At 57.9% G+C, this 45203-nt stretch carries 34 protein-coding genes and 2 pseudogenes; 13 read left to right on the top strand and 23 right to left on the bottom strand.

What is annotated here, in order from left to right; genetic code table 11:
* Positions 1-785: 785 nt before the first annotated feature.
* The 5 genes and pseudogenes from SO139_RS31415 to SO139_RS31395 all read left to right on the top strand — a co-directional run.
* Positions 786-1079, top strand: a pseudogene (locus tag SO139_RS31415) (IS66 family transposase); the annotation flags it as partial.
* 434 nt (positions 1080-1513) lie between these two features.
* Positions 1514-1868 (top strand): annotated as a pseudogene (locus SO139_RS31410) (autoinducer binding domain-containing protein); the annotation flags it as partial.
* A gap of 36 nt (positions 1869-1904) precedes the next feature.
* Complete coding sequence (locus SO139_RS31405; protein WP_498541147.1) at positions 1905-2168, top strand: helix-turn-helix domain-containing protein; 264 nt, start codon at positions 1905-1907, stop codon at positions 2166-2168.
* Between the two features lie 78 nt (positions 2169-2246).
* A complete protein-coding gene (locus tag SO139_RS31400; RefSeq protein WP_498541144.1) occupies positions 2247-3071 on the top strand; it encodes an acyl-homoserine-lactone synthase in 825 nt (274 codons plus the stop codon).
* Positions 3072-3274: 203 nt separating this feature from the next.
* A complete protein-coding gene (locus tag SO139_RS31395) occupies positions 3275-4231 on the top strand; it encodes a LysR family transcriptional regulator (protein ID WP_498541143.1) in 957 nt (318 codons plus the stop codon).
* On the opposite strand, the gene SO139_RS31390 is transcribed toward SO139_RS31395, so the two are convergent.
* The 13 genes from SO139_RS31390 to SO139_RS31330 all read right to left on the bottom strand — a co-directional run bounded on the left by SO139_RS31390 (position 4207) and on the right by SO139_RS31330 (position 16005).
* A complete protein-coding gene (locus tag SO139_RS31390) occupies positions 4207-4446 on the bottom strand; it encodes a DUF2274 domain-containing protein (RefSeq protein ID WP_498541142.1) in 240 nt (79 codons plus the stop codon). The genes SO139_RS31395 and SO139_RS31390 overlap by 25 nt on opposite strands.
* Complete coding sequence (locus SO139_RS31385; RefSeq protein ID WP_498541141.1) at positions 4412-5650, bottom strand: TraB/TrbI/VirB10 family type IV secretion system protein; 1239 nt, start codon at positions 5648-5650, stop codon at positions 4412-4414. The genes SO139_RS31390 and SO139_RS31385 overlap by 35 nt, the downstream gene beginning before the upstream one ends.
* Positions 5647-6621: a P-type conjugative transfer protein TrbG gene (gene trbG / locus SO139_RS31380; RefSeq protein WP_498541146.1), complete on the bottom strand. Its 975-nt coding sequence runs from the start codon at positions 6619-6621 to the stop codon at positions 5647-5649. Before trbG ends, SO139_RS31385 begins: the two co-directional genes overlap by 4 nt.
* Positions 6621-7304, bottom strand: coding sequence for a conjugal transfer protein TrbF (gene trbF / locus SO139_RS31375; protein WP_498541140.1), 684 nt, complete (start codon positions 7302-7304; stop codon positions 6621-6623). The genes trbG and trbF overlap by 1 nt, the downstream gene beginning before the upstream one ends.
* A gap of 77 nt (positions 7305-7381) precedes the next feature.
* On the bottom strand, positions 7382-8623 hold the full coding sequence (trbL, locus tag SO139_RS31370; RefSeq protein WP_498541139.1) for a P-type conjugative transfer protein TrbL: 1242 nt from the start codon (positions 8621-8623) through the stop codon (positions 7382-7384).
* Between the two features lie 3 nt (positions 8624-8626).
* Positions 8627-9010 (bottom strand): putative entry exclusion protein TrbK-alt, encoded by a 384-nt coding sequence (trbK-alt, locus tag SO139_RS31365; RefSeq protein WP_498541138.1) that lies wholly within the window; start codon positions 9008-9010, stop codon positions 8627-8629.
* A complete protein-coding gene (gene trbJ, locus SO139_RS31360) occupies positions 9010-9744 on the bottom strand; it encodes a P-type conjugative transfer protein TrbJ (RefSeq protein WP_498541137.1) in 735 nt (244 codons plus the stop codon). Before trbJ ends, trbK-alt begins: the two co-directional genes overlap by 1 nt.
* The gene (trbE, locus tag SO139_RS31355) at positions 9744-12182 is read right to left on the bottom strand and encodes a conjugal transfer protein TrbE (RefSeq protein WP_498541136.1); all 2439 of its coding nucleotides are present in this window, start codon (positions 12180-12182) and stop codon (positions 9744-9746) included. The genes trbJ and trbE overlap by 1 nt, the downstream gene beginning before the upstream one ends.
* An 8-nt stretch (positions 12183-12190) precedes the next feature.
* Positions 12191-12451: a VirB3 family type IV secretion system protein gene (locus tag SO139_RS31350; protein ID WP_498541135.1), complete on the bottom strand. Its 261-nt coding sequence runs from the start codon at positions 12449-12451 to the stop codon at positions 12191-12193.
* Positions 12451-12777, bottom strand: a complete 327-nt coding sequence (locus SO139_RS31345) for a TrbC/VirB2 family type IV secretion system protein (RefSeq protein ID WP_498541134.1) — start codon at positions 12775-12777, stop codon at positions 12451-12453. Before SO139_RS31345 ends, SO139_RS31350 begins: the two co-directional genes overlap by 1 nt.
* Positions 12774-13742: a P-type conjugative transfer ATPase TrbB gene (gene trbB, locus SO139_RS31340; RefSeq protein ID WP_498541133.1), complete on the bottom strand. Its 969-nt coding sequence runs from the start codon at positions 13740-13742 to the stop codon at positions 12774-12776. The genes SO139_RS31345 and trbB overlap by 4 nt, the downstream gene beginning before the upstream one ends.
* Before the next feature lie 201 nt (positions 13743-13943).
* Positions 13944-15245 carry an MFS transporter gene (locus tag SO139_RS31335; RefSeq protein WP_498541145.1) on the bottom strand — a complete coding sequence of 434 codons (1302 nt, stop codon included), beginning with the start codon at positions 15243-15245 and terminating at the stop codon, positions 13944-13946.
* A gap of 106 nt (positions 15246-15351) precedes the next feature.
* Positions 15352-16005, bottom strand: coding sequence for a ribbon-helix-helix domain-containing protein (locus SO139_RS31330; protein WP_498541132.1), 654 nt, complete (start codon positions 16003-16005; stop codon positions 15352-15354).
* 758 nt (positions 16006-16763) lie between these two features.
* On the opposite strand from SO139_RS31330, the gene SO139_RS31325 reads away from it, so the two are divergent.
* Positions 16764-20840, top strand: a complete 4077-nt coding sequence (locus tag SO139_RS31325; protein ID WP_498541131.1) for an NACHT domain-containing protein — start codon at positions 16764-16766, stop codon at positions 20838-20840.
* A gap of 1731 nt (positions 20841-22571) precedes the next feature.
* Here SO139_RS31325 and SO139_RS31320 read toward each other — a convergent pair.
* Positions 22572-22835 carry a hypothetical protein gene (locus SO139_RS31320; protein WP_498541130.1) on the bottom strand — a complete coding sequence of 88 codons (264 nt, stop codon included), beginning with the start codon at positions 22833-22835 and terminating at the stop codon, positions 22572-22574.
* Positions 22836-23539: 704 nt separating this feature from the next.
* Positions 23540-25342 carry an ABC transporter ATP-binding protein gene (locus SO139_RS31315; RefSeq protein WP_498541129.1) on the bottom strand — a complete coding sequence of 601 codons (1803 nt, stop codon included), beginning with the start codon at positions 25340-25342 and terminating at the stop codon, positions 23540-23542.
* A 1516-nt stretch (positions 25343-26858) separates the two neighbouring features.
* On the opposite strand from SO139_RS31315, the gene cysD reads away from it, so the two are divergent.
* The 4 genes from cysD to SO139_RS31295 all read left to right on the top strand — a co-directional run bounded on the left by cysD (position 26859) and on the right by SO139_RS31295 (position 32792).
* The gene (gene cysD, locus SO139_RS31310; protein WP_498541128.1) at positions 26859-27794 is read left to right on the top strand and encodes a sulfate adenylyltransferase subunit CysD; all 936 of its coding nucleotides are present in this window, start codon (positions 26859-26861) and stop codon (positions 27792-27794) included.
* Positions 27794-29686 (top strand): sulfate adenylyltransferase subunit CysN, encoded by a 1893-nt coding sequence (gene cysN, locus SO139_RS31305; RefSeq protein WP_498541127.1) that lies wholly within the window; start codon positions 27794-27796, stop codon positions 29684-29686. The genes cysD and cysN overlap by 1 nt, the downstream gene beginning before the upstream one ends.
* A gap of 1038 nt (positions 29687-30724) precedes the next feature.
* A complete protein-coding gene (locus SO139_RS31300; RefSeq protein ID WP_498541126.1) occupies positions 30725-32089 on the top strand; it encodes an FAD/NAD(P)-binding protein in 1365 nt (454 codons plus the stop codon).
* A gap of 307 nt (positions 32090-32396) precedes the next feature.
* Positions 32397-32792, top strand: coding sequence for a DUF930 domain-containing protein (locus tag SO139_RS31295; RefSeq protein WP_498541125.1), 396 nt, complete (start codon positions 32397-32399; stop codon positions 32790-32792).
* Positions 32793-33175: 383 nt separating this feature from the next.
* Here the strand turns inward: SO139_RS31295 and SO139_RS31290 are convergent, their stop codons facing one another.
* From SO139_RS31290 to SO139_RS31260, 7 genes are all read right to left on the bottom strand, one after another.
* Positions 33176-33727 carry a GNAT family N-acetyltransferase gene (locus SO139_RS31290; RefSeq protein ID WP_498541124.1) on the bottom strand — a complete coding sequence of 184 codons (552 nt, stop codon included), beginning with the start codon at positions 33725-33727 and terminating at the stop codon, positions 33176-33178.
* A 34-nt stretch (positions 33728-33761) separates the two neighbouring features.
* Positions 33762-34949 carry a hypothetical protein gene (locus SO139_RS31285; protein WP_498541123.1) on the bottom strand — a complete coding sequence of 396 codons (1188 nt, stop codon included), beginning with the start codon at positions 34947-34949 and terminating at the stop codon, positions 33762-33764.
* A 9-nt stretch (positions 34950-34958) separates the two neighbouring features.
* Positions 34959-36443, bottom strand: a complete 1485-nt coding sequence (locus tag SO139_RS31280; RefSeq protein WP_498541122.1) for a coproporphyrinogen-III oxidase family protein — start codon at positions 36441-36443, stop codon at positions 34959-34961.
* A gap of 827 nt (positions 36444-37270) precedes the next feature.
* The gene (locus SO139_RS31275) at positions 37271-38284 is read right to left on the bottom strand and encodes a hypothetical protein (RefSeq protein WP_498541121.1); all 1014 of its coding nucleotides are present in this window, start codon (positions 38282-38284) and stop codon (positions 37271-37273) included.
* A gap of 19 nt (positions 38285-38303) precedes the next feature.
* Positions 38304-39482: a hypothetical protein gene (locus SO139_RS31270; protein WP_498541120.1), complete on the bottom strand. Its 1179-nt coding sequence runs from the start codon at positions 39480-39482 to the stop codon at positions 38304-38306.
* 164 nt (positions 39483-39646) lie between these two features.
* Positions 39647-40735 (bottom strand): DUF3616 domain-containing protein, encoded by a 1089-nt coding sequence (locus SO139_RS31265; protein ID WP_498541119.1) that lies wholly within the window; start codon positions 40733-40735, stop codon positions 39647-39649.
* Between the two features lie 621 nt (positions 40736-41356).
* The gene (locus tag SO139_RS31260; protein ID WP_498541118.1) at positions 41357-42274 is read right to left on the bottom strand and encodes a hypothetical protein; all 918 of its coding nucleotides are present in this window, start codon (positions 42272-42274) and stop codon (positions 41357-41359) included.
* A 1043-nt stretch (positions 42275-43317) separates the two neighbouring features.
* Between SO139_RS31260 and SO139_RS31255 the strand changes: the two genes are divergently transcribed.
* Positions 43318-43605, top strand: a complete 288-nt coding sequence (locus tag SO139_RS31255; protein WP_498541117.1) for a hypothetical protein — start codon at positions 43318-43320, stop codon at positions 43603-43605.
* Positions 43606-43624: 19 nt separating this feature from the next.
* The gene (locus SO139_RS31250; RefSeq protein WP_498541116.1) at positions 43625-43846 is read left to right on the top strand and encodes a hypothetical protein; all 222 of its coding nucleotides are present in this window, start codon (positions 43625-43627) and stop codon (positions 43844-43846) included.
* Between the two features lie 321 nt (positions 43847-44167).
* Here the strand turns inward: SO139_RS31250 and SO139_RS31245 are convergent, their stop codons facing one another.
* Entirely contained in the window at positions 44168-44434 is a 267-nt protein-coding gene (locus SO139_RS31245; protein ID WP_498541115.1) for a hypothetical protein, read from the bottom strand.
* A gap of 48 nt (positions 44435-44482) precedes the next feature.
* Here SO139_RS31245 and SO139_RS31240 point away from each other — a divergent pair, with 48 nt between their 5' ends.
* Complete coding sequence (locus tag SO139_RS31240) at positions 44483-44995, top strand: hypothetical protein (RefSeq protein WP_498541114.1); 513 nt, start codon at positions 44483-44485, stop codon at positions 44993-44995.
* The last annotated feature ends 208 nt before the right edge of the window (positions 44996-45203 follow it).

Genomic DNA, 45203 nt, shown 5'->3' with positions numbered 1-45203 from the left:
GACCTTGACGTTGTAATCGACCACCCGCTTTACCGGCACTAAGACCTTCATCGATCCTCTTTCACTTGAATTCTTGATCGGGTTATCATGCTTTGATTGAGGAAAATCGTGGGGATCGCAACCAAGAAGGCCGATTTTGCGCACGAGAGACCGTTGGCACGCAGCAAATCGCCTATGTTCGTCTAACGGTGTGCCTTTGAATTTCAGACCCCCGCGCAGCAGCCGAGGCTAGCGCGCTGTCGCTGTCTTCGTGCCTAGTTATATTGGTGAAATAAGGATCGCGGCCGCGACACTTGGTTCACCTGCGATTGAAGCGGCTAGCTCTGCCGCAATTATATATTATGGCTCCTTTATGATAATGAGGACGCGCCCCCAATGAGCCTCTTAAGCACCTCGTGGGCTTGCAGCTGACTAGACATCAAATGGATGATAGTCCGGCGCAGAATAAGGATCCCGAAAGCCCGCTTGCGACGCAAGAAAGCGGGACCCGCAACATCAGCGGCAACTACTCGAAGTGCCCATCTGGCTCAGGGTGGCAAGCGCGAAGCGATCACCAAGCCGCCGGCTCCCTCGCATCCGATTGCGCGCGGGCGTGTAGGGCCAAGCCGCTGGACGGCCTGTACCTGCCGCTTAATCGTCAGAGCGACGTCTACCAGCGTGAAGCCATCGAGCTCGACGTATCGACGCTTGCGGACCTGGTGGCCGCCGCGGCGGCAACCCTGATGTCTCTGCCGGCGAGCGCGAGATCAAGACGGTCTTACTGCGCAGCAGCGTTTGCGGGTGTGCGCCAGGAGCGTAGCCGCCCTCTGATCGTCGAGTTGGAGGCGTGGTTGCGCGAGCAGCGCGCCAAGCTCTCCAGGAGCAACGTTACGGCCAAGGCAATCGATCACTGCCTCAGCCGCTGGGACGCATTTACCCGCTTCCTTGATGAGGAAGGCCTTGCATATCGAACAATGCTGCCGAGCACGAGCCACGCGCGGTCGCCGTGGGCCGAAGAAATTGGACCTTCGCTGGCTCAAATGACGGCGGCCAGGAGTGCGGCGGCGATCTACCCCCTGATCGATACCGCCAAGCTGCATTTCGACGGACGATGAGCTCCCATTGGGGCATTGACAATAGCCTCAGCGCATCTCAGGGCCGGAGTTCAACAAATTAAGCGCAACAACGCAGAATAGATCACCATCATTGGAACAAGTCGGAATAACAGCTATACTAAAAAACTGAACCCGAGCGCGAAACTATACCGCACGATTCCTTGGCCTCGGGCAAAGTGGTAATTGCGCCGATATTGCGCCAATGCGAAGGATCGCAAGAGAATACAAGACAGTATTGGACCGCCCAAGAATGATCTCCCGCTCGCCGGGACGATCCATCGACCGCGCATCTGGTCACGAACGTTCCGGACTCTTCGGTCCTACAAAACTGTTATCTCGCCCATCACCATGCATCGCATCTTTCAAAGATACATTGATCTTCTCTCGAGGGCCGAAATGCGGATGACTTTGCAGAGGCGATGGCAATCACCGCAAGCGAGCTTGATCTGTCTTGCTTCGCGTATCTTGCAATGCCGCAGCGGGCTGGCAAAAAGCCATTGATAATATCGACGTATCCGAACAACTGGGTCGCGCATTATGTGCGCAGCCACTACGAACGTCTGGACCCGATTACCACGCGCTCGTTGCAGAATACTGAACCATTTCAATGGGGTTTAGATGCCTTCGAGACCAATCTCTCCGACGCAACGAAGATTTCTCGAAGAAGCTAGCGAATTCGGAATTCGGCTTGGTTTTACCGTCCCAATTCACGATGAAGACGGCTCAGTTGCTGCTCTGACCTTTGCCGCTGACCAAAGGCGTCCGCAGTTCGAGAAGTGCATCGATCTGAATGCCCCTGTCCTTCAGCTGATGGCGAGATGCTTCCATTCGCAGGTGCGCCGCAAGCTCTTGCATCAACTGACGGTCGACGGAATCGTACTGTCTCCCCGCGAGGTCGAATGTTTGGAGTGGGTCGCAGAGGGCAAAAGCGTTTGGGAAATTGGACAGATCCTCGGCATATCCCACTATACCGTGGCTGATTACTTAAGGAGCGCGAGAGACAAGCTGGGAGTTCGTAAAGTCGTTCAGGCCGTCATGCGATTGGCCGCTGCCAAACGAGATAGGCAAGATTAAGACTCTGACCCCGCATAGTTATGGGGGATGATGTTGGCGGGCAACTCCTCCAGAGTCTGACCTCCTTTGGGAGGGGACATGATCCAGCTTTTCACGGAGACATCGCACAACGCGTTTTCCTGCACTTTAGCATCCATGCATAAGTTGCGCTATCGCGTTTTTAAGCAACGTTTGGAGTGGAGTGCTCAGAGCTGCGGCGATATGGAAATCGATGGGCTGCATCCGGCCCACCTGGTCCAAACGTCTCTCGAAGGCCATGTGGAAGGTTCGGTTCGCCTCTTGCCGACCATGGGGCCGACGATGGCGCGCGATACGTTCCCCATGGTTCTTGGGCGGCCCCCTGCTCCAGCAAACCCGTTGGTCTGGGAGAGCAGCCGGTTCGCAATTGATGCTTCTCCCCATGCTCCGAAAGGCGAGCACGGGCTGGCCAAGACGAGTTACGAGCTTTTCGCGGGGATGATCGAATTCGGACTGTCCAGACAACTGAACAACATCGTCAGGGTTACCGACGTTCGGATGGAGAGAATGCTGAAACGCGCGGGCTGGCCCCTCCCCGCATCGCCGCTCTCTGTAACATCAGAGACAGCCTCGCCGTGGCAAGACATCTCGAGATTTCTGCGGAGGCTCTTCAGAACGCACGCAACTCTGGCGGTCTTTCCGGGCCGGTTCTCCGGACACCGATTTTGTTGGAGACCGCCTGAGCACCCAGTCCTTGCGATCAATTTAAACTCGCCAAGTCATTTTCGTATCTCCCACACCCAAGAGCATCGCGTTGACCGAGAGCAAAGTCCTCGCGGCTCGCACGCCTTTCACATTGCCCCTCAGAAGATCGTGAGCCACGCATGGGTATCGCCGGAAGACGGAGCGTCATCGGTGCATGTGATCACCACAGCGAGCTCGTGAGTTGGAAGCCGAGAAATGGTTATGTCGACGTGGACTGACCGTCTACGCGGATCACCACACATCATGAGGCAAGCGCGCGACGAAGCCTTTCGTCCTCCTGATGATGATCTCACCGGTCGGTGATTGCCATTCACAATTGCAAATAGGTGCAATTGTCTACTCAGCCAACTTAGTTCAATTTTCCGGATTTCCGCGGTGCTGCAATGACGCGACACGCAAGCTTTGCCGGCCTAACGGCAGGAATTCGACGCCTTAAACTGGATCTCGGTCAACTTCAGTTGGCAGTTGCTGCAGCGGACTATGGAAGCTTTCGTCGAGCCGCCGACAGTCTTTCAATCACGCAATCAACGCTCAGTCGCTCTATACGGCTCCTGGAACATTCGCTTGGAGTAACCATTTTCGAGCGGTCGACCGTCGGAGTGAGGGCCACACCGGCCGGACACCATGTTCTGCGAACGGCCCGCTCCATCCTCGAACAGATGGATACGCTCGTCGCGAGGACGAAGACGGCCGGCCGCGGGGAATGCGGCCGCCTGGTCATCGGATTCTGCACGTCGCTTACCGCTGATCATTTACGTGCAATACTTCTCGAGTTCAAATCCCGATTTCCTAAGGTCGAGCTCGGAGCGGTCGAGCGATCCAGAACAGGATTGGTCACCGCGCTCCGCAATGGCATGGTTGACCTTTATGTCGCAGCAGGAGATCCAATCGGTATCGGCAGCAGAAACGCTGCCCTCTGGAGCGAGCGAGTCTTTGTTGCTCTCCCTCACGATCATCCCCTGGCTCTGCAGGATGGCATCTCATGGGTCGACTTGAAGAACCAGGTGATCTTGACGAGCCAATACGATGCGGGGCACGACCTCGAAGCATTGCTGAATGCAAAGCTCATCCCCTCGACAGAGGGGCCGTGGATCGAGTATCGCGATGTCAGCCGCGGAGAAATCAGGAATCTCGTCAGTATGGGCTTCGGCATCAGCCTCGTGCTGGAATCCGACGTGGACGCCAATGTTTCTGGTTTGGTCTATCGGGAATTGCGCGACGGCATAGGACCTTGCCGCATCGGCTTTTCCGCGGTCTGGCGCCATGACAACGACAATCCAGCCATGGCGAACTTCCTCAAATTGCTGGCCGATCGCTATCCTCCGCCGTCCACGGTGTGACGCCGCTTTCGCGCTTTTGCAAAGGCCCGGTCCGTCGCCATGAAGCGCGCCACCATCGGCGCTACTAGTTTGTTCGGGTCGCTGATCTTCAGGCCGGTTTCACGCGAGAGGATCTCAGCATATAAAATCAGATCCCGATGCACGGCACCAGGCAAGTCGATGGCGATCCGAACAGGCTTGTCATCTGCAATCGCTCCAATCTTTAGTCTGGTCATTTCGTCCTCTGTATGGTTCGAGCACGAGATCCCGATTGACGATGACCCTCACCGGAAATCCCGGCCGGATGGTCAAAGTCGGCTGAATATTGAGGTTACGCCGGACCACCTGTTGTCCGGCCTGATTGAGGGAATCCCCTGCGCCACGACGTAGCGCCGCAATGATGTCACTGTTGGAGCTACTGGCGTCTGCCCCAGAGTTCACCTCTGTCCCAACGGCGAGTAGTGTCGATAGTGCCGCTGCGCCCAAGAGCTCCCTCCAATGGTTGTCGACCTCGTCCTCGAGGCCAGCGTATCCGGCTACGTCCGCTCCCGCCTGTCGCTCGAGCACGATGGAACGTCCATTGGGCATGATCAGGCGCGTCCATACAAGAAGCACGCGCGACTGCCCGAACGCGACTTGGCTGTCGTAGGTCCCGATCAGGCGCGCGCCCTGGGGGATCAGGCGCGCCCGACCCGTTGGAGTGTCGAAGACGTTCTCGGTCACCTGTGCCGTGATCTGGCCGGGCAGATCGGACCTGATCCCGGTGATGAGAGCAGCCGGAATGACGGTGCCTGCCTGGACCACGAAGGGAGATGCCGGCTTCACCAGGCGATCTGGGCTCGTCATTCGGCGATCTACTGCCGCATTGACGAACGCAAGCTTGCGATCCTGTCCGTTCTGCGCGAAGGCTTCATCGGAAGACGTCGTCGTGCTGCCTAACGTCTCGCCGGAGGAAGTTGTTGCGGCCGGCGGGCGAACGTTGGTCGAGGCGAAGACCTTGCTGGTGCGCGCGGCCTCAGTTTCCTGATTGAGGCGCTGCTGCTCGGCGTCGGCCGCAAGCGAGCCAGATTGCGCTGAGTTTTGAGCCGCGAGGATCGGTCGACCGAGATCGCCGGGCAAGGGTGGTCCGAGCCGCGGCACGTCGTGAGGTATTCCTGCGTAGTCCTTTGGCAGGGTCGAAAGTTGGTCGGCAACGTTATGGTGGTCGGTCGAATAGAGCTCTTCAGAGGTGGGGTTGCGCTTTTCAGTTCTCTGCAAAGCCCAAAAGGCCGCACCGGAGATAGCCGCCAGAGCCAAAGCGATGCCAACAAGGAGCGCCTTGCGGGAGAGGCGCGTTACTCGCGGCCGTTCAGGTCGCAGCCGCAATGATTGCGCGATGTTCTCTTGTGTATTCGCTCGGGCCGGCTCGCGAGCGGCCTGATCTCCTCCAGTATCGCTCATAGCGGCCTCCCGTCGCTTCTTGCGATACGGACTTTCTGCTGGCCCTCACCGCCCAGCCGCAATTCGGCCGCCGCGAACAGCCGATCGACGATGAGGACATTACCGTAGACACGGTAGTTGACGATCTCGCTCTTGCCGTCCGGTCCAACGACGAATAACGGGGGCATCTCACCCTGAGTGATCCCTAGGGAGAATTCGATGTAGACCTTGCGCCCATCGTCATAGGCGTTGACCGGCCGCCAGGGCGGGTTGTCTCCGCCAATCGTATAGCGATAGCGGCGCTCGGCCGGATTCGGAATGTACGGCGTGGCAGCCACAGTTTGACCAGGAGCGATTCGAGCTTTGGGATAAAACCAGGCAACCGAAGGCATGTAGGGCTTTTCGCGAGAGCGGAGCTCGATCAGATAGGTGCGGCGGTCAGTGTTGACGACGAGATTGGTCGTGATCGCGGCGCGCGTTGGCTTGACCATGATGTGGACGCGACGCGTATCGCCGCCGCCACTTTCGGTATCACCCACCACCCAACGCACGGTATCGCCGGCGGCCACCGGACCTGAGCCGATCAGCTGTTCACCCGGCTCGAGCGCAATGTCGGTGATCTGTCCGGGCGCTGCATAGATCTGGTAAAGCGCGCCCGGACTATAGGGAAACACTTGCACCGCATTGAAATACCCGGCCTTGCGAGGTTCGACCCGCGCAGCATCATTGGCAGTCTCGATCCGCTCGACCGGTTCCTTGGCTTCAGCCTTCTTGCCGCCGCGCGCCGGCGTCCAGGCCGGCGGGACGTGAAGCGGTTTTGGACGGTCATCGCCCAGTGCCGGCAGATCGGGAGCCGGCGGGATCTCCTCATCGTAGCTGATCTGCGGCGGCTTGAACGTGGTGCAGCCACCAAGGATACATAGGCTAAGCAGGAGCACGGACAGGGCGGCTTGTCGGACGCACTGGAGTGTCGGTACGAGAACTTGAGGCATCACGATCCGAACTCCTTCGACCAGTTGATCGCGTTGACGTAAATGCCGAGGGGATTCTTGCGCAGCCGCTCGATATCGCGGGGCGGTTCAATGATGATGGTGAGGATCGCGCTCCAGCGCTCGGTCGCCGCCAACTGCCCGTTGTCGTAGTGCCGCTCGGTCCAGGTCAAGCGGAAGCTGTCCAGCGAGGCTCGTATGACGCTCGAGACTTCGACGGCAACTTGCGTTTTCCCGACCTTGGCGAAGGGATCATTGTTGCGGGCATAGTCATTCAGCGCGCCAGCACCACGGTCGGTGGTGAAGTCATACGCACGCAGCCAATCCTGGCGCAGTACGATGGCATCCAGCGGAAGACCGCGCACATACTCGATGAAACGCGCCAAATGAAAGGCAATCTGCGGATCGCTCACCTGGTAGGCAGCATTGGCCGGCGCGACGGTTCTTGCCTCGCCGAGACGATCAACTTCAACGACCCAGGGCGTAATCGTGCCCTGTGCGGACTGCCAAACGAGGGCACCGGCAAATCCTGCGGACAAGAACAGACATCCAAATGCCATCAGTCGCCAATTTCTGGCCTGCACCCGCGCCGAGCCAATGCGGTCGTCCCACACTTGGGCTGCCCTCTGATAGGGCGTGACCGGCGCGGGCGTACGGCCATAGTGAACGGCCGATCGTTTGAACATGAAGTGATCTCCCTGAAACTAAACGTGCCGCCTTGAGTGCCGCCGGCCGGAAAGGATGGAAGAGGTCGCTGCCATCGTTAGTCTTTCTCCCTGAGATCGACCGATGCGCCACCACTTCCGTGATCGCCGGCACGAACCGCATTTGTCGCGGCTGTCGCGCCCTGGTGAATGGCCTGTGCGCGCTTTGCGCGGCGCGCCCAGGCGGGCACGCTCTCAGATGTTGTGCCTGACGCATCCTCGTTACGCACATCGCTAGCCGCGCCGCCGCTTGCGCCAAGGCGAGCAGCGAGGAAACGCAAAGGACTTGCAGCGGCAGAGGCGCCGGCTTGCGCAACACCGGCCAGACCTCCCGCGCGAAAAGCACTAGAGGTTCCGCTCGCGATGGCAGCCCCGCCTCTTGCCGCAGTGCCGATGGCGCCACCCGCAAGTCCAACTCCACCTGCAGCAAGTCCGGCTGCGGCGGCAACCACTCCTCCTGCGGCGAGGCCCGTACCGGCGGCGGCCCCAGCACCAAGCTGCGGACCGCCGGAAACGATGCCGTTGGCAATTCCGGGACCGAAAATCCCGAGCCCCAGCAGCGACAATGCCGCAAGGACCAGCGCCATCGCATCCTCGACCGTCGGCTGGTTGCCTCCGAAGCCAGAGGTGAACTGCCCAAACAGCGTCGATCCGATGCCGACGATGACCGCGAGCACCAGGACCTTGACCCCGGACGAGATGACGTTGCCGAGCACTCGCTCGGCGGCGAACGCCGTCTTTCCAAACAGCCCAAATGGGATCAGCACAAAACCGGCAAGCGTCGTCAGCTTGAACTCGATCAGGGTGACGAACAGCTGGATCGCCAAGATGAAGAAGGCGAGGAGGACCACGATCCAAGCGAACAGCAGGACCGTGATCTGAACGAAGTTTTCGAAGAAGCTGACATAGCCCATCAGCCCCGAGATCGATTCAAGGATCGGCCGCCCGGCGTCGAGGCCGACCTGAGCGATCTTTCCTGGCCTTAAAAAATCCGCCGATGACAGGCCGGTCCCAGACGCTTTCAGTCCAAGACCGGCGAAGCTCTCGAACACGATCCGAGCCAAACTGTTCCAATTGCCGATCAGGTACGCGAAGACACCGACAAAAAGCGTTTTTCGGACAAGGCGGGCGATGATCTCCTCATCAGCGCCCCAGGACCAGAACAGGCCGGCGAGCGTGATGTCGATTGCAGCGAGCGCCGTCGCGACATATCCGACTTCACCCCCGACCAGCCCGAATCCGGAGTCGATGTAGCGGGTGAAAGTCTCCAGGAATTGGTCGATGACGCCAGTACCGCCCATCGCTCACTCGTCATCGTTGGGAATGGTGGGATAGCCGGAGGGCAGACGGCTCTCGTCCTTGCCACGCAAAGGCGATGATCCGTCTGGATTAGTTTCGCTAATACGAGCCCCGGAGGATCCGCGGCCAAAGCCTAAGAACTCACGGCGCTTCTCGGCCCAGAGCTTTCGGCACGCGAGCAGAGCATCTATTTGCTCATATTGGACCGTCCGGCATTGCTCGAGCTTTGCGGCGACCGGGTCCGAGTCCTCTTTCGCAATCGACGCTGCGGACTGAGCCTGATCTTGATCCTGGTCGCCGTGCAGCCGGATCGCGCAAGCCACAACAACGAGGACAGCAAGCGTCGCGGCCAATACCGTCGGGAGTCTTTCAAGTCTGTTCTTCGGCATCAGTGGAACATCTCCACTGTTGTGGATTGGTAGCCCCGCCCCTGGTTGAGGAAGCGCCTAAGCTGCTCCCTGCCCTGATCCTGGGCGGCCGCGCGCTGTGCCTGCTCCAAAGTCTGAGCACGCCCCTGTGCGGCAATTGCCGCCGTGAGATCTGCGAGCTGCTGGCTTTGAAGTGCGAGCAGCTGATTGCCGGCCTGGCTCGCCTGCAGCGCACCGGTAGCGCCCTGGCTCGCACCCACGAGAGCCGACATCTGGGTACGGTTGGTGTCGAGATTGCCGACTACCGTCGCTTGCACGCGCATGGCGTCCTGCAAGGCGGCAACAGCGTTCTGCCAGCGTGTTTGCGCATTCACGATCAGCGCCTGATCGGACTGGCCGCCAGAAGCCGGTGCGTAGGTGGATGCGAAGGCGCGATCGATCTGCCCGACATCATAGGCAATACGCTGGGCCTGGCCGAGCAATTGCTGGGTACGCTGGATCGATTGTTCAAGCTGCTGCAAAGAGGAATACGGCAGGCTGGCCAGGTTTTTTGCCTGGTTGATCAGCATCATCGACTGATTTTGCAACGATGCGATCTGGTTGTTGATCTGCTGCAATTCGCGCGCGGCGGTCAGCACGTTCTGCGCGTAATTGTTGGGATCGAACACGATCCACTGAGCCGTCGCCTCTCGTGGCACTTGGACCCCAGCAGCCGCGATCAAGCCCACTGCTATTAGCTGAGCTAATCGTCTCATCAGAGGCTCCCCGTCTTTGCAAGTTGCGGAACGAGGTCGCAGGCCCAGGCGAGCTCGCGCGCCTTGAGCCAACGCGTCACGAAATTCTCCCGGCCATGCTCGGCCAGGACACTGTCGATCAGGGCTTGGTCGGCCTTCGAGGAGTTGGCTGTGAATGCGAGCGCGACCTCACCTAAGCCAAGCTCGAACAGGCGATTGCCCCGACGAGACTGGCAGTAGTAGTCCCGCTTCGGTGTCGCGCGGGCCAGGATCTCGATCTGCCGATCGTTAAGCCCAAAGCGGCGGTAAATTGCCGTGATCTGCGGCTCAATAGCGCGGTCGTTAGGCAGCAGGATGCGGGTCGGACAGCTTTCGATAATCGCCGGCGCAATGGCCGAGCCGTCGATATCGGCAAGCGACTGGGTTGCAAAGACAACGGAGGCGTTCTTCTTGCGAAGCGTCTTTAGCCATTCGCGCAGTTGCCCGGCAAAATGGGCATCATCGAGCGCGAGCCAGCCCTCATCAATGATGAGAAGGGTCGGTCGGCCATCAAACCGCTCCTCAATCCGGTGAAACAGATAGGAAAGGACAGCAGGAGCAGCCGCAGTCCCGATCAACCCATCGGTCTCAAACACCTGGACTGAGGAGCCACCGAGGTGCTCGCTTTCCGCATCGAGCAGGCGATCATATGGACCGCCCAGACAATAAGGCTGCAGCGCGCGCTTTAGAATATTGGACTGAAGAAGCACCGATAGCCCTGTAAGGGTGCGCTCAGGAGCAGGAGCCGAAGCCAAGGAATTGAGCGCGGACCATATGTGCTCTCTGACCTCAGGCGTGAGCTCGATCCGTTCGCGGGCGAGAATCGAGGCAATCCATTCGGCCGCCCAGCCGCGTTCGGAGACTTCATTAATCTTTGCGAGCGGCTGCAGCGCAACGACATCGGAGGATTCTCCGGCGACCGCGCCACCAAGATCATGCCAGTCACCGCCCATTGCGATGGCCGCGGCCCGGATCGAGGCGCCAAAGTCGAAGGCAAAGATCTGTGCCCCGGGGTAGCGACGGAACTGCAAGGCCATCAGCGCCAGGAGGACGGACTTGCCGGCGCCGGTCGGCCCTATAATAAGAGTGTGCCCGACATCGCCAACGTGCAGGGTAAACCGGAACAGCGTCGACCCCTCCGTCTTGCCAAAGAACAGAGGCGGCGCCTTGAAGTGATGGTCCCTCACCTCCCCGGCCCACACGGCTGATAGCGGGATCATATGGGCCAGGTTAAGGGTCGAAATCGGCGGCTGGCGGACATTGGCATAGACGTGTCCGGGCAGGCTGCCGAGCCAGGCCTCGACTGCGTTGACGGTCTCGATCATGCAGGTGAAGTCGCGCCCCTGGATGACCTTTTCGACCAACCGCAACTTTTCGTCGGCTACGCGCGGATTGGTATCCCACACGGTAACAGTCGCGGTGACAAAGGCTTCTCCGATCTGGTCCGAGCCCAATTCCTGGAGGGCGGCATCGGCATCAATCGCCTTGTTGCTCGCATCAGTATCAAGGAGAGCTGAGGCCTCGTTGGTCATCACCTCTTTGAGGATCGCCGCGATCGACTTGCGCTTGGCAAACCACTGACGGCGGATTTTTGTGAGAAGCCTTGCCGCGTCAGCCTTGTCGAGCATGATGGCCCGGGTCGACCAGCGATATGGGAAGGCCAAGCGGTTGAGATCATCGAGGATCCCCGGCGCCGTCGCAGTTGGAAATCCGACCACGGTCAGAACACGGATGTGGGCGTTCCCCAGCGCCGGCTCGAGCCCGCCTGTTAGCGGCTGATCGGCGAGCAAGGCATCGAGATACATGGGAATCTCGGGCACTCGGACCCGATGCCGTTTGGTCGAAATGGTGGAGTGCAGGTAGGTCAGCGTGGCCTCGTCATCGAGCCAGCCGCATTCCGGCATGAACCCCTCGACGAGCTGAAGCACGCGATTGGTACGATCGAGAAAGCCGCTCAGCACTTCCTTCGCATCTGCACCAGCCGTCCGATGACCGCCCTCATAGAGCAGCCGTTCTGCGACCGCGGCGCTCTCGGCCGGCGGCAGGTAAAGCAAGGTCAGATAGTAGCTCGACTCGTAGTGGGCGCCCTCCTCTTCGAACTGGGCCTTTCGCTCGGCATCGACGAGGGCGGACGCCACATCAGGAAAGGTGTTGGGAGGGTAGGCACCTGCGGCATGGCGCTGCGCCTCGACGAACACCGACCAGCCGGAGCCGAGGCGGCGCAGGGCATTGTTCAACCGGCCGGCAACGGCAACAAGCTCGGCCGGCACGGCACTGTCGAGATCTGGTCCGCGAAATCTTGCCGTCCGCTGAAACGATCCATCCTTGTTAAGGATCACCCCTTCATCGACGAGCGCCGCCCAGGGCAGAAAGTCTGCAAGACGCGTGTTTGAGCGCTGGTATTCGCTAAGATTCATCATGGGACAATTCACGTGTTGAGGTGACCGGGAATGCGGACGTGACGGCGCCCGACTTCGACGAAATCGGGATCGCGCCTGGCGGCCCAGACGGCAGCCATATGGCCGATGAACCAGATCAGCAGACCCGCGATCCAGAGCCGCAAGCCCAGGCCAAGCGCCGCCGCCAGAGTGCCATTGAGAATCGCGACCGACCGCGGCGCACCACCCATCAGGATCGGTTCCGTCAAGGCGCGATGGACGGGTGCGACAAAACCTGGAACTTCATCCATCAGATCACCACTCCGCCGCCGAAGGAGAAGAACGACAGGAAGAAGCTCGAGGCGGCAAAGGCGATCGACAAACCGAACACGATCTGCACCAGCCGCCGAAATCCGCCCGACGTGTCGCCAAATGCCAGCGACAGCCCGGTCACAATGATGATGATGACTGCAAGGATCTTGGCGACCGGCCCCTCAACCGATTGCAGGATCTGATTGAGCGGCTGCTCCCACGGCATGTTCGAGCCAGCGGCCCGGGCGGGAAGCGCACTGCTCGAAGTAAAGACAAATGCCGCGGTCGCACTGATCCCCGCATTGCGAGGCGCTCGAGAACTCATGGTTGATCTCCTATTGCTGAAAGACAGTAGTCGCCGGAGGATCCGAGCCCCGAGACGCGAGCAAGCTCGGCCAGGCGGCGATCGGCGCCGCGGCCAACAAGCACTGCGATGATGTTGATCGTTTCCGCAATGAGCGCGCGTGGGACCGTGACCACAGCCTCCTGGATGAGTTGCTCAAGCCGGCGCAACGAACCAAGTGCAGTGCCGGCATGAATGGTCCCAATGCCGCCGGGGTGGCCCGTCCCCCACGCCTTGAGGAGATCAAGAGCTTCGGCCCCACGCACCTCGCCAATCGGAATACGATCGGGCCGGAGGCGCAGCGAGGCGCGGACAAGATCGGATAGCGAGATCACACCGTCCCGGGTGCGCAACGCGACGAGATTCGGCGCCTTACACTGAAGTTCTCGTGTATCTTCAATGAGAACCACGCGGTCCGACGTCTTGGCGACCTCAGCGAGAAGCGCATTTGTCAGAGTGGTTTTCCCGGTGGAGGTACCGCCAGCGACCAGGATGTTGAGGCGAGCGGCGACGGCAGTTCGAAGAGCCCCAGCCTGCTCGGCGGTCATAGTCCCGGCAGCGACATAGTCGTTTAGGGTGAATACAGCTACGGCCGGCTTGCGGATCGCGAATGCCGGGGCGGCAACGACGGGCGGCAGCAGTCCTTCAAATCGCTCCCCGGTCTCCGGCAGCTCGGCGGAAACGCGCGGCGCACCCGCATGAACCTCGGCACCGACGTGGTGAGCGACCAGCCGAATGATCCGTTCTCCGTCAGGAGCAGACAGGCCTTCGCCGGTCTCGGTCAGGCCGCTCGACAGCCGATCGATCCACAGCCGACCGTCCGGGTTGAGCATCACCTCGACAATCGAGGGATCTTCTAAAAAGCGTGCGATTGCGGGGCCAAGCGCAGTGCGCAGCATACGTGCTCCGCGCGAGATCACCTCCGGCTGAAACGGCTGGATTGTCATCGATGTCCCAAGAGCTGAGGCACCCCAAGCGGCCTCAGATGGGTATGATTAGAAAAGCAGATCCTTCATTGGCGCAACGAGCGGAGCGGGGTGATCGTAGGTTGGCGTAGGAAAAGAAAGATCGAACCAGAACGTCTGGACGCGCAGAGTTGTTGATGATCTACGCGATTAAGCGAGGTGTGGCAGCGCATGCGGCTCGCACTACCATTCCTCGTCCTCAGGCTCGAGTACGCCGGCCTCTTCTGACGTCATGGATGGCTCAACGGCGCCTCTATTTATATCGGAATCGCGCAGAAAGAATTTGGCGAGCCGTCTGCTCAAGTCACCAAACCATGGGATCATGAACCAGCCTAGCGCCAGAACTTGCACCGCAACGGCGGATGCGAACGCAACCTGGTAAGCAATGATCGGATAGTTGCCGTCCTGAACGGGCCATTGGTCAAGGATGAGTCCGGTCCCATATTGGACGATGAAACACCAGCCGAAGTGAAGGACATTCAAACCGGCATTTGCTCTGCCGGTGAGCTCTCTTGGGAAATATTCCGCTACGATCGCATAGCTGAGGACCGTCGCTGCGCCGACAATCGAGATGACGATCCATGGCAATAGCGATGGCAATGGCACCCGCAAGATCAATGCAAGCTCAGCCCCCACAAACAGCGCTGTCACTGCCGCGAACAGAGCTTCCGACCCTATCCCACGTCGGCGTAGCCGATCAGCCAACGTACCAAGTAGCAACGCGCCGCCGCTGATCCCGAGTGCCATGATGAAGAGATGCGTGATCGAGGATTCGCGGCTGAGCCCTTCGACGTTTGTCATCCAAGGTGCTGCCCACAAGGCCTGCAAGGACCAGGCTGACCCAATACAGCCTGCCGAAAGCGGCGCTATCCGCCAGAAACGCCGATCTCTGTAGATCGCACTTAGTTTTATGGCGGTCGGCTGGATCACCTGTGGTCGTGCGGCCTCAGGAACCATCCAAAAGATGAGGAGGGCCGAAGCGAAGGTCGCAAGAGCCAAGAGCTCAAACAACCCACGCCAGCCCGTATATTCCAACAGCCACTGGGCTGGCGTTGTTGCAGTCACCGCACCCAGCGCACCGAGCATCATCATGTAGCCATTGACCAGGGCAATACGTTCCCTTGGAAACCAGGTGACAATGGCCTTCAGCCCAGCCATGGCTGCAGCCGAGACACCGATGCCGATCATCGCACGCGCGACCAGAAGCTCCAGAAATCCTGTGGACGCTCCAAACAGAGCTGCGCCGCCGCCGGCAATCATGAGGAGTACGCTCTGGACCCGACGTGGACCAAAACGATCCAGCAGTGTCCCGATCGGAATCTGGACGCCTGCGAAGACCAGGAAATAGACCGATGTCAACAGGCCAAGATTGGCAGCATCGAGGCCCAGATCAGCTGAGAGCTGTCCCGAGATCAGCGTGTTGATGGTGCGGAACAGATAGGAAAGGTAATAGCCGGCGACGAAAGGAAGAAAAACGCAGCCGATTAGGCGCCAAGTCGGAAGTCGGCGGCTGCCATCGGATTGCGATGGATAGAGTTTGGATGGGCCGTTCGCCGCCTCTTGTGTGCGGATTCCGCGATCATCGGCCGGTTTAGCAGAACGCGTTTGGCAGATTGTGAAAGTTACGGTTGCTGCCGCCCTCCTCGGCGGCAGCGCTGACGTCGGCAGTTGCGTCTAGAGTGGTGGCTGCGGGGCGCTCCTGGGCAGAATCCGCAGATACTGGCGAAACATTGTCGGCCGCATGACCGAAAGTATTGGCGGCATTGATTTGATCGACCGTCTCTCGCAGTAAGGGCCGGTTCGAGCGCACGCGCCGGTCGACCTGTTCGGCCAGCGCCTTGAATCGCACTTGGCCGAGTGCACACGCTTCACGCTGCTGTGATTGCGGCATGGGAGGTGTGACCGTGAGGTGATAGCGGGCGTGCAGTGCAACCGTCTCGGCGATGATACGGACGTCATTGTCCAGACGTTCAAGTTGCCCGTTTATCCGATCGAGCGCCTCATGAATGAGACCTTCGATCGGCGGCGCTGGATCAAGAAAGCGTTCAAGAGCGGCCTCCACGACCATGCTCTTGCCAACTCCGGGCCGACCCGTTGCAACTTCGAGACGGCGGAAAATTTGTTCGGAAAGCTGGACGCTGACCTTTCTCGTTACGGCAGGGTTTTGCTCCCCCGTCCCCTCGGTAGTATCGACTTGTTGCAAATTTGGCTCGTTCGCTTCGTCGAGCGCTGTTTCGAAGCTCATGCCCGGCTCCTCCCTGGTTGCGCACCGGCGCGAGCGCCTGAGTACGCGCCGCGCGAAATCGGTTACAAATGACGGTGATTGCACCAACCGAAGACAGGACGACACAAAGGGCAGGCCGACCGCTCCTTCAACCGCGGGAATATCGGCGGCGTAGTCTGGCGTGGCGAAAGAAAGGACTGGCGAGGTTGATCAGGCGAGGCGCGAGTTGTCTGGTCCTTCGCGGCTCCGCGCCCGAGCTGGCCTCCTTCGCCGAACTCTGCATTTTGGTCTTTCGCCTCGGCTGCCGGGCCGTATTTGGCAAAGCCGGGCGAGAGAGGCCGCGCCTTGTTAGAAATCGTGACGTGATGCTCCGGCCATTCGAGCCGCCGCGTCAACCGATCAAAGCGCCGGCCGAGCGCCGCCTCCATCAGCTCCGAATTTTCTGGCGACGAGAACCGTGGACAGCGCCGTCTCTACGAAGGCCGAAGCGCTGCACCATCCTCCGGGTCCGCCTCTGGTTCTCTGTTCCGCGTCGAAGAGCTCGGAGCACCGAACCTAGCATGGGCGCCCTGAGTATGATTTCCGGGCTGAACTTCCGCGCCAAACTCTAAAAGTTCGCCCGATGTATGCACAGGGATAAAAAGTTGGCTGATTTTCTTCTTCACGGGCAGATAAGTTTCTTGGATTGCCATTTATAAACGTAAAGCGCGACACGACGACACCTGCTCATCATCGGCGTCTTCAGAATCGCCTACAATCATGAGCGCGAAGAGAGACTGATGCTCGGGGGAACAATGTCTTACGATTTTAACCGTTTTTCGCCGCAATCATTTGAGCGCTTTGCCCAGGCCTTGGTGACCAAGAAAATGGGGCCGGGAGTTTCTGTGTTTGGAGCCGGCCCCGACGGAGCTCGCGAAGCTAGCTTCCACGGATTGCTTCCTGTCTCAACGCACGGCGCTCGGTGGAACGGGTATGTGATCGCCCAGGCAAAATACAAGAGCATATCAAAGGGCGGCCTCGGGGACGCTGCATGGCTGCAAAGAGAGCTGTCTGCTGATCTGGACAAATTTCTCGACACCAAACGAAACCTCAGAAAACCTGAATATTATATCGTCATCACGAATGTAGTTTTGTCCTCAATCGACTCTGGCTCCTCAGGTCGGAAAGGCGGTCAAGAGAAAATTGAACATCTGTTTGAGTCCTACAAAGCGAAGCTTGGGCTCCGCGGATGGTTGGTGTGGCACGCTGATTTGCTTTCGGCCATGTTGGACGCAGACCAAGAGATTCGAACGCGGTACTCGGCTTGGGTGACGGAGGGTGATGTTTTTGCCTCTGCTCTCTCATTCTTCAAACGGCCTAGCGTTACATCTGTCGTTTCCCTAGCGCTTCGGCGCGATCTCCGTAAGGATCGCGACGTTCGCCGCAAGGATGCCGGGCAGATCACGAACAACAGGATCTATCTAGAAGATGTCTTCGTTGATCTTCCATTGGAGCCTCAAGGCTTTACACGTCATCACCGCTCAGATGCCGACGAGGATGATGCCAGTTGTTCAGAGATCGATGAAATGGCAGCTCGAGGATCGGCAGAAATGGCTGAGCATCTTTCGGCACGCTCGACTGGCGTGGTAGCGCAACTCATTGAAAGGAGCGCCGACAAGCTGGATCCGGAAAGCCTAGGAATCCGAAAACGCACCTCTGATCCTGCTCGCAATCGGATTGTCCTGCTAGGCGGGCCGGGTCAAGGAAAATCAACAGTCGCTCAGTTCTTAGCCCAGGTATTTCGTGCTCGGGTCTCAATTGAAGCGCTTCGCAACGAGCCGCCCGATGCTGCCTTAGAGGCTGCAGAAGCAATTCTTTCGCGCGCACAGCAGGAAGGCATAAACCTTCATGGTCCAGCACGCTTTCCGGTCCATATTGAACTACCGAAATTTGCCGACGCAATCAAACTCGCTGCAGACCGTGATGAAAAGCTGAGCTTGTTGCGACACTGTAGCAATTTACTCGGAAGAGAGTCGGATCACGCGCTAAATCCCGAAGATTTGCGAAGCTGGCTGGCTGAATACCCGTGGCTCATGATTCTTGACGGTCTCGATGAAGTACCAGCAACTGGCAATCGGTCCGAGGTCGTCCTTGCCGTCAACGAGTTCCTCGATGAGGTACATCTGGCACGAGGAGACGTGTTAATCGTAGTAACAACTCGTCCACAAGGCTACGGAGACGACTTCCCTCGCCGCCATTGGGAACATTGGTCGATGGCAAATCTCGCTCCGTTTGACGCCATGCGGTTTGCTACGCGGCTCGCTGACGTGCTCCTATCGGATGGCAGCCGCCGAGATGAAATCCTTGCAGAGCTTAAGCGAGCAAGCGAAGACCCAGCCACCGCACCAATTCTAATTAGCCCCTTACAAGTTTCGATACTCTTCAGTCTTGTCGAGACTCGCGGAGGCGTTCCCGCAGATCGATGGTCTCTCTTTCAGAGACACTATGTTCTCTTGCGGGATCGCGAAGCCGCCAAGGAAGGCGAGACAGCAAAGTTGCTGCGGGACTACGCATCTCAGATCGATCAAATTCACTACGACACTGGTTTCCTACTTCACGTTCGGGCAGAAGCGTCGGGAACAGCTCATGCGTTTTTGAGTGAGAAGGAGTTCGATTTGCTGATCGATCGCCAACTCGCGTCAGAGGGTCACAGCCGGGAAAGCATAAGAGAGGTAAAGCGCCGCCTCGTCACGATCGCGACAGATAGATTAGTTTTGCTAGGAAGCAAGACAGGCGGTCAAATAACATTTGACGTTCGATCTATGCAAGAATTTATGGCAGCAGCTCGCATAATGGCGAGTCCTGAAGCGGCAATTGTCGACCGGCTTAGCGAAATTTCAGCTCGGACGCACTGGCGGCACGTATTTCGAATAGCGGCAAGTAAAGTTTTCGCAATAACCGATCTAACCCATCTGCGACGACAAATAGTTCACATTTGCGATGCTCTTGATAAGGGCGACCTCGGCCCAAGCGATATGACGTCTCTTTCCGGCGCGAGGTTGGCACTTGACCTTTTGAATGACAATGTAGCTGTACGTCTACCGGACATGCGCCGCGCGCTCGTTACACGGGCGATGGATTTTCTAATCCTTGGAACAAGAACAAAAAATACGAGTTTAGTGCAATTCCTAGACGATGATACAAAGCAAACGTTCGAAGCTAAGCTCGTCGAGCATCTGAGCCATGGGAACTCTGCTCGTTCTGGAGCCGCATTCACGCTCCTCTTTCAGATTACCAATCGAAGCACCCGGTTCGCCTCATGGGCTGCGCGTCTCTTACTGACGTCGTGGCCGTCAGATCCAGTTGAGGTTCTTCGACTTCTCGAAGAGAGTGATGAGTTTCCTAAGCTGCCAGAGCTGAGACACAAGGTCTTCGAGGCGCAGATCGCGGCATCGCCGAGAGTATCGATCAACTTAATCGCTCGGACGGAAGGCCCGGAACCATACAGCGATAGTGAACTGTTTGACCTAACGCCGGCTTTCAACTGGCTGGGGCACTTCTTTGATGACGAAAGCAAGGAAGACGCCATCCGCGTGACCACTCCTGACGGGGAAAGCATATTCACCTCGTCAATCCGCTTAGTTTCAACGTGCACTGACCTAGGGATTCCTTACTGGCTCAAAGACAGTCCAAAATGGGCGACATTGTTGAGGGTCGCCGAGTTCATGACCAATCCCAACAAGGACCAGCTTGCCGCGGTATGCCGGGGAGTGTCAGGCAGGGAGGAAATCGATTGGTTGCGGGAATTATCACTGACGTGGCCTCTCGAGCTTGTTCTCCGGAGCGTATCCAATTGCACTGATCTAAAAATAGCCGCTGATTGCATCGAACGTTGCTCACTTGGAGATGTCGACGATTGGATTCAAATAGAACAGCACTGGGTGGCCAACGGCGTGGACTACTCTTCTGTGAAGACTTGGGCGCGCGCCTCAGTTGACCAATTCAAACTCTTAGATTCGCCGGACATACGGCGTCGCTCGTCAATGCTGGAAGGTGGCGTGTCCGAGCACGTTATTCGGGCGATAGTCGACCTATTCGATTCATCAAACTCAATAGAGAAGTCAAGATGGCTCAGCCAGAGACTTCTTTTCTTACTTCGTCGAAGAACTATTCCAAAAAAATTGGAGCATTTGATCTTCAAGCGTCTTCTGAGTGACAAGGGCATTGAATGCATGGCGGATAATCAGTTTGTGAGTGTCGCGCGATTAGCGGTTGGCTACGACACCTACGGCCCTTCCATCTTGAAGAAACTGAACAGTATCGGATTCGGCTCAGGACTTATCGTCTCGATGGATGGAGGATCTCAAGTCCTTATGGACGCCTTCCTTAGGGATAGAGATTTGAGGGGCTTGCTGGCCTTTTTCGTCCCGGTGGCAAGGGGCAGCTTCACAAGACAAGCAGCGGAACGACTGGAGCAAATTCCGGTCGATGCCCTCATGCCTCAACCTTGCGACACCCCTATGATCGCGTCAGCCTTAGCGATTATAAGGATAGTAAGGGGGCTTGAGCCTACTGAGGCTATGTCTCGAACTCTAAGCAATCTGATCGAGACGCTCCACGTTCGGCCATATCGTGTCGTTCAATTTGCAAGAATCGTTCATGATACCTCTTCGCTTTCGAATGATAGGTCGATTGCGATTTTGACTATGCTGTGCGAAAGTTTGATGGCGAGCAAGCATCCGTTCACGAGAGACGTGGTCGAAGTATTGAAATCCAAACTCGACGCTCGCCCATCCAAGTTCGACGACTCATCTGTTACCGACAGGTTGGCTTTGCCTTCGCTAGGTTGGCTTGAGCATGCTTACGATGGTGAATAAGCGCGACGCAATCGGTCACAAAGGGCGGACGACCACTGCTTTCAATCACGGGAAGATCGGCAGCGTAGTCCGGCCTGGCGCAAACGGAACAGCGAGTACGTGGGATAGGAGTTTCGGGCCTTCGATCCAGCTGCACGTCCGAGCTAACTTCCTTTGCCAGACGCTGCTCTTTGCGCCAAGCGTCGACTCACGGTTCGACCAATGCCTCGGACCGCCCGCGTATTTCGTTTGCGCCGCCTGTTATGCTCAATCCGAAAAAGGGAGCCTCGCCATGAGCCAGAACCGGACAAACAGCGGCGTCAGCTGATTGGAAATCAGACGCGCCGTTCGAACTGCTGGGTCAGCAAGTCTAACCGGCGGCCGAGCCCTGCTTCTCATTCCGCTCCGAATAGTGGGTTATCAGCGGGCATCTCTGGATGCCGCCGGACATCAAACGATTAAGTGGCGTCGTCCCACGAATTTTCGCTGGCCGAACTGCGACCACAGTGCATGTGGTTTAATGAGAGCCGGCGAATCGAAGGGCTCAGTCGCGAAAAGAAAAAGCGGCCGCCCAAAAGGGGGCGACCGGAGGCCGTTCGTCGCGGGAGGAGGAATACGGCAAACGAGTTCAACAGAGAGCGCGTCGGCATCTTCCCAATCAACTCAAGCTGGCCGCAGCCGCGTCGATTGCGAGAACGAGGCATAGCTCAGCCGCGGTCCAACGCGCACCTGCCGTTCGCCGAGGATCTGCTCGCCGCACTTGGCGTCGTGATATAGACGCGCATTCAGCTTAGTGAAATGGAGGCACTTTAGCCAATCGAACTCCGCTAGAATGCGTGCGGCGGTTTACGATGTGGTTGATCGCCAGCCAGAAGGCCATGGCGGGAGTTTCCGCGCCACAGCCGCGGGTGACCTAAGCTAGGCGACTGCAATGCTCGCAGCGCGGTCGCCCCGCAGTGCCGGGGGCGAGGTATTGCCGTTCGATGTTGTTGCCCTCCGTGCACTTGTCGTTATCGTGATAGACATTTTTCGTGTTAGGTTTCTTCGAATGAAACGGTGGTACTTTAGCCACAATAAGACTCCCCTAAAGGGCGCGCCGAATCAGCGCGCGCGTATTTGCCTGTGCACAGTAACCACGTATCGATATTGATTAATGCAATGCTTCCCGCATTGGCGCTGAAATTCCGCGTCGAACGCTTTTTTTTGAGGGATTTTCGCCAGCTGTGACTTTCAGGAGGTCATTCAGCCCTGACTAGGAACTCTTTGATATCGCGAGGAACACGATTTGCCCTCTTCGCGTGTGCCCCCGGCGGCGCCTCCGATATGCGCCTCGGCCTGGACGTGCTGCACTTTCCTACCAATGATTGGTCGATCAGATTGTGCTGATAGTGGGAGACAGCGATTTCGTGCTCGCCGCGAAATTGGCTCGGAGAGAGAGAGAGTATCGATATTATCATCGACCCGCTCGGCCAATAGTTGCACGACCACCCGTTTGAGCACACCGACGGCGTTCGAACACCGCAGAGAAGGCCAATGCGGAAGATATCTGCCGAGATGGCAGAATCGGGACGGCCTGCGATCGTCGAAGACGAGATCGACGTCGAGATTGAGGACGAGGACGCGTAGATCGTGCGAGGGACGACGGGGCCCAGCATCCCAACGCTGAGCTGATCGGGGCAGAAGCACGATGTCCCACACGGCCTAGTAGCGACGGTATCGGCCGCGCTCACTTATCATAAGAGCGTTCCGCATTCACTGCACCTTCGCTTCTGGTCGTGTGGATGGCCCGGTGAATTGTGAGGTATTCTGCTGAGATTTGGGCATTTGAAATTGTGCGACGAATTCGCCGATGGCAAGGACATGTTTACAATCAACAATGTTTTGATCCATCGCGGCAATCCGGTCGCCGGCGCGGTTTACGCGCCAGCTCTGCACCAGCTCTACGTTGGCGGTATCAACGCCTACAAGCTTGCCACGCGTGCCGATAACCGTGCGCTCTCCTCCAGCAAGATGCATTCGATAGCAGTGTGCCGGCCCCCGCCGCAAATGCTTCGCGTCATCGTCCGGCAACGAAGGGGTGGGTTGAACGCCACGCAACTTCCGAGCCCGCGAGTTCGCCCCTGAAAATTCCGTGCCGTGCCAAGGGCGAAGCAGGTGCCGTTCCCGTAGTTCTCCTCGCCGAACTGCGGCTGGAATGCATGTGGTTACGCGGTCCGCCAGATCGAAGGGCTCAGCCGCGGAAGGAAAAGAGGCCGCCCCAGATGGGGCGGCCAGTGAGCGTTCGTCGCGGGAGGAAGAATACGACGAACGACACAGCGCGTCAGCGCCTTGCCCAACCGACAATTAACGCGCATCTGTTTGGCGCTGCACAGTAGCCACTTGTCGATCTTGATTAATGCAATGGTTCGGATATCGACGCTGAATTTCGGCGCAGAATGCGTATTTTGACGGATTTTCACCCATGCTGGCGGCTATCGCGATCTTGCTTCCAGTCCAATGTCATCTTGGCTATGAGACGCCGTTCCCTGCGCTCTTCTTACGGTTTTCAAATTGATCGGCGATAGCGCCTCGTCCTTAGAGACCCTCAGCTTGCTTGCGGGCCGATGCTGTTTTTTGGCTTCAGCCGGGTTGAGCCCCTCTTGGCTGCGCCTCTCCCTTTGGCTGAACCTTCGAGTAGCTTCCCGGCTCAAGGGTCGAAGTTTCAGTGCCATCCCTATTCGCTAGCCTGCCGCAGAGATCCGGCCGACCTCGGTCGCTTGGCTCTCCAACAGCCGCCGATAGATTCCGCCGGGCCGCTTAGTCAGCGCGGCATGCGTGCCCTGCTCGGCGATGACACCATCGTCAAACACCAGAATGCGGTCGAGGCTGCGCACGGTCGACAGCCGATGTGCGATCACAATCGAGGTCCGGCCCTTCATCAGCCGCTCCATCGCTTCCTGAATAAGGGCTTCCGATTCGGAGTCGAGGCTTGAGGTTGCCTCGTCCAGAATGAGGACCGGCGCATCCGCCAGGAAGGCGCGCGCCAAGGCGATGCGCTGCCGCTCTCCGCCTGAAAGCTTGACGCCGCGTTCGCCGACCAGAGTGCCATAGCCCCTGCGCAGGCGCAGGATGAACTCGTGCGCATTGGCAAGCCGCGCCGCCCGCTCGATCGCTCCCATACCAGCTCCCGGCCGGCCATAGGCGATGTTCTCGGCAAGCGAGCGGTGGAACAAAATCGGCTCCTGCTGCACGACCGCTATCTGGCTGCGGAGCGATTGCTGTGTCGCTAGAGCGATGTCCTGACCGTCGATCAGAATGCGGCCGCCCGCGACATCATAGAGCCGCTGCACCAGCTTAACGAAGGTCGTTTTGCCGGAGCCGGAGCGGCCGACCAGACCAACCCGCTCTCCGGCGCGTAGATCAACTGTTAGCTTGTCATAGACGGGCTCCCGGTCACCGCCGTACCGGAAGGTCACGTGGTCGAATACGATTTCACCGCCGTCAATGGCGATCGGCCTCGCATCCGGCACGTCCGCGATCCCGATCGGCTCGCCATGGATGGCGACCAACTCCTCCATGTCGTCGACCGAGCGCTGGAGGTTGTTGATGTAAAACCCGACATCGCGCAGATACCCGTGGATCACGTAGTAGCTGGTCAGCACATAGGTGACGTCGCCCGGCGAGGCGAGCCCCGCCATCCACAGCAGCACCGAGCCGCCGATCACCGATGCCCGCAGACACAACAGGAGCGAGTGCTGAGACATGGCGGCGTAGTTGTAGCGTAGCCAGGTTCGCCGCAGCCGCATGCGCCAGCGGTCGATGGTGCGGGCGAGCCGAGCATCCTCGCGCGCTTCAGCGCCGAACGATTTTACTACCGCATTGCAGGTTAGCGCATCGGCCAGCGTGCCGCCGACCTTGGTGTCCCAGGCGTTAGAGACACGCGCTGCAGGCGCGATATAACGGACCGTGAATGTCAGCGTCACCGCGACAGAGATAGCCGTACCAATCGCGATCACGCCACCCAATGCAGGCCAATGCAGCCCGAGCAGGATCATCGAACCTACCAGTACCGTCAGGGACGGCAACAGGGACATCAGGATGGTACTGTTGAGCAGGTCGAGGGCCCACATGCCGCGCGTGATCTTCCGCACGCTCGAACCGGCGAAAGAGTTGGCGTGCCAATCGGTTGAGAACCGCTGGATGCGCATGAACGTATCGCGCGCCACGTCCGACATCGTCTGAAGCGTGAACGGAACGATTGCCTGCAGAGCAACGAGGCGCAGGATGACCGAAACCAGGCCAAGGGCGACGATGCCGCCGAAGGCAGCCAGCGCCGCATGTCGCGCTGCCTCGTTATAGGGGCCTAACGTCAATGCGTCGACCAGCTGGCCGGAGTAGACCGGCATGAATAGGTCTGCCGCCGTTGAGCCGAGGAAGCCAACAAGTACAAGGGCGGCGCGGTAGGGCTGAAGCAACCAACGGCGAAAAACGAAGGGAAGGACTGCCCGGATCGCGATAGGACGTTTGCCAGCTAGATCGATCATACCGCAATCCGGCCATTACTAGCGTACAAATCGGCTCCGTCTGAATTGCGCCCTGCATCGCAACGGCGCGATCGCGCACCGGCATTCGGTTGGCATTCCTTCTTCAAGCGAAGCGTTCGATGCCAACCGTCTGAGCCGCTCGGACCGGGCTCCATAGCTTTCCGCGGAAGCCTGGCGGTCTCCCGCGAGGGAGAACGCCTCTCCTCATTCGCCATTAGGGGCCTTAAGAACTCGCTCATTGGGACATCTGTGCGTGAGGACGACCTCTGCCTCGAAAGATTACGGTCGCCGCAATGCGATCTCGCACCACGACGACGCCCCGCTTGCTTTGTGAAGCTTCCGTGCAGCGTGAACGGTCGGCGACACAAAGAGCGTCCATCATGGTGTTCGAGGAAAAGAAAGGATTGCATTTCATGACAGCAGGCGGGGAGACAGCACACCCATCAGGTTCGGCGGGCGAGATTTAAGTTGGATCCCGAAGACGCGCGGGATGCTCATGCTGTGCCAGTGTCGGTCATCTCAATCAATTGCTAAGGCTGGTAGTTGACTTGGGCGCAAGGCGCCGCAAGGCCGATCCGTAGATAGCCCGTTACGTAAGTAACGAGTGGAAAAGTATCAAAATTGGCCTTTTGCCGGACATCGCTTCACGGCGAGCGACATCGGGTGCAAGCGCGATAGAGATCGACCAACTCACCAGTCTGCACACCTGACAACAGATCGGCCACACGGCGATCGAGACTTATTCCCGAAGCCAACTGCGCCGTTAACGGGTCGAGTGACCGTCAGGTCGGTTTGCCGGTCCAGCAGACGACTGCATGCCGGCCACGAAAGCCTTGCAAATAGACGCACCGATGCAACCCACCTAATCCACGTTCGCGAGCCACCGGAGCTGCCGCCGTGAGAATACCTTCGGTTATCAGAATATTGAGTGCGACCAGAATATTGAGACCAAGACCTCGGAAGCGTCACTATCCGCGATCTGAATGCGTTGCATCCAAAAAATCGATTTCACCAACCCACATTCTGCCGGGTAGGAAAAGTGCCAGCCATTGAGCAACAGGGTAGGTTTCCCGCCGCAAAAATTACGAGGAGTATGTCATTGTGGACGAGGCAACCCACTTGTAGGCGCAGCTTTCGGCGGCTCTGCACCAGCAGCTATATTGGTGGCAAGGTCGCCTGCAAGCTTGAAAAGCGATGTTCATGCCCTTCCGTTCAGACGGGCCGATCACGCTGCGCCGGTCCCTGCCCCGCAACAGCTTTGCGACACGTTAAACCAGCGTATGTTGAGGCAGCAACCAAGGGATGAATTGACCGTCACGCGGGCTCGCCCCAGAATTCTATGTCCTTGGCGACGTTGAAGCCGGCCTCTATCCCCGCTTGGACCGACCATGGATGAGGCCGAGCGATCCTTCTCCCAAGCGATGCGACCACTGATCTCATAGGTAAGCCCTCACATGCGGCACGAGTACCGCAACGGCAATTTCATTGCGCGGACACATCTCGAGGATGTTCAAAGATGAACGTGCAGGACTTAACCCGACTCAAAACACACACACTGCCCCAGCATTTGCGGCGGCTCGAGGCTGAGTCGATCGAGATCATGCGCGAGGTTGTCGCCGAGTTCAAGAAACCGGTGATGCTCTACTCGATCGGCAAGGATTCCAGCGTCATGCTGCACCTTGCCGTGAAAGCCTTCTATCCGGCAAAGCTGCCTTTCCCGTTGATGCACATCGATACGACCTGGAAATTCCGGGAGATGATCGCCTTTCGCGACGAAACGGCCAGACGCATCGGGGGCGATCTGATCGTTCATGTGAACAAGGACGGCATCGCGCGCGGCATCAATCCCATCGAGTCAGGCTCCGCGCTGCATACGCAGGTTATGAAGACCGACGCGCTCAAGCAGGCGCTCGACCTGTACGGATTCGATGCGGCATTCGGCGGCGCACGGCGGGACGAAGAGAAAAGCCGTGCCAAGGAGCGCATATTTTCGTTCCGCTCGGCAGGACATGCCTGGGATCCGCGCAATCAGCGGCCCGAACTTTGGAACCTGTTCAACACCCGCATCCGGCAGGGCGAAACGATGAGGGTGTTCGCGATGTCGAATTGGACGGAGCTCGACATCTGGGAATACATCATGTTTGAACGAATTTCCGTCGTCCCGCTCTATTTTGCGAAACAGCGACCTGTGGTGCATCGGAACGGAACGTTGATCATGATGGACGACGAGCGGCTCCCGCTCCGGCCAAATGAGACCGCCGAGATGCGGACGATCCGCTTCCGCACCCTTGGGTGCTACCCCCTGAGCGGGGCCATTGAGTCGGAAGCCACGACCATCGAGGACATCGTAGCCGAAATGCGCCTTGCGAAAGTATCGGAGCGCCAGGGGCGTCTCATCGACACGGATGAGGCAGCTTCGATGGAGAGGAAGAAGCGGGAAGGATACTTTTGATGGATACGGACGCTGTTCGCTGCATCGGCGAGCCCGTTAGCAAAGATCAATTGCGGTTCATCACCTGTGGCTCGGTCGATGACGGCAAATCGACGCTGATCGGGCGCCTCCTGCACGACAGCAAGATGATCTATGAGGACCATCTGCAGGCGCTCGCGCGCGACAGCGTTAAGCACGGCACGACGGGCGAAGAGATCGACTTTGCCCTGTTGGTCGACGGCCTGGAAGCTGAACGCGAACAAGGTATTACCATCGACGTCGCCTACCGGTTCTTCACCACGTCGCGCCGATCGTTCATGGTCGCCGATACGCCAGGTCACGAACAATATACCCGCAATATGGCGACCGGCGCCTCCAACGCGCAGCTTGCCATCATTCTGATCGATGCGCGCAAGGGAGTCCTGGTGCAAACCAGGCGCCACTCGTTCATCTGCTCGCTATTGGGCATCCGGCATGTCCTTGTCGCCGTTAACAAAATTGACCTCGTTGACTACCGGAAGGATGTCTACGACGGCATCGTGAGCGACTACGTCGGCTTTGCTTCGGCGCTCGGCTTCAAGTCGATCGTTCCAATCCCGATTTCAGCCAGACACGGCGACAACATCATCTACCGATCCGGCAACACCGATTGGTATCACGGCCAGTCCCTGCTGGATTACCTCGAGACTATCGACATTCAGCCCGAGACGACCGACCTGCCCTTCCGCTTTCCGGTACAGTGGGTGAATCGTCCCAATCTGGATTTCCGGGGGTATGCGGGCACGATCGCCTCGGGAAACATCGCGGTTGGCGACGAAATCATTGTGGCGGCATCGGGTCGCAGCTCGCGCGTGACGCGGATTGTGACCGGTGATGGTGATCTTGCGGGTGCAGAAACAGGCGATGCAGTAACCATCACGCTCGAAGATGAGATCGATATCAGCCGCGGCGATGTCTTGGCAGGTCCGACGCAGCGCCCCGAGGTCGCCGACCAGTTCGCCGCTCATCTGATCTGGATGGATGAAGAGCCGATGATGCCGGGCCGCTCCTATGCATTTCGGATTGGCACGCAATCGATTGCTTCCGGCAACGTCACGCGTATCAAATACAAGATCGACGTGAATACCCGTGAGCCTCCCCTTGCGGCGGCCACGCTGGGCCTCAACGATATCGGCTTCTGTCACGTCGCGACCACTCGGCCTGTGAGCTTCGATCCGTACCACGTCAATCGGCGCACTGGGTCCTTCATCGTGATCGACCGCTACACCAACCGTACGGTTGGTGCGGGAATGATTGATTTTCCGCTGCGCCGCCCGAGCAACGTCGCCTGCCAACCGCTGACGATCGGCATGCAAGAACGTGCCGCGCTCAAGCGGCAAAAGCCGTGCATCATCTGGCTCACCGGCCTTTCCGGCTCCGGCAAGTCGACGATTGCCAATATCGTCGACCAGAAGCTGTTCGCGATGTCGCATCACACGATGCTGCTGGACGGCGACAATCTCCGTCACGGCCTCAATCGCGATCTCGCTTTCACTGAAGCAGATCGGATCGAAAACATTCGGCGAGCTGGTGAAGTGGCGAAACTGATGCTTCAAAGCGGGCTGATCGTCGTTTGCTCGTTCATCTCACCCTATAAGGCGGACCGGGACATGGTCCGCAACCTCGTGGGGAAGGGCGAATTCGTCGAGGTCTTTGTGGATACGCCGCTAGACGAATGCATCCGGCGCGACCCAAAGGGCCTCTATTCCAGGGCAAAGTCAGGCAATATCAAGAACTTTACTGGCATCGATGCCCCGTACGAAGCGCCGAACGCGCCGGAGGTGCACTTGAAGACACTGGACGAGCCACCGGAGCAGTTGGCGGATCGGGTTCTGGATGCGCTTGCCACCCAGGGGATCATTTCCCTGACATAGCTGGACAGAGGTACCCAACGCGAAATCAAATGGGGCGAAGTTAGCTTCGCCCCTCAACTGCGCAACTCTTCGGCTGGAATCTAATCACGGGTCATGGCGGAGATCGCAATTCGGCTGACCAGTCCAGATTTGCGAAAAGCGCACTAAAGTCAGCGTCGCTAGCAGGTCTAGCCAAGCTGACAACAAGCTGACAAGCTGATATTGCGTCTGCCGCAGGCCGCTGTTGAGCAGCGGTCGCCTTACGCCGAAGTGAGGAGCCGATCTGTAGCTCCAGCCTCTGGACTTGCTGACTGACTTAATTGCATGTGGTGCAAGTGCATGGCAGCATAGAGACGCTCTTGAGACCGGCGAACACGATGGAATGACTGAATGACCAAAAGAGCATGAGCCGGAAGCGCAGGGCTCACTTGGTCAAGGAAGCACTTCATCCTCGTCGGACAGCCTCTTCTCGTAAGAGTTCACTGCACATTGTTAGCGTCCAGCTCCAGGCAGACAGTAGCCCACCTACATGAAACGCGTTTCCGTTTCCGGGCATGAATGGAGAATTGCATGACCTCAAAAGATGTCCGCGCACGTAAAACTTTTCGAAATTCTCATGGCACCATCCTTTCTCTCTCGATCAGAGCAAGGACGTGTTATTGTTCGCGCAAACTAGAAGAATGAGGTCCATACGGCCCAAGTCTCCTTGACTTTGCATTTTTGGCCGGTTGGCGTGATTAGCGGAGATGCGCGCGGCAACCACGATCTGTAGCTCGCGGCGCGCCTGACAATCTCCAAGACATTTTTTCATGACATCTTCCTGTTGGACTGAAAGCCGCGGGTTATCGCCTAGTCTTATGGCGAAAGCACAAATTTGGGGCGCGCGCGATATCCGCGGCGTCATATTGAAGTGATAGCGCATATCGATGGAACTTCAGAAGGATAAGCTTCGTTCAGAAAAGTGAAGCTTGTTCAATGATGAGCCTTGGCAACCGCACATGAGCTCCAGGCCTTGATGGATAGAGTGGTAGCATGACGATTTCAAGCGCGCGGCACGTGATGATCATCGGTGGCGGCGCCAGCGGCGTCCTGCTCACCTATCAATTGCTGCATCAGCCAACCAGCGATCTACGCGTCACGCTGATCGAACAGCGTTCCGACATCGGACGCGGCATTGCTTATCACACGGGCAATCCTGATCACCTGCTCAACGTACGCGCCTCAAATATGAGCGCGCTGCCCGACCAACCGGATCACTTCTGGCGTTGGCTGAACTCGCCTGACGCGGACGCGTCGCTGTATCGCGATCCTTTTTGCTTTGTGCCACGACGCGTCTATGGCGACTACATCGCCAGTTTGCTCGAGCAGCAGACATCTGAGCCGACGGACGCACCGCGTTTGTCGATCGTGCACGGGACTTGCGTCGATATCAACGAAGGTCCAGCCGGCGTGTCGGTCAAGCTGGCTGACGGCCGATTGCTAATGGCCGACACAGTCGTTCTCGCAACCGGACATGATACAAGAGCTAACCGGCCGGCTCATGCGAATCCCTGGGCACCACCGTCGACTGCTGGCGTCGACATCGATGCCACCGTACTGATCCTGGGTACGGGGCTTACCATGGTTGACTACGTTCTGTCGCTATTGCGCGACGGCCATCGCGGGCCGATCATCGCTATGTCACGGCGCGGCCTGCTCGCAAAACCCCACCGCCACGTCGACGCTTTGCGAATTGAAGAGGGGGATGTTCCTTTCGGCGCCAGCATTAGCCACCTGCTGCGCTGGCTTCGTGATCGCATAGACCAGAATGCGGCCCAAGGCGGCGACTGGCGCAGCGTCATCGACGGCCTTCGACCCTATACCCAACGGCTGTGGCATGAGCTTCCGCTGGCATCAAAACGCCGCTTTCTCGAACACGCGCGCGCTTGGTGGGACGTGCATCGTCATCGGATGGCTCCGGAAGTCGAAGCACGCATCGGCGAGACGCTTGACAGAGGTCAGCTCACCCTGATGGCAGCAAAGGTGATCAGCGTCGAGCCCAACACGACCGGCGCCAGAGTCAAATACCGCAGGCGGGGCGATGCCAATCCTGTCGACATACAGGTCGGCGCCGTCGTCGATTGCACCGGCATCGTCAAAGATCCGCGCGCTACGCTCAATCCGGCCGTGCGCAGTCTATTCGATCGTGGCCTTTGCCGCGTCGATCCGCTCTGCATTGGCATCGAGACTGATCGCAATTGTACGGTCATCAGCCGCGCGGGCACGGCTTCACGCCGGCTATTCGCGGTGGGTCCGCTCACGCGCGCGGCCTTTTGGGAGATCATCGCGATACCTGACATTCGCAACCAATGCGCGGCACTCGCGGCGCTCCTCGCCGATACCGCCGGCGAGCATCACCCCGTCGGGCACCTTGAACGCGTCTGACGGCTGACGCTCCCGCGAACGATTGCTTCGACCCCTGTTGGGGGCGCGCCAGCATGGGCGGCCCTATTCCCCTTACCTGAACTGCTCTCCTGCGTTCACAACCGAGCGTCCAGGTCTCGGATACTGCCAAGATTTCAAAATCCGTCAGGGATGGCCGTAATGTTGCCGAACACAAGCATTGTATGGGCGACTGCTGTCTACCATCAAAAAGTGCAGCCCACACAGACATTCGTGAGAGCGGCACGACTTCCCGCGGCGAGCACGCCGTTCCAGATTGAGGTGACAGCCGTCGACCTCGATAACAAAGATGAACATGAGACGACACCTCCTATCAGCCTACCTCGTCCTTCTCGCCCTGCCTCAGATTGCCCATGCGGCCAAGTCCACCGAAGAGCAGATGCTGACGCTTTCTCCGGAAACGCGACTTGAGCAGCGTTGCGATGCACGCGCGATGGGAGCGATCGGCCGCGAGCACCAGGGCTTTCGGCCGGACGAATTCGTCGCCTATGCTTTCTCCGATCCGGTCATTCGTGGCCATGCCATAGCCGCGGGCGGCGCCGCATTGCGAAGTCGCGGCGTGTGGTACCACGTCGCGTATCGCTGCGAAACGAGCGACGACGGCCTAACAATTCGGTCATTTAGCTATACCCTCGGGACGCCAGTGCCCAGACCCGAGTGGGATCAGCACTATTTGGTGCCTTAAGATGACAAGCGCAGAGAGTTCAGAGCTGCGAAGCAAAATCCGCGCGGTGTTCGCATTGGCTCGCCCATCAGCAGCCTTTCCCTGCCCGCATCGCCGCGTCCGGCTCATCCGTTGCTCCAAGTGATGCCTAAACAACCTGGCGCGCAGGTGCGCTTGGCTTAGAGGGCAAGACGAAGGGGACCGTTAACCGGCATCTGACGGAAGTGAGCAGCAAGGTTCCCAGGTCAAGGGGAGGTGCGTGGACGGATACGCGTGCGCGCGGCTTGCGCGGCAACGCCTTGTCTGTTGGTAGGCCCGCCCCACAAACGCAGCACCTCACGTTGCTTCAATGCGTCATGAAGCTGGTCTACAGCGCTGGAATGGAATGTTCCAGCCTCACAAACTCACTTGCTCAAACAGCGAGCCTCACCCTGGTCGGCCAGCTGCTTCACGTAGAAAATGACTGTATATCCGTGCAGCATCCCTTGCCTGCGGCGAACATAGCCAGCAGTCTCATAGAGTTTTTGAGCCGCTACTTGGATCGTTGTCGTATCGAGCACGATGCACTTGAACCCCAGAGCAACGGCTCTCAATTCCAATTCACGAAGGAGGCGCCTTCCAAGCCCTCGTCGTCGAAAGGCCGGATCGACCCGCATGCGCTTGAGCTGTGCAACGTCAACGTCGACAGGCTTTAATCCTCCCATGGCGACAAGTTGGGAACCAATATGGGCAGTTAAGAAGTCGCCGCCCGACCTGATATATACTTCGCCTACATTGCTTAAATCATCCTCCCACGCGCCTTCTGGACCACGTGCACCACCATGTTCGGATGCAGCTCTATGCAGATGCCACACATCATCGGCATCCCCTGGCTCAAACCGACGAAAGATCACCTCGTCTTGAGACATCGACATCCGCTGCGGACTGGCATCAGAGGCCTGCTCCTTCCCCGTCATTATCCTTTTGCCAGCGCAGATAGCATCCTCAAGCTTATTGACGCGCCGTCGGCAAGAGCCGCTGCAAAAGGACAGCGTCAATACTTTCGGATGCCTCAACTCCGACAAGTGGTCGACCAGGCTCGACCGTATATTTCAAAGCCGTGGTATGGTGCATCAGGGTAAACCGATCCAACGCTCGAACACAGGAGTCGCACAGCCTTCGGATTTCATTGTCGCCGCGCTCAATGACGGGTGAAATGGTTGCACCCCCCGGAAAGTCTGCTTTTCCTTCCAGCCAACCTGGCTTGAGACACGCGCCTTGCTTGTCCTGCGCCAACCAGCGGAATACTTCGTGAATGTACGTTTGCGGATAGTATTCGGACAGCCGATATACATCCGTGAAGAATTGCGGTTTCTGAAGGAAAAGCTCTTTGCCGATCAGTAGCACTGAAACAGCCACAATACGGGCAGAGAATCTGCCGCTTGGGCCAAGCCTATTCTTGTAAGGATTCTTTGCGTAAAACACGCGGAATTGGCCAAATAGATCCGGCGACATATGTTCAAAGCGCCTCAGGACATGATTCGCTGCCTCAAGGTGCTCCACGGACAGCGCAAGACATCGACGCGCATCCGCGTCAGCTGCATCTCGCAACTCGAGTAGAGCGTCGATCGCCAACTGTAATTCGCTTTCGATGAATTGGTGCCCTAAGCAAAAATCTCGTTCCTCGACGCCGACCGCTCCGAGGCAGTATACACGCGGATCGTTCTGCACCGGATTCGTAAGTATCATATCGTCATAGGAGAGGACATCAATGCCAGGCTGCCGCTGGCGGGTTAAGCGGGCAAGGCGACTTAGCGCTTCCCCAACCGTCAATTCGGCGTCTTCGGGCTGGAGGCCGGCAAACGCGGACATGTGATAGGCACAATTGGTGAGATACTGGATGTCTGTCTTGGCGATCTCGAAATCGGACTGCGGTAGCCGGCGCAACAGCGCATCATAGTCCGTGTCCGCCACAATCACGCTGATAGCGCGACCGAGTGCCCTAACCGCTTCATCCGGCCGCTCGCTGCCTTTGATCTCCGCAATACGATGTGGCAATTCATCGACGACAAAATTGCTGAATCGCCCAAGCGGTCGTTTTCGTTGTCGAGGATCAATGCTATCGGCCACATGAGAAAATATGTCTTGCGCGCAGTTGCGTAGCGGTTCTTGGACGGAAGGGGAAATACTGCCGACCATAGCGAGCACTCACCGGCCCTGGCTAAAAACAGCTTGCATTTCGGCAGTCGCCCCGTATCGGGCGGCCGGTGAGTAGTCGTGCTTCTCGATAAGATCTTTTCGTTTGTCTAAGATCCTGCTGTCGGTGCGCGCGACCCGCTCAAGCACCGCGTTGGAAAAGAATTGCAGCGATACCGCGCCCGAATTGATGATGCCCGAAGTGGTTAGCGTCAGCACGCCTTCGCTCGAAATGCTGATGAGCCCTGCCTCATTTAGTTTTTTAAGCTCGCGACGAAAGTATTGCTCCATGGACACTCCAAATTCCCGCTCGAAGCGGAAGAGCGACACTCCACTACTTCGCAACGCGAGCATGACGGTTCTGCGCATCAGATCGTCTTGCGACAGGACGACGCCTTTCCACACTGGCTTCGCGCCAAACTCAACCCGTTGTAAGTAGCGATCTAAATCTGCCTCGTTGTAGAACTGGCACTGACTCATGTAGCCAAATCCGCCAACCCCAAAAGGGACCAGATTATTGTCGTTCCAGGAATCGTATTTGCGGCGCTGCTGAACGGAGTGCGGCTGAGACTTCTTGGTCCAATAGAAGATCGGGCCATGACGATAGCCAAGCCTCGTAAGGATGTGCTCCGCCATGAAATGCATGATGATGCGCTCCTTTGCCCCAGCGAATTGGTAGCGCCCTTTGCTCAAATGGCGGGCTACGGGGTCCGTCGATTTGAACAACAATGGGAAGATGTTAAACTTCTCCGCTCCCATATCCAGTAGACCGATAAGCGAATCATACCAACTCCGGAGCGTTTGCTGCGGCAGCCCATAGATCAGGTCCAGCGATAGATTCTGAACGCCCAGCTCATCCAGCAATTTTACGAGTTGTCTCACCTCGTCCACACGGTGCCCGCGGTTCAATATGCGCAGAATGTTTTCATCAAGACTTTGAACGCCGAGCACGAAGCGGTTTACGCCGCCTGTTAGCATAGTGGATATGCGATCTGCAGCGTCCACCTGCTTTCCAAGAGAAGGGTGCAATTCGAAACTTACTTCGGACTTCGATAGATCAAAGCGCTGTTTGATCATGTCAAATAGCGTCTTGAGTTGTGGGTTGGTCAAGATTGAGGGGGTGCCACCTCCAAAGAATGCCGTCTCAATTTCCCTACCGGCAAGCGCCGCGTCCGACCAACTCATTTCCTTATTTAGAGCCGCCAGATAACGTTCCACTCGCCCGGAACGCGGGTTGATTTCCTTGGCGAAGTGACAAAAGGTGCAATACTGATTGCAGAAGGGGATGTGAAAATAGAGATCAATTGACGAGGTAATCTCACTCAACAATCTTTCGGCATTCAGCTCGCCCATTGCTTTGAGGGGTGGATATGTACCGACTAGATAATCGTTGTAGGTGTCAAGGTGCAGTTTTCGCGCCCTCAGCATGTCGAGGTTGATTTCGTACGAGCGGTCGATCGCGAACTCCAGTGCCTCGGAATAGCTTGGCGCGCGCATTATGGAGAATCCTTTAGCGTTCGTGTGAAGGCAGGGCGCGACGATACGCAGTCGTCAGAGGGACGGCATTCTGTTCGGGTTCGATAAGGGCGCCGTGCACCCTGATCAGCACGCGGCTCTGCCCTGGCCTCACGCAGATCACATCCTGCGTTACCAACGGCTCGGCGACACCGACGCGACTGTGATAGTTCGGCACGGATAACGACGGCGGCACCTGCGTGCCGCAGCGAACCTCTAGGCGCCGCAACGGGCGGTGCAGCGTCCATCGCATTCACTTAGTCGAGCACACTTAATTCACATCCTGGACAATGAGACCACCACATGTTGCGCTTCCTTCTTCAAGTCCAGCAATTGGCGTGCCATCGAAGACGGCCCGCCAGTCTTGTTTGAGGATGAGCGAAAACTTTCTGCTTCGCACCGCACCGACGAAATACTTGCGCGCAAGCGTTCTCTTCAGGACATAAGCGTCGAAAATCGAACACGGTCTGAACACGACAACGCGAAAATATCGAGTGACGACGGTTTCCCTCAATTCGGTTACCCGCGCATGAGCTTGACCTGAGATCGCATATTCCAAAGAAGTGTGTTTTGACCGAGCGAGGCGACTGGCAGACCAGTGCGCAAAAGCAGCATTCGATGGAGAAATTGCGCCAGGCTCAAGAAACCGGCCTTATCGCAAGTTCGAAGCCGGTTTCATCTGTCGGTTAGCCGTCATCTGAATACGTGATCGTTCGACCATTTCCGGATGCGCTCTTCTGAGACTTCGAAATGCATGGTGTCGCGGAAGCCTACGCCGGAATACCATCCCGCGGCATTGAGCAAGGGAATTAGGATCGCAATGAACCGCGGCACCGTCCTGCCGGTATTGGCGGGGCTTCGAACCCTACGATCTTGAAATCAACTGCCGTTCCCCACGCGTGATTGGAAATTTTCGTGCTGACGGAGCCGTCGGTCGGCTTGCGCATACGCACGCAGAGCATGCCCTCGGTCGACAATACGCTCTCAAGGTCCGGCTCCGCGGCGAAAGCTTGCGCTAGAACGATCTTCAGGTCGGCGATCGCCGGCTCTAGGCCCTGCAATCGGAAGAGCGGCGACATGCGTTCGATGACGAGGTTCCGCTTGACGAGGTCCGATGCCCTCTCGTTCTGGCAATTGGTCGTCAGCGGGAGGTGCGGAGCGCCGAGTAGCGAGATCATGGTCTGCTCTTTGGCGCTTGAAAGATGCTTATTGATAGGCAACAGGTCGGCTAGATCGACGCGCTGCGAATAGAACCGGGCGATCTCCGCACGGCTACGACCGTCTTCCATGACGGCTGCACCCAAAGCCTTTATCACGCTCTCGGTTGCTGCGGTCATCGGCGCGTCAATGATCCCCTCCACGGTCAGCAACATCTCCTTGCTCGCAGATCGCACCTCGGCGGCATGATTGATGATCGGCCCCCAGTGCCCCGCCTCTTCCCGCAGTCCCAGGGCGGCGAGCTCGACTGTCATCGCCGGACATTCCTTACTGAGCTTCTGGAACGCAAAGCCGGGCGAGGTGGAGGGACCGAAATTCTCGAGGTCCTTTGCTCGTGGAGGCGGCGACATTTCTTCTTCAAAAATCTCGCGCGATCCCTCCTCCGGATTGCTCTGATAGTGGTGAAAGATGTCAAGCAGCTCCGCACGCCCGGCGAGCAAATCGAAGCTTATCTGAAACAGACCTGCCTCGGCCGTGTCGGCACTTGTATTCTGTGCGCTACGATCTCGGCCCTCGCAGTAGCGCCCGCTGCTTTCACGCATTCCGAGGCCAAGCAACAGCACGAATAGCCGCCGCAGCCGCTCCAGAGACGTCGCAGCGCCCATGCCAATTGTCTTAAACTGGTCATCGTACCACGTCAGCGCATCGCCCTTCAGATGCCCGCGGGGGGTCACGAAAAGCCGGCTCCAGCGCGCGCGACATCCGGTCTGCAACCGCATCATGCGCCTGTAACCTGGCATACGCTGCAGCGTAGGCGACCGCCATCCCGGCCGTGTAACCGATGCAAGCCGGACCGCGGTTCTTCCAGTCGTATCGAGCGATCGCCGAGGCCTTTGCGGTTGTAATGATGCGAGGCGTGACGGCGGCTAACGCCGAGACAGTATCGAACTGCGGGGCGATAAGGTCGAGCGGTTGGGCTTCTCCGTCCAACGCCAGTAAGGTTGCCAGTACAACGGAAGGCTCTTCACCAGCACTCAAGACGGCACCTAGCTTGGCCTGGAAATCAGCAGCCGCAATCAGTTCTTCCATGGCAGGCGACATCGCCGCGTTGCCTGCGAGATGCCACCAGTTGAGCCCCGCAATTTCGTCGTACCGTTTGAAGCCCTTTACGAACTCCTGAAGTTTATTCTCAGCATCTTGGCGCCCCCATTGCTGGTTTTCTCCCCAGTAGGCTTGGGCGGTGATGATGATCGGTTTGCGGGTGACGTGGCGCCAAACGTCGAGGCAAAGACCGGCGTATGCGGCGGCATCGTTGGTCTTGTAAGGTCCTTTTGCGCCCGGCTGCGACAATATCCTCTTGTTCGGATACCAGAACCAATAAACCTGCGGTGCGAAGGCATCGACAAATGGATCGGCCGCGCGCATCAGCTCGGGTTCATGGTAGGGCACGAAACCGTGCGTGGACAGGATCAGCGGCTTGCCGCCGAGCGCAGCCCTCGTTGCCGTCAAAAACGTCTTGATGCCTTTCGTCGTCCATTCCGCCCCGTTTACGCCCTGCTCGATATCGGCGACGTACCCGTCGGGGTCAAATTTGGCGATGGCATCTGCAGCGTTCTTGATGTCTTTGTCGAGTTGGGCCTCGCCCTGGCACCAGCCCCATACAAGGACTTTGATATCAGCTTTACGCAGGGCCCCAACCAGGCCGAGATTATCTTTAACCTCGAACAGTCCATCCTTGCCGTGTCCTCTGATCCAGGCATGATTCATTTTCATCTTGAGAAGGGCGCTCGCTACACCATCCCAATTGCGATATTTCTTTGATGCTGCAGCAGGTTCGAAAATAAATGCTCCGTGTCCATACATGACGGTCACCTATAAATTTTTAGAATCAAAGATTAGAAATCGGCCTCCACTGAGCTTTAGTCACCACCGTTGCGGGCACCGCTTCTGCTGCGAGAACGACCGCGGCCATCCCAAGCATTCCCCGCGATGACGACGGTCCGGTAATTCCAGCGTCGCAAATCACTTCAATTGATATTGTATCGCCTCGGCGCGCCGCTCTTCGGCCCATCGAACATGATCATGACCTCTAGACCGGACTGGTCTTGTCCAAGGACGTGAAGCCCTTCTGCCTTCCAATCGGGTGGGATATCATCGATGATCGCGACAGGGCTGAATGAACTATTCTTTGGGTCTATTGCATGCAGCGCAAACGAAATGCCCTCGGCCTGGGCCGGTCCACTCAAAATAAGGAGCCGACCGTCTGCCAGAACTGCAAGATCTCTGATGCCACGCCCTTCAAGGAAATCGAGTTCGATCTCACGAACTTCTTTTCCAAGCGACATTGAGCGACCCGCATCGAAAAGCGCGTCCAGATCCACTTCGACCAGATACGCTTTCGTCCCTATCACCGGCGCTCGCAATCCCGCGTAAAGCTTGCCGGCGACCACGGCGAGGCCTTCGACGTTAAGGCCGTTGCCAGTCATCAGATCCCGCGTGAAGAATGCCTTCGCATGAGGTGCGATCAGAAGCGCCTCCGACAAGCGATAGCTCGTGGCGACCTGGCCTTTCTCGATCGGCGCTTTCGGACCGGCGGCCGCCGCCTTCGCAACCATCTCGTCCGGAACTCGCGCCAATATGAAGGACGAGGCGCGGAATTTGTTGCTTTTGCGCGAGCATCCGTGTGATCCGACTACATAGAAGTCATTTTGATAATGCGCGACGGCTTCGCCGTCCAAATCCTTGAACTTGTCGACCTTGTTCGAGCACTCGTGTATATCCGGTTCTTTTCCCACAATGTCGGCGGGCGCGGCGTCCTTCTCGATGATCCGGATCTTGCCCGCACCCGTGAGCCTCGATCCCTCGCTTGTCGCAGCCTGCGCCAGCCGTCCTTGATCATCGATCGTGAGGCAAACGTGCTTTTCGCCGACGGGCGGCAGGCAGCTCACGCCGCTGATGTTAGTGGCTTCCTCTCCATCGTCATCGGTCAGCGGCGCGATGACCTCCATTATTGTCGATTTGACTGACGCTGCGTGAGCGGCGTACGGCGCTGAGACGACCAGAAAGGCCGACGCGAAGAGGTAAACGACTTCACAAAGATTGGTTTGACGGGGCACAATCTACCTCCCCACAATCTGAAATCGAAAACTTCAAAAATGCTGTGTAACTATGGACGCAATTCTAAATCGCGTAAACGAGCCATTTCGCCTCACGTCTTGTTATCGCTTAAGGCGCTCGCGACCTTTCCCTAACCTTCCGCATGCGATGACGATTTTTTCCTGCGTAGCAATCGCTTCCCAAGCCGCGATCCGACCGATTTCTATCGGCACAAGTGGAATCTCAGCAAAGTCTCAAATCAGCTGTCAAAAATGACGACGGCCCTCGTCAGAGAAAAAAGTGCCCGCCGCCTCTCTCCTGCCATGCCACGAGGCAAGGTCTGAAACAGCGGGCTTTCTCCGCGAGATGGTAGGGCACGGGCACCTCAGTCGACACGAAGCAAAGCCGCTAGCTATCCTCCGGCTTTGGCTTCTCGCGCCGTTTCCTTTCGACGAAATCGTGCGGGCTCTCGTCCTCCGGGGGCGTATCACCGCTCGTTCTATCCTCGACTTGTTCGATCAACTCTCGCAGCTCGCGTTCGCGGTCCGCATGCTCTGCCTTTTTGCTGGGCTTTCGTGTCGTCCGCTTATTCATTGCTATCTCATGCTCGCATGACAATTCCAGCAAGCGGCACGCACACATCACGCGGCTTTGGGGGCTCGCGGTGGGCGGCGGACCGCTTCAAGGGGGCATTCCTCCCTTCGGCTGTCTCCCTTACCGCACAGTCTCTCCAGGAGCTCCTCCCAAAGTTGTGCTTGCGAGTTCGTTGCATGGTCGAGCTTTTCCGGACTGAGGTTCGACGCCATGGCGGCCGACTTTCGTCCGACGCCGATCGCCTCGCTCGTGAACCTGTCCATCATTCTGTCTATGAACTCACGCGGGGTCATCCTGGCGTCCGTCGGTATACCCAAATCCTCGAATTCCGGTTCGTCAGTGTCAATTCTTCGCTCTTGGAAAAAATGGCTCGAAGTAGGGTCTTGCCAGGACAGATAACCGCCCTCAAGTACCTGCCTTGGCTCGGTTATCGCTCCAGTGAAGGAATATCTCACGCCGCTCGACTGCACCGGATCGAAATAGTGCGGCGTGTAGAAGTCTGATACGAGTAGGTTATTGACCGTGTATCCGAACTGCGCTGCTTCGGAGGGATCGCAAGCCTCGAGGAGGAAGTTCACCCGCCCCTGATCCGGCATCGGAGAGTCGCCCGGAACGAACCGGCTCCCGAACGGATCGACCAGCATTTCGATCATTTCGTGGCTACACGTTTGGCAGAGCACGTCAATATCGGGATTTGCGCGCACGAGCGATAACGGCTGGCCGTTTTTGTCCGTGTGAAAGCCGCCAGCACCGGGAGGGACTTTGCCCCCTATGACGATCGGCCATGTCCCGACCGGGACGTGGCCCAACTGCTCAAAGGCGTCGACGGTCGCCGAAATCTCCCACACAGGACCAAGATCTCGCGTAGCCTGCTTTTGCAGGGCGGCTGATATCTGCATCACAGTGCGCGCGGGTACAGTGTGGGATAAAGAAACCAGAGCTACCTGTCTAATCAACGCGGACATGCAATCCTCCTTGTCAGTTTCCCAAGGAGCGCCCGGCACTCAGAATAGCTCACGCGGTTAGGTTGTCAAAGGTCTCTTACACGTCGAGCATCAAAGATTCACTTTGCATGAAGCGCAAGGAGACTTTGTTGAAGCAAGCCTCTGAGTATGTCAGCCGCTCTTACTCTTGGAGCTTAAAACACGGGAGCATCTGCTCTTCGTGAAAACTTCGAGGCCAAGGGTTGGAATTCAAAGCGGCAGACTTAAGGACGGCTCTTCGATCAGGAGTATGAGAAGCTCTCATCCACCTTCCGAAGAGACGGGAATGCGCGGCGTTTCCGGTCGACCTGGGTCTCGCATGCATGCTAACGAGTCCTAAACGAGCGGTGCGCATCCGCCGGGTGATGGATGAAGGCAAGGTGCTGATCGCAAAACTGGCGAGGGGCAACCGGAGAAAATAGCTCATCACATTTTGGCGGGTTCCTGGTGACGACGTTAGGCCTCACAGCGCAAATGCGGCTTGATCTCATCGGTGAAGTTGCGTGGCAGCGCGGAGACGCATATGTCCGCCCCAGCGGCTACCGCTTGCCGGAGTGATTCTTGTTCGCAAATGTCTGCGGCTGGAATTGAAAGTCGATCGGCAGGCCGATCTGCGCGCGCAGCCATTCGGCGATCGCCACCGTCATGACCAGCCACTTCGGATCGAATTCCCATACCGCATGATCGACTACGGCCTCAAGGCATGGCCCATCCAGCTGAAATAAGCGCCATTTGGCGTTAACTTTTGGTTTATCAAGACGTTCGGTCCCGTGTTTTTTTTGCGGGGCGGAACCCTGATCGTTAATGGAGCTGAAGCATGGATATCGATTTCGACGGGGCGGTGCTGGCGATTCACGACCTGGCCGGTGGCGACTTTTTTGCGCTCCGCGACAATGAGCGCACGATGCTCGGATTCCGGGCGACCTATAACAACGACGCTGCGGCAGTCTTGCTCAACGCGGCCGTCAGGGCGGATGGAGCCGTTCCCCTGCCTCGTTACCGCGCAGTACTTTCGCGGAGCGGAAGTGATCCGTCTCAGGAACGCGATCATGATCCCCGACTTCAGCGAGGCCGGCCTCGTCTTTCGATCGGAGGTCGAAGATGGGCCCGGCACACTATTCGTCTCACAAGCTGGGATCTCAATGAGAGTAGCGCGCCGGGTTGAGGGGTTCTTCTATGCCGACGTCAGCACCGGCGTCACGACATACTCGCGTCCAGGCGGCGTCGAGGTGCCGCGATGGTCGGTACTGTTGAGGAGCAAAGCAGGCCACGATCAGACGATCATCAACTTCACCGGCCCCAAGCCGGCTTGAGTGCGTCATCGGAGGCGTCGTGGCGATCTGTCCAATCTGCAACACCGAAGCCTCACCTATCGACAGGACCGGCGATTCCGAGGGCTACGACTGCCCTCGGCACGGCAAGTTCAAGGTCTCCGGAAGCATTCTTGCGAGCCAGACCAGTCCTAGTCGTGAGAAGTGGGAATCTGCGCTCGAAAGGGCCAAGGAGGAGGCGAAGCCGGGCAAATTGCCCTGCATAACAACGTACGATTTCTGACGCCGGTCCAGGATTTTCAATCCTGACTAGATCTGGTGTATCCTGATCTGACGACTCATACGTGGAGAGGGCAATGTTCCCAGTCATCGAAGTGCAGACGCGGATAATGGGCAATGTGGTGACGACGGAGTTGGTCGCCATGTTCGATTGCGGGGACGCTGAAGCAGCCCTTGCATCTTTCCCCAGGCAACGATGTCAGACGATCAGGTTCGCAGGGTGGGACAACCGGTATTGGGACTACGGACAGGTTGAACAGTAAGAATGACGAAAGCCCCGCCCTATGGTGGGCCTCTTACCAAGAGGTTCGACGGAGCGAGGACGTTACGCCGCCGCCGCAGCCTGCTCGGCGTCCAACTTCAAAATCATCGAAATCAGTTGTCTGAGGTCGATTGAGTCGGCCTTGGCCGTGAAGCGCCTCTTGGCATCGATGTCAGCCTTGGTAGCGGCGCGCGTGGCTACGATCCGGCTTTCAAGATCCATCGCCTCGCTACTGGCGGCTCTGTATTCGAGCCCGTCGATTGCCTCGTCACCGCCGACAGCGTACAGGCGATCCATCTCGCGATGGAACTCGCCGTGGCGGCGGATCATTTCTATGATGCTCGACCTTGCGGGGGCGAGGAGTGGCAGGATACTTTCGTGGCCTTGGGCATGGGATGCTCCGTACTTGAGGAAGGGCTGCCTGATGTTCTCAGCACCAGGTCGACCCGCCGCTCGTCGGCGGTAAAGCCCATTGAGCAGTACGCGAACAGTGCGTCAAATCGCGGTTGCACCACAGTGGTGCTGCAATTCACGTGCATCCAGTTTGCTCCCTGCTGGAAAACTTCGATGCATAACTTCTTCGAGATTTTCAGCGCTGCAATGCACCACTCTGGTGCATCAAAACCCCGTGAGTTCGGCATGAGCGACGATATCGAGCATGAGATCGCGAAGCACCTTGAAGCGGTACACGACCTTGCGATTAGGATCGTCGACTCGAGCGAGACTGGTCAAAAGGCCTTCATGACGGCGGCCGGGGTGCTGGCCGCGGTGATCCACAGCACCGTTGTCGACGGGACCAGGGAAGAGGTTATCGGCGCAGCTATGGACGCGATCCGCGACCACCTGAGACTGTTAGACGAACTGGCCGGCATTGGCGCAAGGATGAATTGAGGCACCAGCCGGATGCGGGAAGAAATCGAAGAATGGCTCCGTCTGAAGACGGTGACCGGGAGGTACTCGGCCGGCCTCGTGTCAGAATTGACCGCTCATTGCGTGAACAGGACGATGCACGTCCAAATGATACTAGTGGTTCATCACAGTGATTTTGACGTTTTGATACCGAGCCATTCGAGGATGGGCAAGTTTTCGGGTGGCAGGA

This window comes from Bradyrhizobium sp. UFLA05-89 (assembly GCF_059803475.1).
The sequence above is the reverse complement of the archived record's forward strand: the minus strand, read 5'-3'. Positions and strand labels throughout refer to the sequence as shown.

Excerpts from the sequence above, each read along its gene's own strand:
- SO139_RS31405 (WP_498541147.1), top strand. The coding sequence starts at position 1,905 with ATGGCGAGATGCTTCCATTCGCAGGTGCGCCGCAAGCTCTTGCATCAA.
- SO139_RS31400 (WP_498541144.1), top strand. The coding sequence starts at position 2,247 with ATGATCCAGCTTTTCACGGAGACATCGCACAACGCGTTTTCCTGCACT.
- SO139_RS31395 (WP_498541143.1), top strand. The coding sequence starts at position 3,275 with ATGACGCGACACGCAAGCTTTGCCGGCCTAACGGCAGGAATTCGACGC.
- SO139_RS31390 (WP_498541142.1), bottom strand. The coding sequence starts at position 4,446 with ATGACCAGACTAAAGATTGGAGCGATTGCAGATGACAAGCCTGTTCGG.
- SO139_RS31385 (WP_498541141.1), bottom strand. The coding sequence starts at position 5,650 with ATGAGCGATACTGGAGGAGATCAGGCCGCTCGCGAGCCGGCCCGAGCG.
- trbG (WP_498541146.1), bottom strand. The coding sequence starts at position 6,621 with ATGCCTCAAGTTCTCGTACCGACACTCCAGTGCGTCCGACAAGCCGCC.
- trbF (WP_498541140.1), bottom strand. The coding sequence starts at position 7,304 with ATGTTCAAACGATCGGCCGTTCACTATGGCCGTACGCCCGCGCCGGTC.
- trbL (WP_498541139.1), bottom strand. The coding sequence starts at position 8,623 with ATGGGCGGTACTGGCGTCATCGACCAATTCCTGGAGACTTTCACCCGC.
- trbK-alt (WP_498541138.1), bottom strand. The coding sequence starts at position 9,010 with ATGCCGAAGAACAGACTTGAAAGACTCCCGACGGTATTGGCCGCGACG.
- trbJ (WP_498541137.1), bottom strand. The coding sequence starts at position 9,744 with ATGAGACGATTAGCTCAGCTAATAGCAGTGGGCTTGATCGCGGCTGCT.
- trbE (WP_498541136.1), bottom strand. The coding sequence starts at position 12,182 with ATGATGAATCTTAGCGAATACCAGCGCTCAAACACGCGTCTTGCAGAC.
- SO139_RS31350 (WP_498541135.1), bottom strand. The coding sequence starts at position 12,451 with ATGGATGAAGTTCCAGGTTTTGTCGCACCCGTCCATCGCGCCTTGACG.
- SO139_RS31345 (WP_498541134.1), bottom strand. The coding sequence starts at position 12,777 with ATGAGTTCTCGAGCGCCTCGCAATGCGGGGATCAGTGCGACCGCGGCA.
- trbB (WP_498541133.1), bottom strand. The coding sequence starts at position 13,742 with ATGACAATCCAGCCGTTTCAGCCGGAGGTGATCTCGCGCGGAGCACGT.
- SO139_RS31330 (WP_498541132.1), bottom strand. The coding sequence starts at position 16,005 with ATGAGCTTCGAAACAGCGCTCGACGAAGCGAACGAGCCAAATTTGCAA.
- SO139_RS31325 (WP_498541131.1), top strand. The coding sequence starts at position 16,764 with ATGCTCGGGGGAACAATGTCTTACGATTTTAACCGTTTTTCGCCGCAA.
- SO139_RS31320 (WP_498541130.1), bottom strand. The coding sequence starts at position 22,835 with ATGCATCTTGCTGGAGGAGAGCGCACGGTTATCGGCACGCGTGGCAAG.
- SO139_RS31315 (WP_498541129.1), bottom strand. The coding sequence starts at position 25,342 with ATGATCGATCTAGCTGGCAAACGTCCTATCGCGATCCGGGCAGTCCTT.
- cysD (WP_498541128.1), top strand. The coding sequence starts at position 26,859 with ATGAACGTGCAGGACTTAACCCGACTCAAAACACACACACTGCCCCAG.
- cysN (WP_498541127.1), top strand. The coding sequence starts at position 27,794 with ATGGATACGGACGCTGTTCGCTGCATCGGCGAGCCCGTTAGCAAAGAT.
- SO139_RS31300 (WP_498541126.1), top strand. The coding sequence starts at position 30,725 with ATGATCATCGGTGGCGGCGCCAGCGGCGTCCTGCTCACCTATCAATTG.
- SO139_RS31295 (WP_498541125.1), top strand. The coding sequence starts at position 32,397 with ATGAACATGAGACGACACCTCCTATCAGCCTACCTCGTCCTTCTCGCC.
- SO139_RS31290 (WP_498541124.1), bottom strand. The coding sequence starts at position 33,727 with ATGACGGGGAAGGAGCAGGCCTCTGATGCCAGTCCGCAGCGGATGTCG.
- SO139_RS31285 (WP_498541123.1), bottom strand. The coding sequence starts at position 34,949 with ATGGTCGGCAGTATTTCCCCTTCCGTCCAAGAACCGCTACGCAACTGC.
- SO139_RS31280 (WP_498541122.1), bottom strand. The coding sequence starts at position 36,443 with ATGCGCGCGCCAAGCTATTCCGAGGCACTGGAGTTCGCGATCGACCGC.
- SO139_RS31275 (WP_498541121.1), bottom strand. The coding sequence starts at position 38,284 with ATGGGCGCTGCGACGTCTCTGGAGCGGCTGCGGCGGCTATTCGTGCTG.
- SO139_RS31270 (WP_498541120.1), bottom strand. The coding sequence starts at position 39,482 with ATGTATGGACACGGAGCATTTATTTTCGAACCTGCTGCAGCATCAAAG.
- SO139_RS31260 (WP_498541118.1), bottom strand. The coding sequence starts at position 42,274 with ATGTCCGCGTTGATTAGACAGGTAGCTCTGGTTTCTTTATCCCACACT.
- SO139_RS31245 (WP_498541115.1), bottom strand. The coding sequence starts at position 44,434 with ATGATCCGCCGCCACGGCGAGTTCCATCGCGAGATGGATCGCCTGTAC.